General features: G+C 66.6%; 52 protein-coding genes (1 of these 52 running past the window's edge). 23 read left to right on the top strand and 29 right to left on the bottom strand.

What is annotated here, in order from left to right; all coding sequences use genetic code 11:
- Positions 1-257 carry the 3' portion of a hypothetical protein gene (locus E2E30_RS18040; RefSeq protein WP_165954560.1) on the top strand. 232 nt of this gene lie to the left of the window's left edge, so only the last 257 of its 489 coding nucleotides appear in the window; its start codon lies off the left edge, out of view; the stop codon is at positions 255-257.
- A gap of 245 nt (positions 258-502) precedes the next feature.
- Positions 503-823, top strand: a complete 321-nt coding sequence (locus tag E2E30_RS18035) for a tetratricopeptide repeat protein (protein ID WP_240698979.1) — start codon at positions 503-505, stop codon at positions 821-823.
- A gap of 71 nt (positions 824-894) precedes the next feature.
- Here the strand turns inward: E2E30_RS18035 and rpoN are convergent, their stop codons facing one another.
- The 6 genes from rpoN to E2E30_RS18005 form a co-directional block, all read right to left on the bottom strand.
- Complete coding sequence (gene rpoN, locus E2E30_RS18030) at positions 895-2400, bottom strand: RNA polymerase factor sigma-54 (RefSeq protein WP_133191734.1); 1506 nt, start codon at positions 2398-2400, stop codon at positions 895-897.
- A gap of 115 nt (positions 2401-2515) precedes the next feature.
- Positions 2516-3292, bottom strand: coding sequence for an LPS export ABC transporter ATP-binding protein (gene lptB / locus E2E30_RS18025; RefSeq protein WP_133191733.1), 777 nt, complete (start codon positions 3290-3292; stop codon positions 2516-2518).
- Between the two features lie 128 nt (positions 3293-3420).
- Positions 3421-3960, bottom strand: coding sequence for an LptA/OstA family protein (locus E2E30_RS18020; RefSeq protein WP_133191732.1), 540 nt, complete (start codon positions 3958-3960; stop codon positions 3421-3423).
- Between the two features lie 5 nt (positions 3961-3965).
- Complete coding sequence (lptC, locus tag E2E30_RS18015; protein WP_133191731.1) at positions 3966-4613, bottom strand: LPS export ABC transporter periplasmic protein LptC; 648 nt, start codon at positions 4611-4613, stop codon at positions 3966-3968.
- A gap of 26 nt (positions 4614-4639) precedes the next feature.
- Positions 4640-5260: a ribonuclease D gene (locus E2E30_RS18010; RefSeq protein ID WP_133191730.1), complete on the bottom strand. Its 621-nt coding sequence runs from the start codon at positions 5258-5260 to the stop codon at positions 4640-4642.
- 50 nt (positions 5261-5310) lie between these two features.
- Positions 5311-6099 carry a TerC family protein gene (locus tag E2E30_RS18005; protein WP_133191729.1) on the bottom strand — a complete coding sequence of 263 codons (789 nt, stop codon included), beginning with the start codon at positions 6097-6099 and terminating at the stop codon, positions 5311-5313.
- Between the two features lie 203 nt (positions 6100-6302).
- Between E2E30_RS18005 and E2E30_RS21150 the strand changes: the two genes are divergently transcribed.
- Positions 6303-7121 (top strand): cold-shock protein, encoded by an 819-nt coding sequence (locus tag E2E30_RS21150; protein ID WP_133191728.1) that lies wholly within the window; start codon positions 6303-6305, stop codon positions 7119-7121.
- Between the two features lie 218 nt (positions 7122-7339).
- Complete coding sequence (locus tag E2E30_RS17995) at positions 7340-7846, top strand: thioredoxin family protein (protein ID WP_133191727.1); 507 nt, start codon at positions 7340-7342, stop codon at positions 7844-7846.
- A gap of 121 nt (positions 7847-7967) precedes the next feature.
- On the opposite strand, the gene pip is transcribed toward E2E30_RS17995, so the two are convergent.
- From pip to E2E30_RS17980, 3 genes are read right to left on the bottom strand one after another with little or no spacing between them, the layout of a single operon-like run.
- Positions 7968-8921 carry a prolyl aminopeptidase gene (gene pip, locus E2E30_RS17990; RefSeq protein ID WP_133191726.1) on the bottom strand — a complete coding sequence of 318 codons (954 nt, stop codon included), beginning with the start codon at positions 8919-8921 and terminating at the stop codon, positions 7968-7970.
- A gap of 23 nt (positions 8922-8944) precedes the next feature.
- Entirely contained in the window at positions 8945-10246 is a 1302-nt protein-coding gene (locus E2E30_RS17985; RefSeq protein ID WP_240698978.1) for a metal-dependent hydrolase family protein, read from the bottom strand.
- A 57-nt stretch (positions 10247-10303) separates the two neighbouring features.
- Positions 10304-11893, bottom strand: a complete 1590-nt coding sequence (locus E2E30_RS17980; RefSeq protein ID WP_133191724.1) for a cisplatin damage response ATP-dependent DNA ligase — start codon at positions 11891-11893, stop codon at positions 10304-10306.
- Between the two features lie 113 nt (positions 11894-12006).
- Between E2E30_RS17980 and E2E30_RS17975 the strand changes: the two genes are divergently transcribed.
- Together E2E30_RS17975 and E2E30_RS17970 are read left to right on the top strand one after the other, a co-directional pair.
- Positions 12007-13203, top strand: a complete 1197-nt coding sequence (locus E2E30_RS17975) for an acetyl-CoA C-acyltransferase (RefSeq protein ID WP_133191723.1) — start codon at positions 12007-12009, stop codon at positions 13201-13203.
- A gap of 228 nt (positions 13204-13431) precedes the next feature.
- Positions 13432-13704: a hypothetical protein gene (locus E2E30_RS17970; protein WP_133191722.1), complete on the top strand. Its 273-nt coding sequence runs from the start codon at positions 13432-13434 to the stop codon at positions 13702-13704.
- Here E2E30_RS17970 and E2E30_RS17965 read toward each other — a convergent pair.
- The 3 genes from E2E30_RS17965 to E2E30_RS17955 all read right to left on the bottom strand — a co-directional run bounded on the left by E2E30_RS17965 (position 13701) and on the right by E2E30_RS17955 (position 17516).
- Positions 13701-15044: a dihydrolipoamide acetyltransferase family protein gene (locus E2E30_RS17965; protein WP_133191721.1), complete on the bottom strand. Its 1344-nt coding sequence runs from the start codon at positions 15042-15044 to the stop codon at positions 13701-13703. The genes E2E30_RS17970 and E2E30_RS17965 overlap by 4 nt on opposite strands.
- A complete protein-coding gene (locus E2E30_RS17960; protein ID WP_133192184.1) occupies positions 15044-16051 on the bottom strand; it encodes an alpha-ketoacid dehydrogenase subunit beta in 1008 nt (335 codons plus the stop codon). Before E2E30_RS17960 ends, E2E30_RS17965 begins: the two co-directional genes overlap by 1 nt.
- A gap of 163 nt (positions 16052-16214) precedes the next feature.
- Positions 16215-17516, bottom strand: coding sequence for a thiamine pyrophosphate-dependent enzyme (locus E2E30_RS17955; RefSeq protein ID WP_133191720.1), 1302 nt, complete (start codon positions 17514-17516; stop codon positions 16215-16217).
- A gap of 248 nt (positions 17517-17764) precedes the next feature.
- Between E2E30_RS17955 and E2E30_RS17950 the strand changes: the two genes are divergently transcribed.
- On the top strand, positions 17765-18469 hold the full coding sequence (locus E2E30_RS17950) for an ImuA family protein (protein ID WP_133192183.1): 705 nt from the start codon (positions 17765-17767) through the stop codon (positions 18467-18469).
- A complete protein-coding gene (locus tag E2E30_RS17945) occupies positions 18387-20633 on the top strand; it encodes a DNA polymerase Y family protein (RefSeq protein ID WP_240698976.1) in 2247 nt (748 codons plus the stop codon). Before E2E30_RS17950 ends, E2E30_RS17945 begins: the two co-directional genes overlap by 83 nt.
- 8 nt (positions 20634-20641) lie before the next feature.
- On the opposite strand, the gene E2E30_RS17940 is transcribed toward E2E30_RS17945, so the two are convergent.
- Both E2E30_RS17940 and E2E30_RS17935 read right to left on the bottom strand, forming a co-directional pair.
- The gene (locus E2E30_RS17940) at positions 20642-21052 is read right to left on the bottom strand and encodes a type II toxin-antitoxin system VapC family toxin (RefSeq protein ID WP_165954558.1); all 411 of its coding nucleotides are present in this window, start codon (positions 21050-21052) and stop codon (positions 20642-20644) included.
- Complete coding sequence (locus tag E2E30_RS17935; protein WP_133191718.1) at positions 21049-21321, bottom strand: type II toxin-antitoxin system Phd/YefM family antitoxin; 273 nt, start codon at positions 21319-21321, stop codon at positions 21049-21051. Before E2E30_RS17935 ends, E2E30_RS17940 begins: the two co-directional genes overlap by 4 nt.
- A 57-nt stretch (positions 21322-21378) precedes the next feature.
- Here E2E30_RS17935 and E2E30_RS17930 point away from each other — a divergent pair, with 57 nt between their 5' ends.
- A complete protein-coding gene (locus E2E30_RS17930) occupies positions 21379-24768 on the top strand; it encodes an error-prone DNA polymerase (protein WP_133191717.1) in 3390 nt (1129 codons plus the stop codon).
- Positions 24769-24822: 54 nt separating this feature from the next.
- Here E2E30_RS17930 and E2E30_RS17925 read toward each other — a convergent pair whose 3' ends face one another.
- Together E2E30_RS17925 and E2E30_RS17920 are read right to left on the bottom strand one after the other, a co-directional pair.
- Positions 24823-25314: a Dps family protein gene (locus E2E30_RS17925; protein ID WP_133191716.1), complete on the bottom strand. Its 492-nt coding sequence runs from the start codon at positions 25312-25314 to the stop codon at positions 24823-24825.
- Positions 25315-25416: 102 nt separating this feature from the next.
- A complete protein-coding gene (locus E2E30_RS17920; protein ID WP_133191715.1) occupies positions 25417-25980 on the bottom strand; it encodes a TMEM165/GDT1 family protein in 564 nt (187 codons plus the stop codon).
- 260 nt (positions 25981-26240) lie between these two features.
- On the opposite strand from E2E30_RS17920, the gene rpmG reads away from it, so the two are divergent.
- Entirely contained in the window at positions 26241-26408 is a 168-nt protein-coding gene (rpmG, locus tag E2E30_RS17915; protein WP_010162189.1) for a 50S ribosomal protein L33, read from the top strand.
- Positions 26409-26528: 120 nt separating this feature from the next.
- Here the strand turns inward: rpmG and E2E30_RS17910 are convergent, their stop codons facing one another.
- The gene (locus E2E30_RS17910; protein WP_133191714.1) at positions 26529-26723 is read right to left on the bottom strand and encodes a hypothetical protein; all 195 of its coding nucleotides are present in this window, start codon (positions 26721-26723) and stop codon (positions 26529-26531) included.
- 19 nt (positions 26724-26742) lie between these two features.
- Positions 26743-27105 carry a response regulator gene (locus tag E2E30_RS17905; protein WP_133191713.1) on the bottom strand — a complete coding sequence of 121 codons (363 nt, stop codon included), beginning with the start codon at positions 27103-27105 and terminating at the stop codon, positions 26743-26745.
- A gap of 36 nt (positions 27106-27141) precedes the next feature.
- Between E2E30_RS17905 and E2E30_RS17900 the strand changes: the two genes are divergently transcribed.
- The 3 genes from E2E30_RS17900 to E2E30_RS17890 are packed head-to-tail and all read left to right on the top strand — an operon-like array spanning position 27142 to position 28528.
- Positions 27142-27423 carry a DUF3572 domain-containing protein gene (locus E2E30_RS17900; protein WP_133191712.1) on the top strand — a complete coding sequence of 94 codons (282 nt, stop codon included), beginning with the start codon at positions 27142-27144 and terminating at the stop codon, positions 27421-27423.
- On the top strand, positions 27420-28064 hold the full coding sequence (locus E2E30_RS17895; protein ID WP_133191711.1) for an HAD family hydrolase: 645 nt from the start codon (positions 27420-27422) through the stop codon (positions 28062-28064). The genes E2E30_RS17900 and E2E30_RS17895 overlap by 4 nt, the downstream gene beginning before the upstream one ends.
- Positions 28061-28528: a RidA family protein gene (locus E2E30_RS17890; protein WP_010183131.1), complete on the top strand. Its 468-nt coding sequence runs from the start codon at positions 28061-28063 to the stop codon at positions 28526-28528. The genes E2E30_RS17895 and E2E30_RS17890 overlap by 4 nt, the downstream gene beginning before the upstream one ends.
- Positions 28529-28564: 36 nt before the next feature.
- Here the strand turns inward: E2E30_RS17890 and E2E30_RS17885 are convergent, their stop codons facing one another.
- Together E2E30_RS17885 and E2E30_RS17880 are read right to left on the bottom strand one after the other, a co-directional pair.
- Positions 28565-29332, bottom strand: coding sequence for a glycoside hydrolase family 75 protein (locus tag E2E30_RS17885; protein ID WP_240698975.1), 768 nt, complete (start codon positions 29330-29332; stop codon positions 28565-28567).
- Positions 29333-29345: 13 nt separating this feature from the next.
- A complete protein-coding gene (locus E2E30_RS17880; protein ID WP_240698974.1) occupies positions 29346-30380 on the bottom strand; it encodes a polysaccharide deacetylase family protein in 1035 nt (344 codons plus the stop codon).
- Positions 30381-30519: 139 nt separating this feature from the next.
- On the opposite strand from E2E30_RS17880, the gene E2E30_RS17875 reads away from it, so the two are divergent.
- Complete coding sequence (locus E2E30_RS17875; protein ID WP_133191709.1) at positions 30520-32013, top strand: DUF4403 family protein; 1494 nt, start codon at positions 30520-30522, stop codon at positions 32011-32013.
- 783 nt (positions 32014-32796) lie between these two features.
- Here the strand turns inward: E2E30_RS17875 and E2E30_RS17870 are convergent.
- The 6 genes from E2E30_RS17870 to E2E30_RS17845 all read right to left on the bottom strand — a co-directional run bounded on the left by E2E30_RS17870 (position 32797) and on the right by E2E30_RS17845 (position 40113).
- Entirely contained in the window at positions 32797-33426 is a 630-nt protein-coding gene (locus E2E30_RS17870) for a response regulator transcription factor (RefSeq protein WP_133191708.1), read from the bottom strand.
- Positions 33427-33826: 400 nt separating this feature from the next.
- Positions 33827-35590 carry a hypothetical protein gene (locus tag E2E30_RS17865; protein ID WP_133191707.1) on the bottom strand — a complete coding sequence of 588 codons (1764 nt, stop codon included), beginning with the start codon at positions 35588-35590 and terminating at the stop codon, positions 33827-33829.
- Positions 35587-37092, bottom strand: a complete 1506-nt coding sequence (locus E2E30_RS17860) for an NAD(P)/FAD-dependent oxidoreductase (protein ID WP_133191706.1) — start codon at positions 37090-37092, stop codon at positions 35587-35589. Before E2E30_RS17860 ends, E2E30_RS17865 begins: the two co-directional genes overlap by 4 nt.
- Positions 37093-37245: 153 nt before the next feature.
- Positions 37246-38202, bottom strand: coding sequence for an ABC transporter substrate-binding protein (locus E2E30_RS17855; RefSeq protein ID WP_133191705.1), 957 nt, complete (start codon positions 38200-38202; stop codon positions 37246-37248).
- Entirely contained in the window at positions 38202-39203 is a 1002-nt protein-coding gene (locus E2E30_RS17850) for a cupin domain-containing protein (protein ID WP_133191704.1), read from the bottom strand. Before E2E30_RS17850 ends, E2E30_RS17855 begins: the two co-directional genes overlap by 1 nt.
- Positions 39204-39222: 19 nt before the next feature.
- Positions 39223-40113: a VOC family protein gene (locus E2E30_RS17845; protein ID WP_133191703.1), complete on the bottom strand. Its 891-nt coding sequence runs from the start codon at positions 40111-40113 to the stop codon at positions 39223-39225.
- 118 nt (positions 40114-40231) lie between these two features.
- Between E2E30_RS17845 and E2E30_RS17840 the strand changes: the two genes are divergently transcribed.
- The 9 genes from E2E30_RS17840 (at position 40232) to E2E30_RS17800 (ending at position 53625) form a co-directional block, all read left to right on the top strand.
- On the top strand, positions 40232-41125 hold the full coding sequence (locus E2E30_RS17840) for a LysR family transcriptional regulator (protein ID WP_240698973.1): 894 nt from the start codon (positions 40232-40234) through the stop codon (positions 41123-41125).
- Positions 41126-41270: 145 nt separating this feature from the next.
- The gene (locus E2E30_RS17835; RefSeq protein ID WP_133191701.1) at positions 41271-42896 is read left to right on the top strand and encodes a bifunctional 3-(3-hydroxy-phenyl)propionate/3-hydroxycinnamic acid hydroxylase; all 1626 of its coding nucleotides are present in this window, start codon (positions 41271-41273) and stop codon (positions 42894-42896) included.
- Complete coding sequence (locus tag E2E30_RS17830) at positions 42896-43741, top strand: fumarylacetoacetate hydrolase family protein (protein WP_133191700.1); 846 nt, start codon at positions 42896-42898, stop codon at positions 43739-43741. Before E2E30_RS17835 ends, E2E30_RS17830 begins: the two co-directional genes overlap by 1 nt.
- Before the next feature lie 65 nt (positions 43742-43806).
- Complete coding sequence (locus tag E2E30_RS17825) at positions 43807-46086, top strand: TonB-dependent receptor (RefSeq protein WP_240698972.1); 2280 nt, start codon at positions 43807-43809, stop codon at positions 46084-46086.
- Positions 46087-46194: 108 nt separating this feature from the next.
- Entirely contained in the window at positions 46195-47514 is a 1320-nt protein-coding gene (locus E2E30_RS17820) for a family 1 glycosylhydrolase (RefSeq protein ID WP_133191698.1), read from the top strand.
- 10 nt (positions 47515-47524) lie between these two features.
- Entirely contained in the window at positions 47525-48409 is an 885-nt protein-coding gene (locus E2E30_RS17815) for an alpha/beta hydrolase (RefSeq protein ID WP_133191697.1), read from the top strand.
- Positions 48406-49719 (top strand): glycoside hydrolase family 1 protein, encoded by a 1314-nt coding sequence (locus E2E30_RS17810; RefSeq protein WP_133191696.1) that lies wholly within the window; start codon positions 48406-48408, stop codon positions 49717-49719. Before E2E30_RS17815 ends, E2E30_RS17810 begins: the two co-directional genes overlap by 4 nt.
- Positions 49720-49780: 61 nt before the next feature.
- Positions 49781-53152, top strand: a complete 3372-nt coding sequence (locus tag E2E30_RS17805; protein WP_133191695.1) for a glycosyl hydrolase — start codon at positions 49781-49783, stop codon at positions 53150-53152.
- Positions 53149-53625, top strand: coding sequence for a hypothetical protein (locus E2E30_RS17800; protein ID WP_133191694.1), 477 nt, complete (start codon positions 53149-53151; stop codon positions 53623-53625). Before E2E30_RS17805 ends, E2E30_RS17800 begins: the two co-directional genes overlap by 4 nt.
- A 598-nt stretch (positions 53626-54223) precedes the next feature.
- On the opposite strand, the gene E2E30_RS17795 is transcribed toward E2E30_RS17800, so the two are convergent.
- The 3 genes from E2E30_RS17795 to E2E30_RS17785 all read right to left on the bottom strand — a co-directional run bounded on the left by E2E30_RS17795 (position 54224) and on the right by E2E30_RS17785 (position 56436).
- Positions 54224-55072, bottom strand: a complete 849-nt coding sequence (locus E2E30_RS17795) for a DUF3037 domain-containing protein (RefSeq protein WP_133191693.1) — start codon at positions 55070-55072, stop codon at positions 54224-54226.
- Positions 55069-55803, bottom strand: coding sequence for a HipA family kinase (locus tag E2E30_RS17790; protein WP_335925404.1), 735 nt, complete (start codon positions 55801-55803; stop codon positions 55069-55071). The genes E2E30_RS17795 and E2E30_RS17790 overlap by 4 nt, the downstream gene beginning before the upstream one ends.
- 69 nt (positions 55804-55872) lie before the next feature.
- Entirely contained in the window at positions 55873-56436 is a 564-nt protein-coding gene (locus tag E2E30_RS17785; RefSeq protein ID WP_165954557.1) for a hypothetical protein, read from the bottom strand.
- Positions 56437-56551 lie beyond the last annotated feature (115 nt).

Below are 56551 nucleotides of genomic sequence, written 5' to 3'. Positions count from 1 at the left end.
GCCGGACCGGGGTGTATTTCAATCGCCTGCTGACGGTCGAATGCCGACCACAAGCGATCGAAGCAATCAAGTTCGATGGCGTGTCGTCGATCGAAACAAGCTTTGGTGCGCTCGGCGGCGTCGCGATGCGCGGTCTGATGGGCGATCCGCTGGTGCAGAAAGAGCTCCAGCAATTGGGCAGCTTCGCCGACCCCAAGGCGATGGCCGCGCTGATCGTCGAGGCCGGAAACCCTAAAGCGGCGACCCCGGCCAAATAAGCACAAAGCCAGCGGCTTCGCCTGAGGCAGATCGACACGAGCAGGATTTGGCACCGCCTCGCGCGGTGTCAGCGACGTGGCGATCGCCGCGAGGGTTGGCGTGCGCGCTCCAAATGGCTCCGATTACGGCGCGCACCGGGCCGGAAACCGCCTGCGACACTGCAGATTCACATAAGTGAATTTATTGCTTCACATATCTGCAATATATGTCATCATTCTGTAACAGACTAATGTGGAGACTGATGATGACCCTGAAATTCGCTATCGCCATCCTTGTCGCAGGCGCGGCCGTCGTTCCGGCCGCAGCGGCGCCGACGCGCGATCCCGCCGCTGCCGTGCGCACGCTCGAAACCGTATCGCAGCTCTCGCCGACCGACGGTGGTGTCGCGATCGAGCTCGCCGCCGCCTATCAGCGCGCCGGCCGCACCGCCGATGCCAATACCGCGCTGCGTCGCGCGCTCACGCTCGACAATGCGATGCTCGAAACGCCGACCGGCGATGCCGTCTGGTCGCACCAGGTCGCCAAGCGCGCGCTCGCGCGCGACGTTGCGCTGACCGCACGTTGAGCCTGTGGCCGGCCTGACTTCGGTCGGGCCGGCTCGCGCTTTCGATTAGGCGCGCCCTTTACGCGCCCCCTTTATGCGCCCTCGAGCGCCCGCGCCCGCCGGCGCTGCACCGACGATCCGATCCCGAGCGCCTCGCGATATTTCGCAACGGTGCGCCGCGCGATATCGAAGCCCTTGGCGTTGAGCAATTCGACCAACGTGTCGTCCGACAGGATCTTGTCGCCCTCCGCCCCGATCAGCGTCTTGATCGCCGATTTGACCGCTTGTGCAGACACCGCCTCGCCGCCTTCGGACGACTGGATCGCCGAGGTGAAGAAGTATTTGAGCTCATAGAGCCCGCGCGCGCACGACAGATATTTGTTGCTGGTGACGCGCGACACCGTCGATTCGTGCATCTCGATCGCGTCGGCGACCTGGCGCAGCGTCAGCGGCTTCAACTGCGCGACGCCGTGGAGGAAGAACCCCTCCTGCTGCTTCACGATCTCGGCGGCGACCTTGATGATCGTGCGCTGGCGCTGGTCGAGCGCTTTCACCAGCCAGTTGGCACTGGCGAGCATGTCGCCGAGCCACGCCTTGCTCGCCTTGTCGCCGCGTGCGCTCGACAGTTCGGTATAATAGCTGCGGTTGACGAGCACGCGCGGCAGCGTGGCCGCGTTGATCTCGATTCCCCAGCCGTCCTTGCGCTTGGCGACGAACAGATCGGGCACCACGGCCTGGGTCGGTTCGCCGCCGAAACGGCAGCCGGGCTTGGGATCATAGCCGCGGAGTTCGCGGATCATGTCGGCCAAGTCTTCGTCATCGACGTTGCACAGCCGGCGAAGCCGCGTGAGATCGCCGCGCGCGACGAGATCGAGATTGTCGATCAGCCGCGCCATGCACGGATCGTAGCGGTCGGCTTCCTTGGCCTGAAGCGCGAGGCACTCGGCGAGATCGCGCGCGCCGACGCCGGTCGGCTCGAAGGTCTGGATGATGGCCAGCACCTGTTCGACGCGCGCCAGCGGCACGCCGAGCCGAGTCGCGATGTCGAGCAGCGACGCGGTGAGATAGCCGCATTCGTCGATCTGATCGATCAGATGCGCGGCAATGAACAGGTCGGCGCCCTCGACCGCGGTGCCGGCCTGCGCGAGCAAATGGTCCGACAGGCTGAGGCCGGTATCGGCGAAGCTGTCGAAATCGGGGCCGTCCTCGCCCGTCCCGCCGCCGCTGCTTGCGCCGTTGAGACCGAGCGACCCGTCCATCCCCGCGCCCCCCGCCTGATCGGCTGGGCTGTCATGGTGGAAGCTCTCGGCGGTGAAATCGACGTCGAGCGAGGCCTCGCCCGAATCGCCGCCAGCCAGCAGGAGTTCGTCAGCGGTGGCGGGTTGGTCGCGGATCGGTGCGTCGGGTTCACGGTCCTGTGTCGGGCCGTCGTCTTCGGGCGCGCTCGCCTCGAGCAAGGGATTGCGCTCGATTTCCTCTGCGAGGAAACCCTCGACCTCGAGGTTCGACAGCGCGAGCAGGCGGATCGCCTGCTGGAGCTGCGGCGTCATCACCAACGATTGCGACTGGCGCAGGTCCAGGCGCGGCGCGAGACTCACCGATTCGTCGCCCTGGCGTAGGCTGGGGCCGCTGCGTTTGCCGCGCCCGCTCCGCCAGGCAACCCAGCGGCCCCGGCCTGCGCCGGGGCGACGAGGGAGGTGGCGTCCACCATGATCAGAGCGAGAAGCCCTCGCCGAGATACAGCCGCCGGACGTTGGCGTCGGCGACAAGCTCGGCGGGCGAGCCGGTGAACAGCACGCGGCCGTCATAGATGATGTACGCGCGGTCGACGATCTCGAGCGTCTCGCGCACGTTGTGATCGGTGATCAGCACGCCGATGCCGCGCTTCTTCAATTCGCAGATCAGGTCACGAATGTCGGCGATCGACAGCGGGTCGATCCCCGCGAAGGGCTCGTCGAGCAACATGATCGACGGATCGGCGGCAAGCGCCCGCGCGATCTCGGCGCGGCGGCGCTCGCCGCCCGACAGCGCCATCGATGGGGAATCGCGCAGCCGCGTCAGGCCGAACTCGTCGAGCAGCGTATCGAGCCGGAGCGCGCGCTGCGCCTTGTCGGGCACGGCGAGCTCGAGCACGCTGAGGATGTTCTGTTCGACCGTCATCCCGCGGAAGATCGAGGTTTCCTGCGGGAGATACCCGAGGCCGAGGATCGCGCGGCGGTACATCGGCAGGCCGGTAATGTCGTTGCCGTCGAGCATGATGCGGCCCGAATCGGGCTTCACCAGCCCCATCACCGAATAGAAGCACGTCGTCTTGCCAGCACCATTCGGCCCGAGCAGCCCGACGACTTCGCCCTTGGCGACCGACACCGACACATCGGTCAGCACGCTGCGCTTGTCGTACGATTTGGCGATCGACACGACCGACAGCCCATCATTGACCGGCTGCTCGGCGATCGGCGGCGCGCTGTCGAGGGTCATGGTGTCGCTCATCGGGGCGTGCTCGCAGTTTAGAGTTAGCGAAGGGTTAACCGCACGGCATCTGGCAGGCTTCGTGCATGCCTATACGCCATTCGCGCCGCGCGGGATAGCAGCGGGCGCCGAATTGCCCCGCTTTCGCGTCAGTTACGCTTGGGGACCGAGAAGGTCCCGCTGACGCGACCGCCGCTGCTCGTCGTGGTGCCGGCCTTGCCGCCACCGCCGCCGCCGATCGACGAGCCGTCGATCACCGCGCGACCGGTATCGAGGTTGATCGTGAGGCGCCCGCCATTGACGGTGTTGCCCGCCTGGATCAGCGTCACCGCGCCGAGCATCGTCACGACGCGCTTGTTGAGATCGTACACCGCGAAGTTGCTGCGCGCGGTCTGGTCGGGCCGAGTCACGACGACATTCCCCGCCGCGTCGAGTCGCGACACCTGCGGGCTGCCATCGACGACCTGGCCGGTATAGGCGACCGTCATCCGCGCCGCATTGAGCGTCATCTCGGCCTGCTTCACCGACACGCTGCCCGACAGCAGCGCGCGATTGGCCTTGTCCTGCAACTCGATATGGTCAGCGCTGAAGTTGATCGGCGCGGCCGAATTGTGCGCCGTCTGTGCGCTCACGACCGCCGCCCCCGACAGAACGAGCGAAACGGCGAAAAAGGCGAGAAGGCGCTGCATCGGGACTATCTCTTCTTTCGCGGGATGATCTGCAAGTGCGCATTACCATCGAGCCGCACGATATGATTGACCAGATCGGCATTGAGCTGGTTGCCGCTGAAGGTGCCCTGCGGCACCGAGCCCGTCACCGCGCCGCCGCTCTTCATCGTCCGGGTCTTGAGATCGACCGTCGAATCCTGCGTGACGAGGCGGTAGCCGCCGCTGCCGTTGACGCGCACCGGGCCGTCGATCGTCACTTGCTGCTTGTCCATGTCGTAATGGCCATGCTCGCCGACGATGTTGGCGGGACCGTCCTTGAGCCCGATTTCCGCGGTAAGCTTCTCGAGCTTGACGATCGGTTCGGCCGAACTCTTCTGCACCGCCGACCCCGCGGTCAGCGCGAAGGCCTGGCCCTTGTCGTCCTCGCCCTTGTAGCTCGCCGACTGGACGCGTAGCCGCTCCTTGGCGACCTCGACCTTTTTCTTGTCGAGCAGGAAGCTGACATCGCCGCCCGAATAGAGCGGGAGCACGACGACGAACGCGGCGAGCACGCCGATCAGGATCGGCAGCACGATGCGCAGCGTGCCGATCACGCTGTCGTGGCTGCTGCCCGGCGCCGCCCATACCTTGCGCGAATCGCGAATCGCGCGCGCGTCAGACCGCGCGTCAGACATGGGGCTGCTCCCCGCCGCGGCTGGCATCACATGTGCGCAAAGATGTCGACTTCCGGCCAGCCGGCAATGTCGAGCTCGGCGCGCCACGGCAGGAACTGGAAGCACGCCTGCGCGAGTTCCATCCGGCCTTCGCGGACGAGCCGGCGGTCGAGCTCCTCGCGCATCGCGTGGAGATAGCGCACGTCGGACGCGGCATAATCCTTTTGTGCCTCGCTCAGCACCGGGCCGCCCCAGTCGGACGATTGCTGCGCCTTGGAGATATCCTGGCCGAGCAATTCGCGCACCAGCTCCTTGAGGCCGTGGCGATCGGTATAGGTGCGCACCAGCCGCGAGGCGATCTTGGTGCAATAGACCGGCGCTGCGGTCACTTCGAGATAATGGCTGATCGCCGCGAGATCGAACCGCCCGAAGTGGAACAGCTTCACGCGCGCCGGGTCGGCGAGCAACGCGCGCAGATTGGGTGCAGCGTAATCGCTATGGGGCGAGAAGCGGACGAGATGCTCGTCGGGGCCACCGTCGGACAGCTGTACCAGGCACAGCCGGTCGCGCGGCGTGATCAGCCCCATCGTCTCGGTGTCGACCGCGATGTCGGCGCCGGGCGCGAACAGTTCGGCGGGGATGTCTTCTTCGTAAAGATGTACAGTCATCGCCCGGCCCTAGCGGCGAATGGGCCGCTGCTCAATGGGTGGGCTTGCGCTCACCCTCGATGCGACGGGGTGCGTCCCCGCGCGCGCCGCGCCGCGATGTTGAGCGCCTCGACCACACCCGAGAACGCCATCGCCGCATAGATATAGCCCTTGGGCACATGCACGCCGAAACCGTCGGCGATCAACACCGCGCCGATCATCAGCAGGAAGCCGAGCGCGAGCATGACCACGCTCGGATTGGCGGCGATGAAATTGGCGAGCGGCGTCGCGGCCAGCAGCATCACGCCGACCGCGACCACCACCGCGACGACCATCACCGGCAGATCATCGGTCATGCCGATCGCGGTGAGGATCGAATCGATCGAGAACACCATGTCGAGCAGCAGGATCTGGACGATTGCCATGCCGAACGACAGCGCCGCGCCGGCCTTGCCGGGCGTCTCCTCGCTCGCTTCGTCGTGGTCGATCGTATGGTGGATCTCGGTGGTCGCCTTCCACAGCAGGAAGACGCCGCCCGCGATCAGGATCAGGTCGCGGACCGAGAACGCGGTTTCGAACGATGGCGCGCCGTGCGCATCGAGCGTCCCCGTCAGCCCGAGATCGAAGACCGGCCGCACCAGCCCGGCGATCCAAGCGATGATCGACAGCAGACCGAGTCGCAGGCCCAACGCCAGGCCGATGCCGACTCGGCGGACCTTTTCGCGCTGCTCGGGCGGGAGTTTGTTCGACAGCAGCGAAATGAAAACCAGGTTATCGATACCGAGCACAATCTCCATGACGATCAGCGTCGCCAGAGCGGCCCAGGCGGCGGGATCGGCGAGCAAGGCGGGGATCGACATGCCCGAGTCTGTGCCGTGCTTGCCACATCTGCGCAAGAAGCGTGTGATTCTTGCCGTATTTTCGACGAATTCATTCGCAGGGTCTGGCAATTTGCGTTACACGAATCGGTGGCACGATTGGTTTGGTGCCGAAACCCTGCGTCTTTCGTCCGACGCAACGGTTGCGATATCGATGTCGGACGAACCGGGAAGACGAACAGGGCATGAGTTTCGATAAAGGACGCCGCGGCGATCGTGGCGGGCGCGGGCGCGACAAGCGCGACGGTTTCGGCGATAGCGGCGGCTTCGACGGCGGCTTCGGCGGCGGCGGTGGCGATCGTTTCGGCGGCGGCGGCGGTGATCGCTTCGGTGGCGGCGGCGATCGCTTCGGCGGTGGCGGCGGCGATCGCTTCGGCGGCGGCGGCGGCGGCGGCGGTTTCCGCAGCGGCGGTGGCGGCGGCTTCGGCGGTGGTGGCGCAGGCGGCGGTGGCCGTGGCATGCCCCCGCAGGTTGTCGGTGAAGGCACTGGCGTCGTAAAATTCTTCAACGGGCAGAAGGGCTTCGGCTTCGTCGTGCGCGATGATGGCGGCGAGGACGTGTTCGTGCACATCTCGGCTGTCGAGCAAGCCGGCCTGACCGGTCTCGCAGAGGGCCAGCCGCTCGGCTTCACCCTCGTCGACCGCGGCGGCCGCATCTCGGCGACCGACCTCAAGATCGACGGCGAGCCGATGGCCGTCACCGACCGCGGCCCGCCGCGCGAGCGTGATGCTGCTCCCGGTGGCCCGCGTGGCGCCGCTCCTGGTGGTGCGCCGCAGCGTCAGCTGACCGGCGAGAAGGCAACCGGCACGGTCAAGTTCTTCAACGCGATGAAGGGCTTCGGCTTCATTCAGCGCGATGATGGCCAGCCCGACGCGTTCGTTCACATCTCGGCAGTCGAGCGTGGCGGCATGACCTCGCTCAACGAGGGCGACCGGCTCGAGTTCGAGCTCGAAGTCGATCGTCGCGGCAAGATGGCGGCTGTGAACCTCACGTCGATCGCTTAATCGCTTTCGTCTGACGCAAACGAGATAGACCCGGCGGGCCTTTAGGCCTGCCGGGTTTTTCTTTGTGTGCGGCGCGGGGCGTGTGCCGTACTTTCGTCAGCTTCCCGGCGAAGGCCGGGGCCCAGTCGCGCTACCAGGCGTTCGCTGGGTGTGACCAATCAACGACCCGCCCATGCCTGGGCCCCGGCCTTCGCCGGAGAAGCACAGAAAGACGATAGATGCGCCTAGCCCTTGCTGCGATCGCCCTCACCTTCGCCGCGCCCACGCTCGCGGCTCCCGGCCCCAAGGTTGCCGCGGCGAGCTTCGCGCAGCTCAAGACCCCGCTGCCGCTGCCGTATGACGAGACCGCGAACGCCAAGGCGGACGTCGCCGCGGCGCGCGCCCGCGCCAAGGCGCAGCACAAGCTGCTGCTGATCGACCTTGGCGGAAACTGGTGCCTCGACTGCCGCCTGCTCGCGGGGACGATGGAATTGCCGGGCCTGCGCGAATTCCTCGCCAAGAAGTACGAGATCGTCACGGTCGATGTCGGCCGGTTCGACAAGAATCTCGATGTGGCGGCGAAGTACGGTCTCAAGGACCATTTCGGCGGCGGCGTGCCGAGCGTGCTGATCGTCGATCCCAAGACTGACACGCTGAAAAACCCAGGCCGCACCGCCGCGCTCGCCGATGCGCGCACGCTCAGCCCGCAAGCGCTGTCTGACTGGCTGGCGAGCTGGGTCCGCTAAAGCAATCTGACCGTCACCCCGGCCTCGTGCCGGGGTCCACCGGGATGCACAGTCTCACGGCACAGCACGCGCGGCGCGGTGGCCCCCGGGACAAGCCCGGGGTGACGAAATGGGATTGCGTTCAGCCCCCCGCAAACCGGTCGGTGGCGCGGATCAGCTGGTCGAGGATGCCGGGCTCGCTATAGGCGTGGCCTGCGCCTTCGATCAGGTGGAACTCCGCCTCGGGCCAGGCCTGGTGGAGCGCATAGGCGTAGCGCGCCGGGCACGGCATATCGTAGCGGCCATGGACGATCGTCCCCGGGATTCCGGTGAGCCGCCCGGCATCGCGCAGCAATTGGCCGTCCTCGAGCCAGGCATTGTGCGCGAAGAAATGATTCTCGATCCGCGCGAAGGCGAGCGCGAAATGCCCGTCCTGGAATGCCGCGCTCATCGCCGGGTCGGGCAGCAGCGTGATCGTCTCGCCCTCCCAGATCGTCCACGCCTTGGCGGCCTCGAGCTTGGCCGCCTCGTCGTCGCCCGTCAGCAGGCGGCGATACGCCTCGATCATGGTGCCGCGCTCGGCCTCGGGGATCGGCGCAACGAAGCCCGCCCATTTGTCGGGGAACATCTCGGAGACGCCGAACTGATAATACCAGGCGAGCTCGGCCGGCGTCGCGGTGTAAATGCCGCGCAGGATCAGCGCGCTGACCCGCGCCGGATGCGACTCGGCATAAGCGAGTGCAAGCGTCGACCCCCACGATCCCCCGAACACCAGCCAGCGCTCGACCCCGACCAGCGCGCGCAGCCGCTCGATATCGTCGACGAGATGCCAGGTCGTGTTCGCCTCGAGCGCCGCATGCGGGGTCGAACGCCCGCAACCGCGCTGGTCGAACAGCAGCACGTCGTAGCGTGCCGGATCGAACAGCCGGCGATGGCTCGGCGAAATGCCGCCGCCGGGCCCGCCGTGGAGGAACACCGCGGGCGTCGCGCCGGGGGTGCCGCAGCGCTCGTAGGCGATCGTGTGGCCGTCGCCGACGTCGAGCGTGCCGCTCGCATAAGGTTCGATCTCGGGATAGAGCGTGCGCAGGTCGGTCATCGAAACGGGTCCGGAGCCAGAGGTCATTTGAGCGGGATCGGCCGCCCTTCGACCATCACATAGCCGATCTTGAGCACCGCGGCAGGGTCGACCAGCGGATCGCCCGCGACCGCGATGAGATCGGCCGACTTGCCGATGTCGAGCGTGCCGGTCTCGGCCGCCAGCCCGAGCAGATCGGCGCCGCCCTTGGTCGCCGCGATCAGCGCGTCGCGCGGGGTCATCCCGCCCTTCGTCACCATCAGCCCGAGTTCCTCGCCGTTGCGCCCGTGTGGATAGACCGCGGCATCGGTGCCGAGCGCGATCGGAACGCCGGCCTTGTAGGCGCGGTTGAGCCCCCTGCCCCACACCGCGAGCGTCGCGCGCCCCTTCGCCTCGGCATTGGCGGTGAACACGCCCTTGCCGAGATATTGCTGAAGCCCCGAAAAGGCCATGAGCGTCGCCGAATAGTACGTGCCGTGCGCCTTCATCAGCGCGACGCCGGCATCATCGACGAAGGTGCCATGCTCGATCGAATCGACCCCGGCGCGCACCGCTGCGGCGATTCCCTTGGGGCCATGCGCGTGCGCTGCGGCCTTGAGGCCAAGCTGGTGCGCGGTGTCGCAGATCGCCTTCATTTCCTCGTCGGTGAAATGCTGTTCGAGGCCGATCTTGCCATCGTCGAGCACACCACCGGTCGCGTGGAACTTGATCACGTCGACGCCGTACGCCGCGACGCGCCGCACCGCCTTGGCGCATTCGAGCGGCCCGGTGCACACCCAGAATTGCTCGCCGCTCGCGTCGATCGCATGGCGCAGATCGGGGTTGAGCCCGACCGTGCCGTCGCCATGCCCGCCGATGATCGACAGCGCCGGCCCCGAGACGAGGATGCGCGGCCCGGGAAAGCTCCCGTCCTTGACCGCGTCGCGCATCGCGATGCTGGCGGCAGGCAGTCCGCCGAGATCGCGCACCGTGGTGAAGCCCGCGCGCGCGGTGATCAGCGCGTTCTTGAGGCCGATCGTCGCGGCATAGGGTTCGGAATACCCCGGCGTCAGGCCCTTGTACCACGGCTCGCCGGCATTGCTGGTGAGGTGGACATGGACGTCGATCAGCCCGGGCAGCACCGTCCGGTCGCGCAGATCGACCACCGTCGCGCCGGCGGGCGCGGTGGCGCCGTCGTCGATCCGCACGATCCGACCGTCGGTGACGATCACGGTCGAGGCGCCACGCTCGGGCTTGGCGGCGTCGACGATCAGATGGCCGGCCTGGATCGCGAAGGTTTCGGCAAGCAGCGGCGTGGCAGCGGTCGAGGCCAGCACTGTGGCCATGGCGATCAGGACTTTGCGCATCATTTCCCCCTGGGTTTTTGCGCGCAGCCTAATCGCTGCGGGGGCGGTGTCGAGGGGTCACGTGATCAGCCGCTCGAGCGCCGCGACGGTGTCGGCCTCGGCGGCGGGCTTGTCGGTGCGGATCCGCGCGATGCGCGGGAAGCGCATCGCCACGCCCGATTTGTGGCGCTTCGATTGATGGATCGAATCGAACGCGATTTCGAGCACGAGCGTCTTCTCGACCTCGCGCACCGGGCCGAACCGCCCGGTCGTATGGTTGCGCACGAACTGGTCGAGCCGCTTCAATTCCTCGTCGGTGATCCCCGAATAGGCCTTGCCGACGGGGAGCAAGGTGCCGTCCTCGGTCCAGCAGCCGAATGTGTAATCGCTGTAGAAGGACGAGCGGCGTCCCGAGCCGCGCTGTGCGTACATCATCACGCAATCGGCGGTGAGCGGATCGCGTTTCCATTTGTACCACAGCCCGGTCTTGCGCCCGCCGACATAGGGCGAATCGCGCCGCTTGAGCATCACGCCTTCGATCGCGGCATCGCGCGCGCCCGCGCGAATGCCCTCGAGCGCGGTGAAATCCTCCGCCGCGATGACGGTGCTGAGATCGAACCGCTCGGGGTCGAGCCGCGACACGAAGGCCTCGAGCCGGACACGGCGCTGGTCCCACGGCAAAGGGCGGAGATCCTCGTCGCCATCATAGAGAATATCGTAGAGCCGCACGAACGCCGGCGATTCGGCGAGCATCTTCGCCGAAACGACCTTGCGCCCAAGCCGCTGCTGCAACGCGTTGAAGCTTGCAGCCCCACCCTCTTCGGTCGCCGAGCCTTGCGCGTCGCCTTTCACCATCAACTCGCCATCGAGCACGCCAGGCGTGGTGAAGTCGCGTGCGACCTCGGGGAAGCTAGCCGTCACATCGTCGCCGGTGCGGCTGTAGAGCCGCGTCGTGCCGGCGACATGGACGATCTGGACGCGGATGCCGTCCCACTTCCACTCGGCGGCATAGTCCTTGAGGTCGACGCGCAGCTCCTCGAGCGGGTGCGCGAGCATGAACGGTCGGAACACCGGCACGTCGGCGGCGGTCGGCTGCGGCCCGCGCCGCTCGGCCCAGTCGAACAAGGCGGTATAGGGCGGCGCGATGCCGTGCCACACTTCCTCGACCGCCTCGACATCGAGATCGAAGCCGTTGGCGAGCGCGGTCTTGGCGAGCCGCGACGACACGCCGATGCGCAACGCCCCCGTCGCCATCTTGAGCAGCGCGAAGCGTTCGTCCGAATCGAGCCGGTCGAGCATCGCGGCGAGTGCGGCGGGCGCATCGGAGCGCGACAGCGACGACAGGCGATCAACCGCCTGCGCGATCGACAGGGGTTCGGGGTCGGGCGCGATCGGCGGGGTCGGCCACAGCAATGCGACGGTCTCGGCGGTATCGCCGACATAGTCGCGACTCATCCGGAACAGCACCGGATCGACGCGCTGCTCGATCAGCGTGCGGATCACCGCGGACTTGACGCCGGGCAAGTCGAGCTCGCCCGTCAACGCCGCCATCGCCCAGCCGCGATCGGGATCGGGCGTGACGCGCAGATAATCGGTGATCAGCTTGAGCTTCGCGTTGCGCGAGCGGGTGTAGATCAGCCGGTCGAGAAGGTCGGCAAAAGCGCGCATTGTCCCTCAACATGCGCGCGGCGCTGGGGTTCCGCAAGCGGCATCCCGCGCTTGCTCCGAGCGGCGCGGAATCCTAGGCTGGATGCCATACCCGATCCTCGAAAGGTTCTGTCATGCGTGAAGCTGCGATCGTCTCCACTGCCCGTACCCCGATCGGCAAGGCGTATCGCGGCGCGTTCAACGCGACCGAGGCGCCGGTGCTTGCGGCGCATGTAATGAACGCCGCGGTGGCGCGCGCGGGAATCGACCCGGCGCGGATCGACGAGATCTTCTGGGGCGTCGGCAATCAATGGGGCAGCCAGGGCGGCAATGCCGGACGGATGGCGACCTTCGCCGCCGGCTTGCCCGAAACGGTGCCGGCCTTCACGCTCGACCGCAAATGCGGATCGGGGCTCACCGCGATCGCGCTCGCCGCGCGCTCGATCATGTGCGACGAGATCGACGTCGCGCTGGCCGGCGGAATGGAATCGATCAGCCTGACGGTGACCAAGGACGCGCCGCGCTACGTCAACCAGTCGGTGATCGCGCGGGAGCCCGCCGCCTATATCCCGATGATCGAAACCGCCGAGATCGTCGCCGAGCGCTACAATATCAGCCGCGCGGCGCAGGACGCCTATGCCGCGATGAGCCAGCAGCGCGCCGCGCGCGGACTCGAGAGCGGCGCGTTCGCCGAGGAGATCGCGCCGATCACGGTCGAGAAGGCGCTGTTCGACAAGGCAGGGACGCGCACCGGCAGCGAGACGGTGACGCTCGCGCAGGACGAGGGCATTCGCGCAGGGACGACGGCGGAAGCGCTGGCGGGGCTCAAGACCGTATGGCCGGGCGGCGATTTCTCCGGGCCCGGTGCGAACGTCACCGCAGGCAATGCCAGCCAATTGTCCGATGGTGCCTCGGCGCAGATCGTGATGGACCATGCCACCGCCAAGGCCGAGGGGCGCGAGGTGCTCGGCGTGTATCGCGGCTTCCAGGCGGCGGGGTGTGGACCCGACGAAATGGGGATCGGCCCGGTGTTCGCGATCCCCAAGCTGCTTGCGCGCGCTGGCCTTTCGGTCGCCGATATCGGGCTGTGGGAATTGAACGAGGCGTTCGCCTCGCAATGCCTCTATTGCCGCGACGCGCTCGGCATCGATCCCGAGCGCTACAACGTCAACGGCGGCGCGATCGCGATCGGACACCCGTTCGGCATGACCGGCAGCCGGCTCGTCGGGCACGCGCTCATCGAGGGTCGCAAGCGCGGCGTGCGCTGGGTCGTGGTGTCGATGTGCACCGCGGGCGGAATGGGCGCAGCGGGGCTGTTCGAAATCGTTTAGCCACGCTAGGGGCACTCCGAACAAGGCTAGTTTTTGCCTCCTTAACAAGAGCAAAGCAGCAAAACGGGGTGTCAGGCTAAACAATGTTACAGTTTTTGTTTTGCCCCTATCTGTTTAATCTATGTTAGCGACCGCATCGAGTGCGGAACAGGGGCAGGTGTGACCCGTTCTACAGACATGTCGACCGGTGCTCGCTATGAGGTTCTCCTGGTTCCATCGGAAATGTCTTTGACCACTTCCGAATGGACTTGGCGTCGCCTTGACGGCGACGCAAGCGTTTCCGCGCACGGACTGCGCCATGCGACCTTGCCCGAATGCTTCGCCGAGGTGCGCGACCACGCCAAACAGTTTGGCCCGGCGACGGTCGCGGTCAATTTGCACGGCGACGCCGCGCCGCTTCCGCAAGGTGGCGAGGCGCTCTTGCCGAGCCGAGACGGTGGCTTCGCGAACCGGCTCGCTCCGAAGGCGCTGCTTCGGAGACGATCGGCGCTGCGCGGCTAGTCGGCGAAGAGCAAGACGGGCGTTTCGAGATAGCGCTTGAGCGCCTGGACGAAGCTGGCCGCATCCCAGCCATCGACGACGCGGTGATCGCAGCTGATCGACAGGTTCATCAGCTTGGCGCGGACGATCTCATCTCCGACGAAGACCGGCCGCTCGACGATCTTGTTCGGCCCGATGATCGCGACTTCGGGACGGTTGATCACTGGCGTCGTCGCGATTCCGCCGAGCGGGCCGAGCGAGGTAACGGTCAGCGTGCCGCCGCCCATTTCCTGCGGCGTGAGCTTGTTGGCGCGCGCGGCTTCGGCAAGGCGGAGGATTTCGCTGGCGAGCTGCCACACGTTGCGGTCCTGCGCGTCGCGGATGACGGGGACGGTGAGGCCCGCGTCGGTCTGTGTCGCCATGCCGAGATGCACGGCACCGTGACGCGTCACCACGCCGGCTTCGTCGTCATAGCGCGCGTTGATCATCGGGAAGGCGGGGATCGTCTTGCAGATCGCGGCGATCATCAACGGCAGCATCGTCAGCTTGGGGCGGTTGCCGCGCGCGCCATTGAGATCGGCGCGCATCGCCTCGAGCGCAGTGACGTCGATTTCGTCGACATAGGTGAAATGCGGGATCGCCCGCTTCGACGCCGCCATGTTCTCGGCGATACGGCGACGCATGCCGATGACCTTGATCGGTTCGTCCGGGCGCGCGTTGCTGGCGTGGGGGGCGTGATAGCCCTGGCCCTGGCCGTAGCGGAGGAAGGCGTCGAGATCGCTGTGGCGGACGCGGTCGGACTCGGTCTTTACCTGGGTAAGGTCGATGCCGAGATCGGCCGCGCGCGCGCGGACCGCGGGGGAGGCAAGCGCCTTCTCTTCCCCCCTCCCGCTTGCGGGCGGGGACGCAGCCACGGGCGGAGCGCTGGCGGGGGCGTCCTGTCCTCCCCCGGCCCCTCCCGCAAGCGGGCGGGGAGCAGGTTGCGCTTCCTCGACGCCGGGGTTCTCGGCTTCATATTGCTGCGCGACCTCGACCTGCTCGGCCGACGCAGGCGCCGCCTTCAGCTCGGCCGGCGCGTCATCGCGCAACGCGGGCGCTTCCTCAGCACCAACGTCCGCGGCGTCCGTCTCGATCACCACCAGCGCAGCGCCGATCGACACTTGGTCGCCGACCTCGCCCGCAAGTTCGACCACCACGCCCGACACCGGCGATTCCATCTCGACCGTCGCCTTGTCGGTCATCATGTCGGCGACCTGCTGGTCCTCTTCGATCCGGTCCCCGACCGCGACGTGCCATGCCACGATCTCGGCCTCGGAAATGCCCTCGCCAATGTCGGGCAACTTGAACGTAAAACGCGCCATTATGCGTCCTTCATGATCTTCTTGAGCGCCTCGCCGATGCGGACGGGGCCCGGGAAATATGCCCATTCGAGGCTGTGCGGATACGGCGTATCGAAGCCCGTCACGCGTTCGATCGGGGCTTCGAGATGGTAGAAGCAGCGCTCCTGCACCAGCGCCGACAATTCGGCGCCGAAGCCCGAGGTGCGCGTCGCCTCGTGCACGATCATGCAGCGCCCGGTCTTCTTGACCGACGCCTCGATCGTTTCGATGTCGAGCGGGACGAGCGTGCGCAGGTCGATCACTTCGGCGTCGACGCCCGCCTCTTCCATCACCGCGAGCGCGACATGCACCATCGTACCGTAGACGAGCACGGTCAGCGCCTCGCCGGGGCGCACGACCTTGGCCTTGCCGAGCTCGATCTTGTAATAACCGGTCGGCACCTCGCCCGCGGGATGCTGCGACCAGTTCTGCGTCGGCTTGTCCCAATGGCCGTCGAACGGGCCGTTGTAGATGCGCTTGGGCTCGAAGAAGATCGTCGGATCATTGTCCTCGATCGCGGCGATCAGCAGGCCCTTGGCGTCGTACGGGGTCGAGGGAATCACGGTCTTCACGCCCGAGATGTGCGTGAAGATGCCCTCGGGGCTCTGGCTGTGCGTCTGACCGCCGAAGATGCCGCCGCCGAACGGCGAGCGCACCGTGATCGGCGCGGTGAATTCGCCCGCCGAGCGATAGCGCAGCCGCGCCGCCTCGCTGACCAACTGGTCGAGCGCGGGGTAGATGTAATCGGCGAACTGGATTTCGGGGACGGGACGCAGGCCGTAGGCGCCCATCCCGACCGCGACGCCGATGATGCCGCATTCGCTGATCGGCGTGTCGAACACGCGGGTCTTGCCGTATTTCGACTGCAAGCCGGCGGTCGCGCGGAACACGCCGCCGAAATAGCCCACGTCCTCGCCCATCACGATCACGTCGGGGTCGCGGCCCATCATCACGTCCATGGCGGAGTTGATCGCCTGGATCATGTTCATGCGAGTCGAGGGTTCGGCGTCTGCCGCGGGCATGACGCTGGATTCGGTCGTTTCACTCACAACATAAACTCCGTCATCCCAGCGCAGGCTGGGATCTCGTGCGGCACGCGCGCGCTCGGGAACAGGGAGACCCCAGCTTGCGCTGGGGTGACGTGGGGGGCGCTCATGCTTTCCGCGCCCATGGCCGGCCGCTCGCGGTCTCCTCGGCGATCATTTGCGCCTGTTGTTCGCGCAAATGCCACGGCATTTCCTCGAACACGCCGTCGAACAGCGTATCGAGCGGCTGGTGCAGGCCGTGGCCGAGCACGCCGTTGGTCTCGGCCTGCTTTTGCGCGGCCTTGACCTGCTCGGCCAATTCCTTGTCCTGCGCCGCATGCCGCTCGTCGTCCCATTCGCCGAGCGCGATGAGATGGTCCTTCAATCGCTTGATCGGATCGCCGAGCGGCCACGCGGTCGGCTCGCCAGCCGAGCGATATTGCCCCGGATCGTCTGAGGTCGAATGCCCTTCGGCGCGATAGGTGAAATGCTCGATCAGCGTGGGCCCCTGATTGGTCCGCGCGCGCTCGGCCGCCCACAAGGTCGCGGCATAGACCGCGAGCGCATCGTTGCCGTCGACGCGCAGGCCGGCGATGCCATAGCCGACCGCGCGCGCCGCGAAGGTCGTCGATTCGGCGCCGGCGAAGCCAGAGAAGCTCGAGATCGCCCACTGATTGTTGACGACGTTGAAGATCACCGGCGCGCGGTAGACGCTGGCGAAGGTGCAAGCCGAGTGGAAATCACCCTCGGCGGTCGATCCGTCGCCGCACCAGGTCGCGGCGATCCGCGTGTCGCCCTTGGCGGCGCTCGCCATCGCCCAGCCGACGGCTTGCGGATATTGCGTCGTGAGGTTGCCCGAGATCGAGAAGAAGCCCGCTTCCTTGACCGAATACATGATCGGCAGCTGCTTGCCCTGCAGTCGGTCGGCGGTGTTCGAATAGATCTGGTTCATCATGTCGACCATCGACCAGCCGCGCGCGATCAGCAGGCCCTGCTGGCGGTACGACGGGAAGCACATGTCTTCATAATCGAGCGCATGCGCGGCAGCGACCGAGACCGCCTCCTCGCCGGTGCACTTCATGTAGAAGCTCGTCTTGCCTTGGCGCTGCGCGCGAAACATGCGCTCGTCGAACGCGCGGACCAACGCCATGCTGCGCAGCATCGCGCGCAGCGTATCGGGCGAGAGGCGCGGATTCCACGGGCCGACCGCCTGGCCTTCGTCGTCGAGCACGCGCACCAGATCGAACGCGAGATCGATGAACGTGTCGGCCGCATCCGCCGGATCGGGGCGGCGCGCCTTGCCCGCGGGCGGGATCGGCACCTGCGTGAAATCGACCGCATCGCCCGGCCGGAACTTGGGTTCGGGCACGTACAGCGACAACGGCGCAAGATTGGGCTTCAAATGATCGGGGACTCGCTCGGTCGCCATATACTCTCCACAACGCGTGCCTGGCTTGTGACCGACAGGCGGAATCGTTCTTCGAGCCTTGTTATAAAATTTCAACGCGCTTGGCGAGGGGGCGTTTTGCGCGGAATGCGACGACCCGTCGCGCGGGGATGACGGACCAGCTTGACTCTGCAGCGACAAAGAGAACAAAATAGGAACGATGCTTCAAGTGAGTCGTGCCCGTGTCCTGTCCTGCCATCATCGCCGAGCTTCGCGAAAGCCTCAAGAAGGTGGAAAGCGACGGGCTGCGTCGGCGCCCGGTGCTGCCTTTCGGGATCGGGCCGATCGACGAACGGCTCGCGCCGGGCGGACTGCGGCTCGATTCGCTCCACGAGATTTCCGCGGCGAGCCCTGCGCCGTCGGACGATGCGGCGGCGACGCTGTTCATGGCGGGGATCGCGGCGCGTGCCTGGGGGCCGGTGCTGTGGGTGGTGCGACGGCGCGACCTGTTCGCACCGGGGCTCTACCAGGCGGGTCTTGCGCCGGGGCGGCTGATCTATGCCGAGGCGGGCGACGATGCCGAGCTGCTCGCGCTGATGGAGGAGGGCCTGCGGCATCGCGGGCTCGGCGCGGTGGTCGGCGAGGTCAAGCGCGCGGCGATGCCCAATACGCGGCGGCTGCAGCTTGCCGCCGAGGGCGGGAAGACGATCGCCTTGTTGATGAAACGCCATGCGCGGGAGGGTGGCAATCCGCTCGCCGTGCCCTCGGCGGCGATGACGCGCTGGCGGATCGCCTCGGCGCCCTCCGCACCGCTGCCGGTCGGCGATGCAGGCGTCGGGCGAGCGCGCTGGCAGGTGGAGCTAGTCCGCCAACGCGGCGGCGAATCCGCCGATTGGATGATGGAGGCATGCGATGAAACGGGTCGCCTCGCTCTACCTGCCCGACTGGTCGATCGAACGGCTGGCGCAGGCCGAGCGCTCAGCCGCGCCGCTTGAGGGCGCCAGCGTAGATCCGCAGGGCCTCGCCGAGGCCGTCGCGCGCGAGCAGGCGGTGGCGTGCTCGGTGCCGCGCGGTGGCGGCTGGCGGCCTGGCGCGCGCTGGGCACGGAGCGGCGAGGCCGACGCGAACGCGCGCACGTGCCGCGCCGCGCGCTTGAGCGAAGCCGCGCCGCATCCCTTCAAGGCGATGCCGCCCGACGAGGGGCGAGCGGTGGTGTGGGATGCGCGCAAGGCCGGCGTCGAGCGCGCCGCGTCTCCCCTCACTGGAATGGAGGGGCTGGGGGTGGATCGGTCTAAGGAGAGGGCCGGCGCCGCCACGGGCAGACCCACCCCCGCCCCAGCGCCGGGTCGGCCATGCCCCCAGCATGATCTGAACAGCGCGGGGCGCTGTTCACCCGACGCTCTTCCAGGGAGCGGAGGAAAAGCACCAGCGCCTGCCCCGTGCCCCCCCCTCCGTCACCCCGGCCTTGTGCCGGGGTCCACGCCTCCACTCGGGCGGCAGGGTGCGGTAACGGGTGGACCCCGGCACAAGGCCGGGGTGACGAACGGCGGTGTGGCAGAATCGCCCCCGCCGCCCCGCATTACCTCGCTCCAATCCGGCAACCAGCTCGTCATCGCCGCCGCCTGCCCCGCCGCGCGCGCGCTCGGGCTCGCGCCGGGCATGGCGGTGACGCAGGCGCGCGCGCTGGTGCCCGAGCTCGACATTCGCCCCGCCGACCCCGCGGGCGACCGCGCCGCGTTGCTTCGGCTGGCGACGCTTGCCGCGCGGCGCTGGTGCCCGGTGGTGATGCCGTCGGGCGAGGACGGACTGTTCCTCGATATCAGCGGCGTCGCGCATCTGTTCGGCGGCGAAGCACAAATGGCGCGGCGGATCGTGCGCATCCTCGCCCGGCTCGGCTTCACTGCGCGCGTCGCGGTGGCGGATACGCCGGGCGCGGCGTGGGCGCTCGCGCGGTTTGCGGTCTCGCCTGCCCCTACCCCCCGTCACCCCCGCGAAAGCGGGGGCCCCGCTTCTTTTTCGAAGGTCGGACAGCAGCGGGATCCCCGCTTTCGCGGGGATGACGGAATATTGGTCTGCCCGCCCGCCGCCCATATCGACGCGCTCGCCCCCCTCCCCACCCGCGCGCTCCGGCTCGACAGCCGCGCGATCGAGCTGCTCAAGCGGCTCGGCATCGAGACGATCGGCCAGCTCGCCGCGCTCCCGCGCGCGCCGCTCGCGCGGCGTTTCGGCGGCGCGCTCGTCGCGCGGCTCGACCAGGCGACCGGGCGGCTCCCCGAACCGCTCGACCCCGTGCCCGTGCCCGAGCCGATCGGCGTGGTGCAGCGCTTCGCCGAACCGATCGCCACCGCCGAGGCGATCGAACATTGGCTCGGCCAGCTGATGCCACGGCTCGTCACCGCACTCGGCCAGGCCGGGCTCGGCGCGCGGGCGGTCGAGCTCGTCGCCGACCGGATCGACGGCGTGCCGCAGCGACTGCGGATCGGCCTCGCCCGCCCGACGCGCGACGGCGCGCACCTGCTGCGGCTGACGCTGCGGCGGATCGAGGAGATCGCGCCGGGCTACGGCATCGACGCGCTCGCGCTCCACGTCCGCCGTGCCGATCCGCTCGGTGCCGAGGCGTTCGCCGAGACGCTCGAGGCGCAGGCGCCCGACCTCGCGCCGCTGATCGACACGATCGCCAACCGGATCGGCAGCCACGCGCTGTGGCGCACGATTCCGGTCGAGAGCGACGTACCCGAACGCTCGATCGCCGCCGCCCCGCCGCTCGATCCGCCGGCGCGCGCGGCGGCAAAGCTCAAGCCCGACGATGTCCGCCAGCTCGATCGCTCGGTCGCGCTCCACCCGTGGGACTCGCGCTGGCCGCGCCCGGTGCGACTGCTGCACCGCCCCGAATTGCTCGACCATGTGCTGGCGGAACTCCCCGACCAGCCGCCCAAGCGCTTCACCTGGCGCGGCATGGCGCACCGCGTGGTGCGCGCCGACGGCCCCGAGCGGATCCTCGGCGAATGGTGGAAGCGCGGGACCGAGCGCCACAGCGTGCGCGACTATTTCCAGGTCGAGGACGAGGCCGGCCACCGCTTCTGGCTGTTCCGCCGCGGCGATGGCGAGCGCGGCGAGACGGGCGATCTCGCCTGGTTCATGCACGGATCGTTCGGATGAGCGGCGGCTCAGCGCCGCGCGTCGATCGCCTTGAGGCGCCCCTCGCGGCCATAGTCGAGCAGGCGGGTATCGGCGGTCAGCAGCGGGCAATTGTACGCTCGCGCGGTCGCCATGATGATCCGGTCGCACGGGTCGCCGTGGATCTCACGCGGCAGGCTCCCCGCGTCCAACGCGATCTGGCGGGTCATGTCGGCAATGACGAGCCCTACCTCCACCAAACGCTCGATCCAAATCTCGGGCGGCATGGCGAGCGTCACGTTGCGCCGCGCGACGAGCATCCCGATTTCCCACATACTGATCGCGGCGAAGAGCGCCTCCCCCGATCCGATCGCGTCGGCCACGGTGTTTCCCGCAACCTTTCCGAGGCGCGGGTCGCCATCGGCGAACCAGATCAGGACGTGCGTATCGAACAGGATCACCGATACAGCTCGGCAGGATTGTTGGCCTCCCACTCCGCTTCCCAGTCGGGATCGACCGGGGCGGTAGGGTCTACTCCGGGTGCCCATGTCACAGACCCCTTCATCATACCGAACCGTGCCACGGGGGCGGTCTTTTCGGCCACCGCCGACACGGTCGCAACCGGCTTGCCGCGCTTGGTGATGGTGATCGATTCGCCGCTTGCCTGGACCTCGTCGAGGATCGCCAGGCATTTGGCCTTGAATTCCGCCGCGCCGATCATCTTCGTCATGGGCTTTGCTCCTGCCGAACTGGTCACTTCTTATAGTCACTTCGCCAGATTCGGGCAATGATCTGGTCCGAATTGCAAGTGACGACGCATTACAGTTTCCTGCGCGGCGCATCGTCGCCCGAGGATCTCGTCAAGGCTGCGGTGTTGACGGGAATGCCGGCGATCGGGGTGACCGACCGCAACTCGGTCGGCGGCGTGGTGCGCGCACTGGTCGCGACCGAGGAACTGTCGGCGATCCGCCCGATCCGGCTCGTTGCGGGGTGCCGGCTCGATCTGGTCGACGGCACATCGGTGCTCGTCTGGCCCGAAGATCGCGCGGCGTGGAGCCGGCTCACGCGGCTGCTGACACTCGGCAAGGGCCGCGCCGATCCGCAAAAGGGCGAGAAGGGGCAATGCTTCCTGCATTGGGAGGATGTCGCCGCCCATGCCGAGGGGCTCGTCGCCGCGCTCGTTCCCGGGCTGACCGAAACCTATGCCGAGGATGCCGAAGCGCTGCGCTGGATGGCCGACGTGTTCGGCAATCGCGGCCATCTCTGCCTGACGCAGCACCGCCGCCCCGGCGATGCGCAGCGGCTCCACAGCCTCGATGCGCAGGCGCAGCATTACGGCCTGACCCCGCTCGCGACCGGCGACGTGCTCTATGACGTGCCGCAGCGCCGGATGCTGCAGGACGTCGTCACCGCGATCCGCCACCGCTGCACGATCGACGACCTCGGCCATGCGCGCGAACGCAGCGCCGACCGGCACCTCAAGGGCCCCGCCGAGATGGCGCGGCGCTTCAAGCATCATCCGCGCGCGCTCGCCGCGGCGGAGGCGATCGTCGAGCGCTGCACCTTTTCGCTGCGCGAATTGAAGGATGAGTATCGCTATCCCGACGAAGTCGTGATCAGCCAGCGCTCGCCACAGGATGCGCTCGCGACGATGGCGCGCGACGCGCTGTCCGACCGCTTCCGGGGCGCGCCGCCGCCCGCATACACCAAACTGCTCGAACACGAGCTCGGGCTGGTCGAGACGATGGGCTATGCGCCCTATTTCCTCACGGTCAATTCGATCGTCCGCTTCGCGCGCAGCCAGGGGATTTTGTGCCAGGGGCGCGGGTCGGCGGCAAATTCGGTGATCTGCTTCGTGCTCGGCATCACCTCGATCGACCCGATCGTGCATACGCTGTTGTTCGAACGCTTCATCTCGACCGAGCGGCGCGAGCCACCCGATATCGACGTCGATTTCGAGCATGAGCGGCGCGAGGACGTGATCCAGTGGATCTACGAGACCTATGGCCAGCACCATGCCGCGCTGACCGCGGTCGTCAGCCGTTATCGCTCGCGCGGCGCGGTGCGCGAGGTCGGCAAGGCGCTCGGGCTGCCCGAGGACATGACCGCAGCGCTCGCTTCGCAAGTGTGGGGCTGGTCGAACGACGGCGTCCCGCTCGAGCATGTCGAGGCGCTCAATCTCGATGCGACCGAGCCGCGGCTTGCGTTGACGCTCGAGCTCGCGACGCAGTTGATCGGCACGCCGCGGCACCTGTCGCAGCATCCCGGCGGCTTCGTGCTGTCGCACGACCGGCTCGACGAACTCGTGCCGGTCGAGCCCGCCGCGATGATCGACCGCCGCGTGGTCGAGTGGGAGAAGCTCGACATCGAGGAAATCGGGCTGATGAAAGTCGATATCCTCGGGCTCGGGATGTTGGGGTGCATGCGCCGCAGCTTCGATCTGCTGCGCGAGCATAAGGGCGTCGATATCCGGCTCGACAGCCCCGAGATGCAAGTCGACGACCCTGCTACCTATGCGATGATCCAGCAGGCCGACACGCTCGGCACCTTCCAGATCGAGAGCCGCGCGCAGATGTCGATGCTGCCGCGGATGAAGCCCAAGGAATTCTACGACATCGCGATCCAGGTCGCGATCGTCCGGCCGGGGCCGATCCAGGGCGACATGGTCCACCCCTATCTCAAGCGGCGCGAGCAGAAGGAGAAGATCGAATATCCCAATGCCGCGCTCGAGGGCGTGCTCAAGAAGACGCTCGGCGTGCCGCTGTTCCAGGAGCAGGCGATGCTCGTCGCGATCGTCGGGGCGGGGTTCACGCCCGGCGAGGCCGATCGTCTGCGCCGCGCGATGGCGACCTTCAAGATGACCGGCGGGGTCGGCGAATTCCGCGACAAGTTGATCAACGGCATGCTCGGCAACGGCATTTCGCTCGATTTCGCCGAGCGGCTGGTCAAGCAGATCGAAGGGTTCGGCAGCTATGGCTTTCCCGAGAGCCATGCCGCGAGTTTCGCCAAGATCGCGTATGCGTCGAGCTGGATGAAGTGCCACCACCCCGACGTGTTCTGCGCGGCGTTGCTCAACGCACAACCGATGGGGTTCTACGCGCCAGCGCAGATCGTGCGCGATGCGCGCGAGCATGGCGTGCGGATCGCGCCGGTGTGCGTCAACCGCAGCGAGTGGGATACGATCCTGCTTCCTCCCCTCCCGCTTGCGGGAGGGGACCGAGGGGTGGGCACGACCGGCGTATCACACGGTACCGCTTGCAATGGAGCGCGAGCCCAGCCCCTCCCGCGAGCGGGAGGGGAGACATTGCCCCTCCGCCTTGGCCTGCGCATCATCCTCGGCATCTCGGGCGCGGAGGCTGGCCGCATCCTCATCGCGCGCGGCGATCGGCCGTTTGCGTCGATCGAGGATGTCTGGCGTCGCGCCGGCGTGTCGCTGCTGACGCTCGAGAAGATCGCGCAGGCCGATGGCTTTCACGGCTTCGGGATCGATCGCCGCAAGGCACTGTGGGAGGTCAAGGCGCTCGGGCAGAAGCCGCTGCCGCTGTTCGCCGCGATCGAATCGCCGACCGAGCCGAGCGTGACGCTCAAGGCGCTCACCGCCGGGCGCGAGGTGGTCGAGGATTATCGCGCGACGCAGATGTCGCTGCGCGCGCATCCGCTGAGTTTTTTGCGCGGCGAGCTCGAGCGGCGGCGGGTGACGCGGTGCGGCGACCTGCGCGGGATGAAGGACGGCAGCCGCGTCGAGGTCGCCGGGCTGATCCTGGTGCGGCAGCGTCCGGGGAGCGCGAAGGGGGTGGTGTTCGTGACGCTCGAGGACGAGACCGGCATCGCCAATGCGATCCTGTGGCCCGACCGGTTCGAGGCGCAGCGCCGCGTCGTGATGGGCGCAGCGATGCTCGGCATCAGCGGGCGCGTGCAGAGCGAGAGCGGGACGATCCACGTCATTGCCGATCGCATCATCGATCTGACGGGGATGCTCCGCCAGATCGGCGATCTCGATTTGCCGCGCCTCACCATGCCGGGCGACGGCGCGACGCATGGCGGCACGATCGACCCGCGCGACCGCAAGCCCGACTGGAAACCGCCGGCGCAGCGCGCGCTGGAAAGCTGGCCGCCGCGGGCGGGTGGGAAGGAGGATGCGGACCTTATTCCGGTCCGCAGCCACGATTTCCACTAGCGCGCCTAACCCTCCTCCCCTCCCTTTCCGGGAGGGGAGTCGAGAGCCCCAACGTCAGGCGGTCTTGCCGGTCTCGAACAGGAACCACGCGCGACGCTCGGCGTCGTCGGTCCAATTGTCGATCATCGCGCTCGTCGCATTGTCCTTGGCTTCGTCGGCGATGTCCTTCGCCTCGCGCAGCGCCTCGACCAGCTTGAGATTGTCGTCGCGCAATTCCTTGAGCATCGCGGCCGGCGCGACGAACTCGGCGTCGTTGTCGGTGATCGTCTGATGGCGGGCAATGTCGCCGATCGAGCGGAGCGTGGTGTTGCCGGTCTTGCGGACGCGCTCGGCGATGTCGTCGGTGCCGGCGAAGATCTGCGCCGCCTGCTCGTCGAGCAACAGGTGATAGTCGCGGAAATGCGGGCCCGACATGTGCCAGTGGAAATTCTTGGTCTTGAAGAACAGCGCGAACGAATCGGCGAGGACGCCGTTGAGCGCCTCGGCGACGGTCTTGGTCGCATTGCTCTGCAGGTCGGTCGGGGTGTTCAGCGCCTTGGCAACCATGGGGTGCACTCCTGAAAAAAGTTGATTCGATGCAGCAACGATTGTCTGGCGCAATGGGTCCCACCCCGCGCAGGCAAAAATGCGATCAGACCGATCGCCGCACTAGATCAGCCGCAGCGCACCAAGTCCTTGCACCGCGCCGGAAATCAGCAGGGCGACCGACGCGGCGATTCGCAGCGCCGTGGTCGGGATGTTCTGCAGCCCGCGCGTGCCGAGCAGGATCGCGGGCACCAGCACGACCATCGCGCCGATCGTCGCCCCGACCGCGGCGAGCGCCGGCGTCGTGCTGCGCGCGGCGAGCGCGGCGGTGATGAATTGCGTGCGATCGCCGAAACCGAGCATCCCGACCGCGACGAGGCTCGAGCCGAACGTGCCAAGCCGCCAGTCGCGCGGCTTGGGCGGCTTGAGCGGCCAGCAGCCCGACGCGCCGGCCGAGAGCAACGCGAACGCCAGCAGCAGGTCGCGTGCATTGGGCGACAGCAACGGCGCGACGATCACCCCGCCGACAACGCCGAGCGCATTGCCGAGCGCGATCGCGAGCGCCGTCGCGGCGATCACCGCTGCCTTGCTCGCGTATCGATCGCCGAGCAGCGCCACGGTCCACGGCGTGCGATCGCTCGCCTGGGCAAACAGCGCCGCGACGAGCGCGGCCATCAGCGCGTCCATGCGCTCAGCCGTTCCGCCGCGCGAATCGCGCGACTCGCCCGCCGCGTGCTTGCCCGCTCCGATCGATTGCCCCACATGCCGTGTGCATACGCTGTTGCCCCTTCGCCGCACAGGCTAAGCCGCAAGGCATAAAGGCCGGCTTAACTGTGCGCGAATCGGCGTGCGCGCTTGACATCCATGGCCTGTTCCGCCATCGGGCAGGGCTTCAAGCGGCGGCTCGTTCGCCGCTTTTGCATTTTCAGATCACAGGAATTCAGGTCATGGCAAAGCCGACCACGGTCAAGATCAAGCTCGTCAGCACGGCAGACACCGGCTTCTTCTACACCACGAAGAAGAACCCGCGCACCAAGACCGAGAAGCTGAGCTTCAGCAAGTACGACCCCGTCGTGCGCAAGCATGTCGAGTTCAAGGAAGCCAAGATCAAGTGACCGTCTGGGCGGCATAAGCCGTCCTTCGTTCACGTCTGCGTCGCACATGACGCGGGATCGAGAGCGCAAGCCGCAAGGGCAACCTTGCGGCTTTTCTGCGTTGATCCGAGAGCACCAGTATCAGGCTTGGGTTATGCGCACGATCCATAAGGCAAGTCCGAGAAGCAGATACACGCCGGCCCCGATACGAGCCGCGGTCGAATATCCCCGTCGCCAAAGAAACCAATAGAATACGATCGGCAGGATAATCAGACCGAGCATCAGCAGAGCCCCAATGCTGCGCGTTGGCGGCGTTGTTACATGCAGATCGCTCATCCCTTCCCCCAGTCCTACGCTACAGCAGCGCTGCGACCGAATCGACGAAGCGCATCAGCGAAATCGGCTTCGACACGTACGCGTCGGCCCCCGCCGCGCGGATCCGCTCTTCGTCCTCGCGCCCGGCATAGGCGGTCACCGCCATGATCGGGATCGCGCGCAAGGTCGCATCGGCCTTCAATTGCTGGATCAACTCATAGCCGCTGACATGCGGCAACTGGATGTCCATCACGATCAGATCGGGCGCGAAGGCGCGGGCGCGCACCACCGCCTCGCGCCCGTCGCGCACGCCTTCGGTCGCATATTCATGCGCGCGCAAAAGGTCGCAGAAAAGTTTCAGGTTGAGTTCGTTGTCCTCGACAACGAGCACCCTTTTTGCCACGCCCGCCATTCCTTGGTCCATGGGACGTCCTACCCAATGCGCAGCGCAGTGACAAATACCGACCCGACCCAAATCGCGCTCAACGCGCTTGTCTGGACGCTCGGCGACGAAGATCGCGCGCAACGCTTGCTCGATACGACCGGCCTCACCCCCGACGATCTGCGCGCCCGCGCGAGCGAACCCGCGGTGCTGTCGGCAGTGCTCGGTTTCCTCGAGAATTACGAACCCGACCTGCTCGCCTGCGCCGAGGGGATCGGCGAGCGGCCCGAAGCCATCGTCGCCGCGCGCGCCGCGCTCGATCCGGAGTATTACGAATGAAGGGCCTATTGATCTGCGATTGCGACGAGGTGCTGCTGCACATGGTGCGGCACTTCGGCGTGTGGCTGCGCGAGACGCACGATATCGACTTCGCGCACGAAAGCGGCGATTTCGCGGCGATGACGCGCCGCGGCGGCGGCCCCAAGCCGACGCAAGAGGAGATGTGGAAGCTGCTCCACGGCTTCTTCCCCGCCGAGATGGGCCGCCAGACGCTCGTGCCGCACGCGCGCGAAGCGCTCGCGGCGTTGTCGCACGTCGCCGACGTGGTGATCCTCACCAACCTCACCGACGCCAACCGCGAGCCGCGCATCGCGCAATTGCTCGGCCACGACATGCCGTACCGCGTCGAGACCAATCAGGGCGGCAAGGGCGACCCCGTCGCGCGGCTGGTCGCCGAGTTCGGCAATCCCGTGACGGTGTTCGTCGACGATCTCGCCGTGCATCACACCTCGGTCGCCAAGCATGCGCCTGATGTGTTCCGGCTCCACATGGTGTCGGAGCCTGATCTCGCCCCCCAGGTTGCACCCGCGCCCGACGCGCATGTGCGCATCGACGACTGGCAGGCGGCGCACGCCTGGATCGCCGATCGTTTCACCGCCGGCGTGCCGGCCACCGCCTCATCTGAAAGGACTTCTGCATGACCGACCGTATCGACCGCAAGCTCGCCGACCTCGGCCTGACGCTTCCAGCCCCCGCCGCGCCGGTCGCGTCTTATGTGCCCGCAGTCGATGCGCACGGGCTGCTGCATATCTCGGGGCAGTTGCCCTTCATCGATGGCACGCTGGTCACCGGCCGGCTCGGCGACGGCGTCGATCTCGAGGCCGGCCAGAAGGCGGCGCAGGCGTGCGGCCTGATGCTCGTCGCACAGATCAAGGCGGCGCTCGGCGGGCTCCACCGCGTCGAGCGGATCGTCAAGCTCGGCGTGTTCGTCAATTCGACCGCCGATTTCACCGATCAGCCCAAGGTCGCTAATGGCGCGTCGGACCTGATGGTCGAGCTGTTCGGCGAAGCCGGCAAGCATGCGCGCAGCGCGGTCGGCGTCAGCGCGCTCCCGCTCGGCGCGGCGGTCGAAGTCGACGCGATTGTGCAGATCTCGACGCTGTAATCTTTATCCTCCCCCGCAAGGGGGAGGATTTCCCTCCTAGCCGTTCCTGCGGTGCGACGCCTGCGCGCGTAGCAGCGCGACTTCGACCGGGATCGTCCGCGCGATCGTCGCCGGTGTGAGGTCGTCGCGGGCGCTGCCGGGGAAGAGCACCGTCACGACATCCCCTTGGATGCTCTCCATCGGATCGACGACGCGCACGCACACGCCCGCCGTGTTGCGTTTCGCGCACAGTTCGCGGCCGAGCGCGCGGTGCAGCGCGATCGATCCCTCGCCCAGTTTCTCGAACGGCCCGGTGTCGGCGACGATGACGGGCACGGTCACGCCGTCATGGACGACATAGCCGAAATCGCCCGCCTTGACCCCGGTCAGCGCGGTGAACTGCCCCTCGACGTCCGACGGCCCCTCCCACGGAATGACGACATAGGGGATGCGATCGGCATCGACCGGCACTTCGCCGCCGTGCCCGTCGGGGAGCATCAGTGCGGTTGGGCATTGGTCCATCGCGCCATGCGCGGGGCTGCACGCAAAGGGCGAGCCGTCGAGATCGACCGCCAGTTTCGAGACATAGGCGATCGTCCCGTCGGGCAGCCGGCGCAGCGCGGTCACCGCGTTGGGATCGTTGCGGCAGCCGTGGACGCGGTGTCCGCGAAAGCGGTCCTTCGCGTCGCACAGCCCGAACTCCTGCCGGTACGCTTCGTCGAGCGACTGGCCGGCGGAGAGATCGACCGTGGCGGGCGCGCCGGCGGCTTGCGCTGCCGGCGGGGTCACGGTCGCGAGCAGACCGAGCAAAAGCGTACGCAGCATCATTGCTCGTCGCTCACGAATGCGCCGGCACAACGCTCGCCGGAGCGTGCGGATCCGGGATCGCCTCGAGCCGCGCATCGCCCGCGACGACGGCCTTGGGCACGCGCGGCATCGTCTCGAACGGCAAGCGCTTGTTGAGCGTCTGCGACCAGCGTTCGAGCCATTCGTTGCCGTCGGGCCCGACATAATGGTCGGCGGTGCGATACGCCGGATCGCGCATCGCCGCATCGAGCGTGATCGGTCGCAGCCGCGCATCGCGCAGGATCGCGGCGAGCGCGTCGATGCTCGCGGCGTTGAGGCGGCTGGCATGGAGCAGGAAGACGAAGCTCGGCTCGCGCCCGAACAGGGTGCGTGCGGCCTGCTTGTACCAGGCGACGATCTCGCGCGTGAAGGTCAGATATTGCTGCCGGACCCGTGCCGCCACCGCCACGTCGCCGCGCGCGATGGCAGCGTCGTACAGCGTGGCGAACTGCCAGTCGCTATTCTCCATCGTCACCGGCGCGACGCGGTAGCCATGCTCGCCGAGCCAGCCCTCGAAGCGCGTGCGCACCGCCTGCGTCGTCCCCGTCTCGAGAAAGGGATAGCGGAACCAATGCTCGCGCCGTCCGCGTGCGGCGAGCAAGGGCGCGGTCACCGTTTCGTCGCGCGCGACGTCGGCGATGTAGGTCTCGACCGGCGTCTTGGTGAGCGAAGGATGCGAATAGGTGTGGTTGCCGAGATCCATCCCGGCATCGAGCCACGCCTCGAGCAAGGCGATCCGCGCGGGCCGGTCGGCGGCATCGAGCTGGATCTCATTGACGAAGCCCGTCGCCTTCCAGTGGTTGCGCTGCATTCCCGCGAGCAAGCGGTCGGTGACGTCCTTGCCCTCGGCCGCGGTCCAGAAACGGCCATAGACGGGCAGATCGTCGACGGTGATCGCGACCCCCGTGGCGTGGAGCGGCGCTGACGTCGCGGCCATCAGCGCGGCGACCGCGAGGCATCCGCTGCGCGCACGAGGCCGGAAAGCGCGCAAGGCGGAAAATACGCCCGAGAAACGAGGTTCGACCATGCGGATCCTGCTACGGCGGGAAAGATAACGCCGTATCGAGGACGATCAGCGTGGCAACGAAGGCGAATGTGGCGTCGGCGGCAAGCGAAACAAGCCCCCGCGAAATGAACCGAAAGGACGCGAGCGCGTAATGCGGGGGATGAGCAGGAAACAGCAACAGCGTAGCATACGGTCGATCCGCTGGGGTGCCGCCGCAGCGCTGCTGCTCGCGGCGGGGTGCAGCCGCTCGGTCCACTCCCCTGCCCCGCCGCGCGTCGACACCGCGCCCGACTTTCCGTTGCAGACGTCATCGATCGTGGTGCCGATCTCGGGCTCGCTCGACGATCTGCAGCGCGCACTCGAGACGCAGATTCCGCAGCGTTTGTGGCAAATCGACAAGCAGCTCGATTCCTGTGTCGCGGCAAAGCGCGTCGATCTCGGCATCGCCAAGGTCAAGGTCGTCCCCAAGCTCGGCTGCCGGATCGTCGGCGACGTGCGGCGCGGCAAGCTCGTGCTCGGTGGGCGCGGCGATCAGCTGACGATCACCATGCCGATTCATGCGACGATCGCGGCACGGAAGGTCGGCGGGGTGGTTTCGAAGACCGCGACGGGCGACGCGATCGTCCACGCCGTCGCGCGGCTGTCGGTCGTCGGCAATTGGACGCCGAGCGCCAAGGTGTCGATCGCCTATGACTGGACGACGCCGCCGGGGATAGATTTTCTCGGCCAGCGGATCGAATTCGCGAGCAAAGCCGATGCCCGGCTCAAGCCAGTGGTCGCCAAGCTCGAACAGACGCTCCCGCAGGAGCTCAACAAGCTCAAGCTGCGCGCCAAGCTCGCGAGCGCGTGGCAGCAGGGCTTCACCGCGATTCAGCTCAACCGCGAGCGCCCACCGGCGTGGATGCGGATCACGCCCAAGCAGCTCGGCGTCGGCGGCTACAGCATCGATCGGCGGACGCTCACGCTGACGCTGGCGGCCGACGCGCTGACCGAGACCTTTGTCGGCGATCGCCCGGCTGATCCGGTCGCGACCCCGCTGCCCCCGCCCGCGCGGAAAATCGGGCAGCGTGGGCTCAATTTCTTCATCCCGGTGCTCGCCGATTATGCGCAGCTCGAGCCGGTGGTCGAGCGCGCGTTGCGCAAGCGCGCGCAGAAGGGGATCACGCTCGCCGGGATCGGCCCGGTCGATGTCGAATTCGGCAAGGTCACGGTCTATGCCACCACCGGCGGGCACCTCGCGGTCGGCATCGTCGCCAAGGCCAAGGCGCGCCAGAACGCTTTGCTCGCGACCAAGGGCGAGGTGTGGCTGACCGCAATTCCGTACAACGTCCCGGGATCGCAGCTGGTGCGCGTCCGCGACGTGACGATCGCCACCGATACCGACAGCGAGATCACCAATCTGCTGATCGCGGTGTTCAAGGACGGGTCGATCCGCGAGAGCATCGCGCAAGGGCTCTCGCACGATTTCGCGCCCGATTACGTCAAGGTGCTGACCGCTGCGCGCAAAGCGATCGGGTCACGCCGGGAAGGCGATTTCGTGCTGTCGGCCGACGTCACGCGCGTCGAGAACGGTACGCTGGCGGTGACCGGCAAGGGGCTGTTCATGCCGGTCCATGCGGTCGGCCAAGCCTCGATCGCCTATCGGCCACGCTGATCGGCCGCGCGATCGCCCCGGGGCGTCGAGCGCTGGGGCTCGACGCGCTGGAGGATTGTGCAGTTCGAGCATCAGCCCGCCGCGCGAGACGATCAGCACCGTCACGTCCACGCAGGACAGGCCATGCTTCAGCCGGGCCGGCACGCGCGTCGCCACGCGGTGGTCGCGCGTTTTCATTCCGCCGGGCGCTCCTGGATCCAGCCCTGATTGAGCGTGAACCCGCGGTTCCGAATGCCAGCCCCGGTGGTGGACAAGGGGTAGTTGCTCCACCGGGGCTGGTCTTCGCCGCAGTCCGGGATCAAGGGGATGTCCCGGGGCGGACCGGACACGGGTCGGTGGTGAACACCGCCGCTCCCGATTCCATTATAGCAAGGCACCGCGCGATTCGGCGGCGCAGCACCAATTTTTGGAGACCGGCGCTCAGACCCATCAGCCGAGCGCCGCCGACACGATCGACGTGGGGCGGCGGCGTGCCTCCGATGCGGTGGGTGGGCTGCGGCCTCAAGTGCCGATCCGCAGCCATCGCGTATCTGCGCGCGACGACGCTCGACCTGCTTCCGTGCGGCACCGAATGTTCCCCGCGAACGCCTCTTTTCTTTGGAGAGTTTCGCGCGTCGAGCGGCCGGCGTCGCGTTAGGAAAAATACCATAGTACCGCTTCGGCCGGTCAGTCGACCGCCACACCAGCCTGATGCTGCGCGGCAGCGGCGAAGGCTGTCGACGACTGGCAGGACTGGGCGGGCCGCCGCCCGACCGCACCGCTACGCGCTGCGCGCTGCGTCGATCAGCTGAATCCGGCGCGCGCGGCGTCGAGCCAACCGCCGGCATAGGCAATCCGGAGCGCCTCGGACAGGCTGTGGACATCGAGCTTGGCCATCAGGTTGGCGCGGTAGATTTCGACCGTGCGCGGACTGAGCCCGAGCTCGTAGGCGATGATCTTGTTGCGCTTGCCCGCGATCAGCCCGCGCAGCACATTGCTTTCCTGCGGCGACAGCCGCGCGAGGCGTTCGACCGCATTCCGCGCCTTCTCGGCCGCCTGCACGATCTCCCCAGCCCGATCGAACGCCGCCTCGATCACGCTGAACAGCGCTTCGGGATCATAGGGTTTTTCGAGGAAATCGAGCGCACCGGCCTTCATCGCCTCGACCGCCGCAAGCGTGCTGCCCTTCCCGGTGAGCATGACGGGCACCATTTGCGGATATTGATCGGTCAGCAGCTTCACGACCTCGATGCCGTTGCGTCCCGGCATGCTATAGTCGAGCAGCACGACGCCAGGGTCGAGTTCCGCCACCCGGCGCAGAAAAGCGTCGCCCGATATGAACCCCTGCACCACGATATCGAACCGCGCGGCGACCAAGGTCAGGAGCGACGCGCGCGTCGCATCCTCGTCATCGACAATATAACAGCTGCGCATCACGGGAGTTTCTCCTCACCGGTCAACCCTGCGCTTCATGTCCTCCCAGAGGATATCCAATATGGAAGGAAAATCCGCGATGAATATTCTGATATTTATATTTGTTAATTAGGTTAATAAATATAGTATTACGCGTTTGTATGATCTCTATACTATACCAGCTCTTATGTTCGCGATGGCTTACAAAAGCTATGCCATACATACAAAATCGACATCTCCGCCTCACTTGGCACCGCTTCGGTTCTGGTTGGTACGATCGTACGCAGCTTGCGCGGCACCGCGCACTACGCAGATTTCCGGATCTGCGTCGGATACCGCCCGCCTGCCCTATCGGATCTGTCGCGGCGACAGTGGATCGGCGCATGGCGACAGATCCTGCTAGGCGGTTACGGGGCCGCGTCTATGGGTGGTGCGGGTCGGGGACCACGCGCCACACCAGAACGGGCGAACCCGCAAGCGGAATTGGCTGGAGCCAGTCGATCCGTTCGCCACGTTCTAGCCGTGCCCACAGCCCGTTGGGCGCCACGTGTTTGTACATTTCGGTTTCATTCTCACCAGGGCATGCCGCGAGATAGGCCGCGCCACTGGCGAGCACGCGACGATGCGCGGCTTCGGGCGTGCCCATGAACGTCGCGAGCACGGTGTGCAGCGCCGCGATGTTGCGATGATAGCCCGCCCCGACCGCGCTGTGCCGGGTCCAGGCCAACACATTGGGGGTCACGTCGATCGGCGCGAAAATCCGAGCGGGGGGCAATTGGGCGAGATCGGCCATCTCATGCCCGTGGGTGCATGCTGGCCGCAAAGGTCGTGGCGCGGCCGGTATGGCCTGCAGCCCGAAGGAACCCCCCGCCCCCAGCAGCGCGACAAGGGCCAAGCCAGGGGTTGCCGCGACCAGCGAGCCCGCGGTTGCGAGCGTCCGAAGAATAACCGATCGCACCCCGCGCGCGCGCGTCAACATCGCATGGAGCGCCCACGCCGCCCCCGGCAGCGCCAACGCGTTCGCGGTCGCACCCGAGCGCATCACCAATAGCGACACCACGAGCGATCCTGCGGCGAGCGCCAGCAGCATCGTCCATTGCGCGCGCGCGCGGCCTTCGCTCGCGCGCCACGCGAACACGCCGCCGACCAGCCCGACAATCGGAAAGCCAATCGTCATCAGCGCCGCGCCGGGCGTCTGCTGCCAGACCGGCAGCCCTTCCGAAACGTTATCGTACCAGAATTTGCGGACCAGCGGATCGAGCGCGGCGAACGGGCCAGCCAGACATTTGGGCGCGAGGATACCGAGCACTGCCAGGGCCGCTCCACCCGCAACTGCCAACAGCGCCACGCGCGCCGCGCGCGACGCGCGCGGCACCATCATCGCAAGCGTTACGCCGAGCGTCGCGGTACCAAGCCCGGCGATCCAGGCGGGCGAGATCGCGTCGCAAGCGGGTGCGAAGATCGCCGCGCCGCGCGTTGCGACGTGGAGCGCGGTTACCAAACCCGTCACCGCCCATACCGCGCCCAACGCTTGCGGGCGTCGCGTCGGGTCGAACGCCCAGGCAAGCACGGCGACGCCAAGGATCGCGACGGTGATCGGCATCCCCTCGAGCGAGATCGTCAGCAAAACGGCGAGCGCGAGCCCGATCAGGGCGCCCGAGCGCGCAGTCGGCTTTGCCAACAACGCGGTGACCGCGAGCAAAGCAAAAACGACCTGCCACCCGTGATGGTCGATCCGCAGCGGACGGAGTTGATCGAGAAGCGGGACTGAAAGCGGTGCCAGAAGGACCGCCAGCTTGGCACGCTCGAGCCCGCCAACGCGCCGCGTCAGTTCCGCGCCGAGCGCCAGCACCGCGAGCAGCGTCACCAGCGGCACCGCGACCAAAGCGATCCGGTTGGCGGCCGCCGGGCCGAAGACCGGATCGAACACCAGCATGACCAGCGCCAGCGGCAGATCGACGAGCCGCGACCAGTGCATCGCGAAATGCCCGCCCCACAGGCGGTGCTGGCCGACATCCCACCAACTTTGCCCGTTCAGCCAGTCGCGAACTTCCAGCAACCGCATCGCATCGTCGGGATCGGGAAACCACAAATGCGCGATCTGCCGCGACGAGACGAAGATCAGAACGCATGCGGCAATGGCCCAGCCGATCAGGACCGAAGGCCAAAGCCGCTCGCGAGTCACGCCGCCAGCCGCTTGGGCACATGCCGCACGCTGGCGAGCGCGGCCTGCTCGCTGTCGTGACCGGCTTCGTGATATTCGGCGTCTTCGTTGACCGCCCAGATATCGTAGATCCGCTCGCCCGCGACGATGTTGCGCACCGTCAGCATCGCGGTCATCATGGCGTGATCCTGGTTGTTGTAGCGGTGCATGCCGTTGCGCCCGACGAGATGCAGCGTGTCGTAACGCGCCTCGAGCTCTGCGCGCATCGCATCGACATTGGCGCGATAGGCGTCGTCATAGACGGGATAGGCCTTTTCCTGCCGCACGACCTCGCCGCCGACCACCGAGGCCGGATCGCATAGGCCGAGCGTGGCGAGTTCGGCGGTCGCGAGCGCAACCAGATCGGCGTCGCTCGACGACCAGATGCCGTCGCCCTCGAAGCAGAAATATTCGAGTCCGACGCACGCGAGCGTCGGGTCGGGCACCATTTCGGGCGACCAGCTCCGGAAATTCTGGACCCGGCCGACCTTCACGCGGGGGTCGTGGACGTAAATCCAATTGTCGGGAAACAGATCGTCGGCCTTGATCATCAGCGCCACCGTCAGGAAGTCGCGATACCGCAAGTCGAGCGCGAGCGGCAGCGTCTCGGGCAGCGGATGGATCCGCCCGGCGAGTTCGCGCATCGGCGCCGACGAGATGACGTGGCCGGCGTTGAGCGTGCGGATCTCGCCGTCACGCTGCACCGCGACGCGCCAGCGGCCCGTCGTGGCGTCATGGCTGAGCTGGTGCAGCGAGGTCGCCATTTCGACGCGGTTGCCGCCTTCGACGACGCGGTCGCGCGCAGCGTCCCACATCATGCCCGGCCCCTGCCGCGGATAGCGGAAGGTTTCGAGCAAGGACTTCACCGCCATGCCGTCGTTGCGGCGCTTGTTGAGACCCAGCGAGCGCTTGATCCCGTCGAGTACCGCGCCGCCGAGGCTCAGCCCCTTGATGCGCTGCGCCGCCCAATCGGCCGACATCTCGCCGCACGGCATCCCCCACACCTTCTCGGTATAGGTCTTGAAGAAGATCGAATAGAGTTTGTGGCCGAACTGGTTGACCACCCACTGCTCGAACGACTTCACCTCCTTGTGCGGCCGCAGCTTCCAGCGCGCATAGCTCGCCATGCACAGCGTCGAGCGCCAGATGCCGAGATTGCGCAGCGCTTCGAACGCGCGCAGCGGATAGCTGTAGAATTTGCCTTCGTAATAGATGCGGCTCATCCGCGGCCGCTCGATGAAATCGTCGGGGAGCAGCTCGTTCCACAGGTCGACGACTTCCTTCGACTTCGAGAAGAAGCGGTGCCCGCCGATATCGAAGCGAAACCCGTCTTTCTCGACCGTCCGGCTGATCCCGCCGACATAGGTCGGATCCTTTTCGATCACCGTCACCGAATAGCCGAGCTTGGTGAGCTGATACGCGGCCGTCAGGCCGGCCGGGCCCGCACCGATGATGGCGACATCGACGGGCTGGTCGCGGTGCATGGAAATCCCTTCGAAGAGTGTCTTCGCCGGTCGGTTTGGCTGCGAAAGTCTAATGTGTGGTTAAAATCCGGTAAGATTCGGTCTTCTGCCTGGCACCCTGTCGTGGCGCGGCGGGTCGATCGAGCCGAATCGCAAACCGAGCGGACGGTCAGGTCAGGCGAACAGGTCGTCGACGCTCAGCGATGGCGGCGCGAGCCCGTCGGCAACTGCATAGCGCAGCATCGTCTCCAGCACGTCGCGATTGCCCTCGACTCCATAGGTCCAGGGATCCGTGCCGAGCGCGGCGTGCGCCTGGTGGGCGAAGGATGGCAGCCACGGCACCATGACCTTGGGGAAATCGCGCGAGTGCAAGTCCGCCGCTGCAATGCTGCGGGCCGCGTCGAAGGCCGCGAACACCGCGTCCGCCAGACCGGGGCGTGCGGCGATCAGACTGCGCCGGACGACCAAAACGTGCATGATCGGGAACAGCCGGCGGCTTTGCCAGAACAGCAGCTCTGCCGCTCGGGGATCGGGCCAGAGCCGATCGACCGGGGTGGCGGGATCGGCGAAGGCGCGGGGTGCGGTCGGGCTGATGACGGCGTCGATCGCGCCCGCGCGCAGCAACGCGTCGAGCGTCTCGGGCGAACGTTCGACGCGCAGCCCCGGCGGCAAGACGAGCGGCATCCGGTCCTCGAGCATCGGCGCGTGGAGGCCGCCGGTGATCCAGGTGATCGATTCGCGCGCGACGTCGTAATCGTCGGCAAGCAAGCCGCGCAGCCACAGCGCCGCGGTTTGCTGGAAATCGACGAGGCCGATCCGCTTGCCCGCCAGATCGGCGGGCGACGCGATCCCGCGGTCGGTCCGCACATACAGGTTCGAATGGCGGAAGCTGCGCGACAGGAACGCCGGCACCGCGCGATAGTCGCGCCGCCCCGCCGCGATCGCGGCGATGTGCGACCCCATCGAGAGCTCGGCGACGTCATAGGCCTGGTCGTGCAAGACCTGCCGGAACAGCCGCTGCGGCTCGACGATCAGGAGATCGTGCGCCACGCCCTCGATCGACACGCGACCATCGAGCAGCGCCTCGATCCGGTCGGAGAAGGTGCAGCCGATCGAGAGCGCCCGCTCCATCAGGCGAGCGTCACGTCGATCTGCTCGGCGCGCGTCAGGTTCGCGAGATCGCCCGCGCGGTCATGCTCGGTCGGGAAGCAGAAGGCGGCGCAGTCACTGCCCGCGACATCCCAGAGCTCGGCACCATTGCCGCCCGACGCCGTCGCGACCCAGCGGGCGGCCCCCGAAAGGATCTGCGTCGCATAAGCGGTCCCCGCCGGGATATTGGCCGAATCGCCGCTGCCAAGCTGATAGGTCTCGCCGTCGAGCGTCAGCGCGACCAAGCCGTCGAGGATATAGAGAAACAGGTGCGTAGCGGCGTGGCGCAGCGCAGGCATCGTCGCACCATGCCCGCCCTCGATGACGCGCATATCGATGAATCCCGCGCTTTCCTGGGTCGTGAGGACCGCGGTCGAGAGATGGCCGAGCAAAGTGCGGCGCGTGCCATAGCCTGCTTCGAGGAAATAGGATGCGGGCGTACCCGGCAACTGCTGATCGGCGGCGCCGACCGGGGTGGCCTCGGCATAGACCGGATTGTCGACGCGCATGATGCCGTGCTTGCCCATCGCCGGGCCCATCCGCGAGAAGTCGAACGGCTTGTCGGCGGGCGGCAGCCCGGTCATCCCCCACACTTCGCCCGCATCGGCGAAGAACTGCTCCCATCCGCCGGGCGCCACGACGCCGAAGAATTGCGTGCGCGGGGCGACGCTTTGATAGCTGTGCGTGCCGCCCGGTTTGACATAGGCGAAGTCGCCGGGAGTCAGCACGCGCGATTCGTCGCCGCTCCACACCTGCAGCTTGCCGCGGACGCAGAACCAGGTGTCATGCTCGCGCTCGTGCCAGTGCATCGGGATCGGACCGCGATCGAGCGGGGCGTCGCAGACCATCGCGCCGAAACCTCCCGCAGTCTGCTCGATCCCGGCGAGCGTGCGCACGACTTGGCCCGCCACGAGATGGGACACGCCCTCGCCGGCGCGCAGGACATAGGGGGTGGCACCGGGCAGGGTTCGATTGAGCGTCATGGCGTTTCTCCTAAAGCAATCAGGCGAACGGAATGGCGAGCTGTGCCGCCTTGCATTCCGCGGTCTTGGGCGGGGCAATGCCCCATTGGTCGGATCGGCCGGGGGGCCAGGTCCAGTCCTCCGGGCTGCCGACGCGATAGCTCTCGTCGACCTGCAACACCTCGGCAGTGTATTCGATGACGAAGCCGAACGGATCGACGAAGTAGGTGAAGACGTTGTCGCCCGGCCCGTGCCGCCCCGGCCCCCAGCCGATCGGAAAGCTGCGGTCGATCATCTTGCCCGCCGCGAGCATCACGCCCTCCCAGGTCGGCATTTGGAAGGCGACATGGTTGAGCGTGTTGACCGGCGCGGTCGAGATGACGATCGTGTGATGATCGGCATTGGTGCGCACGAACCCCATCATCTTCGACCGATCGGTCAGCCCGAAACCGAGCGCGTCGGTGAAGAAGGCGACGTCGCGGTCGACATCGTCGCTGTTGAAATTGACGTGCGACAGCCGCTCGGGACGCGCGGGATCATCGGGCAGCGCGGCGACCGGCGTGTCGCCCTGGACGATCCGGATCGCGCGGCCCATCGGGTCGCGCAGCGCCAGGACCGCGCCGCCGCCAGGCTCGTCGGCGGCGCGCGCCGCGTGCAGCAGCGTCGCGCCGTGCGCCAGCGCCGACTCGCAGAGCGCGGCAGGGTCGCTATCGTCGGCAAGCCGGAAGGTCATCGAACGGATGTCGGGTGCGTGGCCGGCATGGAGCGCGACCACGTGCGAATCGGTTCCGGTCGCACGCAGCCATGCGCGCTCGCCGCTGCTATCCGCCAAGTCGAGCCCCCATACCGCAGTGTAGAAATCGATCGCGGCGGCGAGATCAGGCACCGTCAGATCGACGCTGCGCAGCCCGGTGATCGGGAAACGGGCCATGATCCTCTCTCCAGCCGCGGATGCGCGGTCGGTGTCGCTATGCGCGCCGATCGACATATCCGCAAATATGCATTGCCTAGAGATGCATAGTCTATGACTATAGCCGTGGACGGAGGCCATGATGATCGATTCCCGCGTCTTGCGCATGTTTCTGGCGATCGGCCGCGGCGGTTCGATCAGCGGGGCGGCGCGCGAGCTCAACATCTCGCAACCCTCGGTTTCGGTGGCGATCGCGCAACTGGAAAAGCAGCTCGGCACGGCCTTGTTCGTGCGGGGGCGGCGCGGGATCGTGCTGACCGATACGGGCACGGTGCTGATGCGCCGCGCCGAGATGATGGAGGCATTGCTGCGCGATACCGAGGAGTCGGTCGCGCTCGCCAGCAAGGGCGTCCGTGGGCCGCTGCGCGTCGGCGGGACGCCCGGCGCGCTGGTCAGCCTGCTGCCCGCCGCGATCAATCGCATGGCGCAAGCCGACCAGATGGCGCTGCATATCATCGAGCGGTCGGACGCGCAGCTCGCCGATCTGCTGCGGCGCGGCGCGATCGAGGTGGCGGTGGTGACGACCGGGATCGAGCCACCGCCCGAGGATATCACCGAGGTCAGTATCGCGCGCGATCCTTTCACGCTGATCGTCGGGAAGGCGCATGACGCGCTGGGGCCGACGGTGTCGCTCGGCGAGATGAGCGCGATGGGGTGGGTGCTGCCGCTGCCGGGCGGCGCATTCCGGCGGCAGATCGATGCGCTGTTCCTCGCCGCCGAAGTGCCCTTGCCGCTCGACGTGATCTATTGCGATTCGCTGCTGACCTCGATGGCGATCGTGCGCGGCGGCGCGCGCGTCACGATGCTGCCGCGCGGCGTGGCCCGCGCCGAACTGTCGATGGGCGTGCTGCGCGCGGTGCCGGTGACCGACGCGAAGGTCACGCGCAGCATCGGGATCCGCACGCTCCGCAATCGCGCGCTATCCGACCTGGGCGCACAATTGGTAAAGGCGATCACCGCCGTCCTGGCATAGTCCCAACCTATGCTATTCGCAAAATCCAATATTTTACAAAGGGGCTAGGAAGCACGCATTGGGGCGCTCGGTGTCATCAGAACACCGCGAGAGGATCCCGATCGATGCGCTGCCACTGCCCGTATTCGTCCCCCGAGACCGTCCGATGACAGTGCCGCCGGCCTATGATCTGGTGATCGTCGGCTGCGGTCCGGTCGGCGCGCTCGCGGCGAACCTCGCGGCGCAGGCGGGACTTGCGACCCTGGTGATCGATCGTGACTCGGCGCCCCACATATTGCCGCGGGCGGTGCATCTCGACCACGAAATGATGCGCCTGTTCCAGGGCGTCGGCCTGGCCGACGCGATCGCCCCGACCATGCGCGAGACCGAGGGACATCTGCATATCGGTGCCGATCACGGCGTGATCCGCTATATGGGGACGGCGGGGCGCCCCAAGCCGTTTGGCTGGGCGAACGATTACTTCTTCTATCAGCCCGAGCTCGAAGCGCTGCTGCGCGACGGCTTCGTGCAAGCCCCGACGGTAACCGTGTCGCTCGACACGACACTCGACGGCTTTGTCCAGGACGATGCCGGGGTCAGTGTTAAGCTGGGCCGCAACGGCACGACCGACACGGTCCGCGCGCGCTGGGTAATCGCGTGCGACGGCGCGCGCAGCGATACGCGCAAGGCGCTGGGCATCGCGCTCGACGATCTCGATTTCGAGGAATCGTGGCTCGTCGTCGATGCGCACGTCGACCAGCCGGTGCGCTTTCCCGACCTCTGGGGCGTCCCCGAAGCGGCGAACCTTCAGCAATTGTCGGTGATGATGTGCGACCCGCAGCGCCCGGCGACGATCGTGCCCGGACGCGGCAATATCCGCCGCTGGGAGTTCATGCTGCTGCCGGGCGAGGACGACGCCGCGATGATGCAGCCCGACGCGGTCGCGGCGCTGCTCAAGCCGTATCTCGACGGCGTGCCCTACGACCTGATCCGCGCCACGACGTACCGCTTCCACGGGCTGATCGCCGAGCGGTGGCGCGACGGACGCGTGTTCCTGGCGGGCGACGCCGCGCATCAGACCCCGCCCTTTTTCGGGCAGGGCATGTGTCACGGGATGCGCGATGTCGCGAACCTGATCTGGAAGCTCGCGCTGGTCGAACAGGGCGATGCCGATGCGGCATTGCTCGACACCTATCAGGTCGAACGCGATCCGCACGTGCGCAGCGTCGTCAGCGCGGCGGTCGCGGCGGGTCGCTATATCTGCGAACTCGACCCCGAACGCGCCGCCGAGCGCGATGCCGCGATGCGCGCGCAGCACGCTGGCACATCCGGTCGTACCGCGGCGGATCTCATCCCGGCCTATACCTCCGGGGCAATCGCGGCTGGAACGCGCGGTGCCGGGGAGCGCTTCATCCAGCCGTGGATTGGCGGCGACGCGAAGATCCTCGACACCGTGACCGGCGGTGGCTGGCGGCTGTTCGCGATCGATGCGGCGGCAACAGCGGATGTTTCGGCGTCGCCAACCCTCGCCGCGCTGTCTACGCTCGATCTGACGATCGTCGATGCGGCGGCGCTCGACGACGGGGGTGTTGTCGGGCGCTGGCTTAAGCTTCGCGGCGCGCGCTTCGTGCTGGTCCGCCCTGATTTTTATGTGTTCGGCGTCGCGAACGAGGATCTCGCTGCGCTGCTGATGCAGGCGCGCACCGCCCTCCATTTGCACGCGCCGAAACCGGAATCCGCCGTGGCTGAGCTTTCCGCAGCGGTCTCGGCCCCTGCTCGAGGAGTACGTTAATGCCTTATGTCAGCTTCCGCCGCGTCGATGGCACGACCAGCTATGGCCGGATCGATCGTGCGACGATCCACGATGCGGGTGCGGTTGCGGGCGCGCCGGTCGATTTGAAGGCCGCGATCGCGGCGGGCCCTCTGTCGGCCCTTGCGGATGGCCCGGCCATTGCCGCGGCAGACGTATTGCTGCTGCCGGTTATCCCCAATCCGGGCAAGATCCTGTGCGTCGGGCATAATTACGAGAGCCACCGGGTCGAGACGGGTCGCGCCAAGGTCGACAATCCGTCGATCTTCACGCGGTTCGCCGATACGCTGATCGCCGACGGCCAGCCGATCGTGCGGCCGCTCGTGTCCGGGCATCTCGATTTCGAGGGCGAACTCGCGATCGTCATCGGTCGCGGCGGGCGCGCCATCGCCGAGCAGGATGCGATGGCGCATGTCGCGGGCTATGCCTGTTTCAACGACGCGTCGATCCGCGATTGGCAATGGCACACGTCGCAATTCATCCCGGGCAAGAACTTCCCCGGCACCGGCGCCTTTGGCCCGCAATTGGTGACGCCGCAGGAAGCGGGCGATCTGTCCGGCGTGCATGTCACGACGCGGCTCAACGGCGAAATCGTCCAGGATCAGCCGATCGGCGACATGGTGTTCCCGATCGCCAAGATCATTGCCTATGTCTCGGCATTCACCGCGCTTTCGCCAGGGGATGTGATCGCGACGGGCACGCCCGGCGGCGTCGGTGCCAAGCGCACGCCGCCCTTGTGGATGAAGGCGGGCGACCGCGTCGAGGTCGCGATCGGCCCGGTCGGAACGCTCACCAATCATGTGGTCGATGAGGATGTCGCCCACTGAGCCGTGCGTAAAAACCATCAACAACAACAACAACAACAACAACAACAAAATCAGGAGAGGTCATCATGAACCGCACGCTTGCCGTCGCACTCGCATCCGCCAGCTGGCTGGCTGTCCCCACCATCGCCACGGCGCAGGACAGCGCAGCTTCTACGTCGCCGCCCGCGGCGACCGTGGCCGACCAGACCGGCGCCGATATCGTCGTCACCGCGCAGCGTCGGCGCGAACGTGTGGTCGACGTGCCGATTTCGATCACGGTTGCCGATCAGAAGCAGCTCGAGCGCCAGCAGGTCAACACGCTCAACGATCTCAACCGCATCGCGCCCTCGCTCGAGATCCAGCAGGCGCCCGGCCAGAATACCGGCGGCGGCGGCGCGATCCGCGGGATCGGGACGCAGACCTTCTCGGCGGGCGCAGTGGCGTCGGTCGGCGTGGTGGTCGATCAGGTGAGCCAGGGCAACGCCAATATCGGCGATCTGTTCGACGTCGCGCGGATCGAAGTGCTCAAGGGGCCGCAGGGAACGCTGTTCGGCCTCACCACGTCGGCCGGCGTCATCAACGTCAGTACCAACGCGCCCGATCCGACCCGGCTCAGCGCGCGCGTGCGGACCGAGCTTTCGAACGACGGAACCGCCGGATCGAAGTTCGGCAATCAGGTCGTGCAGGGCGTCGTCAACGTGCCGCTCGCGTCGAACGCTGCGATCCGTGTGTCGGGGCTGCTCAACCAGCGGCAGGGCGTCAATCGCAACGCGCTGACCGGCGACCTCAACAACGTCGATCGCTTCGGCTTTCGCGGGCGGTTGCTGTGGACGCCGAGCGACGCACTCACGGTCAACGTGATCGGCGACTACACCAAGTCGCGCCTTGAGAATGGCGGCGACTTCTTCACCTTCGTCCGCGCCGGCGGGCCGGGGCCGTTCTTCGGCGGCGGCGGGTTCGATCCGGTCGGCATCACCGCGCGGCTTGCCAGCTGTGGCGTGACCGTGGGCGAAGGCAATCAGACCTATTGCGCCGCGCGGCCGCGGCTCAGTCGCACCTACAATTTCGGCGGTTCGCTCCAGCTCGATTACGATGCGGGTCCGCTCACCTTGACATCGATCACCGCCTATCGCGTGAACAAGGAGCGCGGCGACGTCACCTCGATCTTCCGCGGCGATCCGCTCGAATTGCAGGTCGAAAACGGCGCGACGCATCGCAATATCGACCTGTTCACGCAGGAATTCCGCGCCAGTTCGCCGTCGGGCAACCGGCTGGAATATACGGTCGGCGCCTTCTACTCGCACCAGAAGCAGACCCGGACGCCCGAATCGCTGAGTGTCACGCTCATCCCCGCGCCCAACGTCGCGATCCCGATCGCGCGATCGATCGGTGCCTATGACACGATCGTCGATGAATCGCTCGCCGCGTTCGGGCAGGCGACCTTCCAAGTGACGCCGGCCTTCCGGCTGATCGGCGGTGGGCGCATCACCAGCGCAAAGTTGTCGCTCGATCGCAACAATCTGGACCTGGCGACGAACCGGATCCAAGCGCAGCGGTTGAGCACGGAAAAGATCTCGTATCGCTTCGGCGCGCAATATGATCTGCTCAAGAACGCGATGGTCTATGCAACCGCCTCGCGCGGCTTCAAGGGCGGGCAGATCGCGACGCCGGCGGCACCGCTGTCGCCCTACATCGTGCGTCCCGAGATCCCGATGGCGTACGAAGCTGGGCTCAAGGCGACGCTGTTCCGTGGTCTGGTTGCCGATATCAACCTGTTCTACACCAAGGTGACGGACTTCCAGGCGCAGCAGTGCACCACGGTTGCTTCGACTGCCGCCTTGTCGTGCGTTCAGACCAACATCGACGGCGTCAAGACGCGCGGTGCCGAGATCAACTTCTTCGGGCGCGTGAACCGGAACCTGTCGCTCAACACCGGCTTCATCTACGCCAAGGCGACCTATCCGACCAAGTACCTCGGCACCGACGGGACGCAGATCGGCGGGACGCAGCTCGCTTATGCGCCAAAGTACAAGTTCACGCTGTCGGGCGAATATCAGCAGCCGGTGACGACGCGGCTCAACGCGTTCCTGGCGGCCGACACGGTGTGGAAGTCGCGGATCCGCTATGAAGCCAATTCGCGCCCAGAATCGACCTTCCGCCCGCATTGGACGGTCGGCGGGCGGATCGGCCTGCGCACCGAGGACGAGCGCTATCAGATCGCGGTGTTCGCGCGGAACCTGTTCGACGTGCATGAGCCGTCGCTGTACCAGAGCGACTTCCCGTACAACGGTGCGGCCAATGTCGGCGCGATCTATGGTCCGCAGTCCTTCCGCCAGGTCGGACTGAGCCTGGACGCGAAGTTCTGAGGATCGCCAGCGGCGGATCGGTTTGTGATCCGCCGCCGGTGTCGACGATCCTGTCCGGCCGTGTCGGCGGCGGGCGAAGGTCGACGTGCTGCCGCGAGGGAATATCTGGTGATGGATCGTAGATCTCTCCTCGCGGCGACGTCCGCCCTGCTGGCCGCCCCGGTGATCGCTCCGGTGATCGCCCCGGTGGTCGCGCAGCCGCGCCGCAGCGACGGCTTTCCCGCGGATTTCCTGTGGGGCGCGGCGACCGCCGGGCATCAGATCGAGGGCAATGACACCAACAGCGATTTCTGGCTGCTGGAAAACATCAAGCCGACGATCTTTGCCGAGCCGGTCGGGGATGCGTGCAACAGCCTCGAGCTGTGGACGCGGGATCTCGATCTGGCCAAGGCGATCGGCCTCAACAGCTATCGCTTCAGCATCGAATGGTCGCGGATCGAGCCGGTCGCGGGTCAGTTTTCGATCGCGCTGCTCGATCATTACAAGGCGATCATCGCGGGGTGCCACACGCGGGGGTTGCAGCCGGTCGTAACGTTCAGCCACTGGGCGGTGCCGATCTGGTTCGCCGCGCGCGGCGGCTGGACCAACCCCGAATCTCCGCAGCTGTTCGCGCGCTATTGCGATCGCGCGGCGCGGCATTTGGGCGACGGGATTGCGCGCGCGGTGACGCTCAACGAACCGAACGGTCTGCTGATCGCCGCAGCCATGGTACCGCCGCAAGCGATCATGGCGCAGCAGCCGATGCTGGCGGAAGCGGCGCGCGTGACCGGATCGCAGCGCTTCGTCGGCGGTCCGGCGTTCGGCTCGGCACGCGAGACCTTGCCCAATTTGATCAAAGCGCACCGGGCTGGGTTCGCCGCGATCAAGTCCGCGCGGACGACGCTGCCCGTCGGCTTCTCGTTGGCGATCGTCGATGAACAGGCCGTTGGCGAAACCGCCCTGCGCGATGCCAAGCGGCAGGAATTCTACGGGCCGTGGCTCGAGACCGCACGGCAGGACGATTTCGTCGGCATCCAGAACTATTCGCGCAATCAGTGGGATGCCACGGGCCTCGTCGCGCTGCCCGCGACGGCGAAACGCGATCAGATCGGGAACGAGACCTACCCCGCCTCGCTCGCCAATTGCGCGCGCTATGTCCACGCCGCGACCGGCAAGCCGATCTTCGTCACCGAACATGGCATTGCGACCGAGGACGATCGCGACCGGGTCGCGCTGATCCCGGCGGCGCTCGCCGAATTGAAGCGCGCGATCGACGAGGGCGTGCCGGTGATCGGCTATCTCCATTGGTCGCTCATCGACAATTTCGAATGGGTTTCGGGATATCGCCCGAAATACGGCCTCGCCACCGTCGATCGCACCACCTTCCGCCGCGTGCCCAAGCCGAGCGCCGCCGTGCTCGGCGCGATCGCGCGACGCAACGCCTTGTGAGCACGCAGCCATGACTCGACAATCGGATTCCCTCCGCGCCGCGATCACCGCGCTCGGCCGAACGCTCGGCCCGACGACATTGGTGCAGGTTCAGGATCTGTTTCGCGCCGAGCAGGATGCGTATCGCACCGCCCAGCCGGCAAGCGCGTGCGATCTCGCTTATGGCGACGATCCCCGCCAGCGGCTCGATCTCTACGCGCCCCCCGCGTCGGCGTCGGGCGTCCCGGTCGTGCTGTGGGTCCATGGCGGCGGCTTCGTGCGCGGCGAGAAGAGCAGCCCGGATCATCCGTTCAACGCGCATGTCGGGCGCTGGGCGGCGCGCTCGGGAATGCTCGGCGCGGTGATGAACTATCGCCTTGCGCCCGAAGCCGTCTGGCCCGCGGGCGGGGAGGATGTCGGCGCGGCGATCGACTGGTTGCGGGCGAATGCCGCCGACCATGGCGGTGATCCCGACCGAATCGTCGTCATCGGCACGTCGGCGGGCGCGGTGCATGTTGCGACGCATCTGCGCTTGCGCGCCGCCGATCCCGGCGTGTGCGGCGCTGTGCTATTGTCCGGGCTTTACGGCTACACGCCACTCGAGGAGCGCGACATGCTCTATTACGGCCCGGCCGATACTTATCCCGCGCGCCACCCGCGCGATGCGATGGTCGAGACCGGCGTGCCGCTGCTGATCGCGTGCGCCGAGTTCGACCCGGCCCGCTTCCAGACCGAGACGATCGCCGTGTTGGCGGCGCGGCTCGCGCGGCACGGGCATCTGCCGCGCAGCCATATCGCAGCGGGCCACAATCACTTCAGTCTCGCCTGCCATATCGGCGGCGCGGACACGCGGATGACCGACGAGATCCGCGCCTTCATCGCCGACGTCGCGGCACCACAGCAGGAGTCCCTATGACCATCGATCGCCGTACGCTGCTCGCCGCCGGTGGTGCGCTCCTCGCCGCTCCGGCGTTGGCCCGCCGCGCGGACCCGGGCGTCACCGCACGCGCTTTTCCCAAAGGCTTTCTCTGGGGTGCAGCGACTGCGGGGCATCAGGTGGAGGGCAACAACACCAACAGCGACCAGTGGGTGCTGGAGAATGTCGAGCCGGCGCTCGGCCCACCATCGGGCGATGCCGACAACAGCTTCGAGCTGTGGCGCACCGATCTCGACTTAGTGAAGAGCCTTGGCCTCAACAGCTATCGCTTCAGCCTGGAATGGCCACGGATCGAGCCAGGGCCCGGCCTGTTCTCGATCGCGATGCTCGATCATTACAAGGCGATGATCGACGGTTGTCGCGCGCGGGGGCTGACCCCGGTGGTGACCTTCAACCATTACACCACGCCGCGCTGGTTCGCGGCGCAGGGCGGCTGGACGAACGCGCAGGCTCCGGCGTTGTTTGCGCGCTTCTGCGAGCGGGCGGCGCGCCATCTGGCGGGGGGAATCGGCTATGCGATGACGTTCAACGAACCCAATATCGCCAGCATGCTGCCGATCGTCCTGCCACCGGCCTTTTTCGGCCTGCTCAAGGCGAATCTGGCGGCCGCGGCGCGCGCGACCGGCTCGGCCAAGTTCGTCGTGGCCAATACCGTGCTGCCCGAGGATGTGCCGGCGGTGACACGCAACATGCTCGCCGGCCACAAGGCCGCGCGCGACGCGATCAAGGGCGTCCGGCCTGATCTGCCGGTCGGCATCAGCCTTGCGCTTGCCGACGACCAAGCGGTCGGCCCCAACAGTTTGCGCGATGCCAAGCGCGCAGAACTCTACGGCGTCTGGCTCGAATCGGCCAAGGGCGACGATTTCCTCGGCGTCCAGAATTACGAGCGATCGGTGTGGAATTCGACCGGCAAGCTGCCGCCACCGCCTGGCGCGACACTCAACTTCCGCGGGGCGGAGGTGTATGCGCCCTCGCTCGCGGGCGCGGTGCGCTATGCGCATGAAGCAACGGGCAAGCCGATCCTGGTCAGCGAACACGGCGTCGGCACCGATGACGACCGCATTCGCAGCGCGCTGATCGCCGGCGCGCTCCCCGAATTGAAGCGCGCGATCGACGATGGCGTGCCGGTGCTCGGCTATATCCACTGGTCGCTGCTCGACAATTACGAATGGGGTGCCGGGTTCGACCATGGCTTCGGGCTGGCGAAGGTCGATCGCACCACCTTCAAGCGGACGCCAAAGCCCAGCGCCACCGTGCTTGGCGCCTTCGCGCGGCGCAACGCGCTGTGAGGCGGCGTGCGGCGGTCGAGGCGCGGCGCCTGCCGACGCGAAAACTCTGAGGAACGCCCTGATGCAGCATCGCTTTCGCTTCTTCGCGCTGACGGCGGCGCTGCTGGCCTCGTCGGCCGCGCTCGCCCAGACCGCTCCCCCGATCGCGGACCAAGCGTCGGGTGACAGCCTCGCCGCCGGGTTCGTCGATCCTCCGGCGGAGGCGCGGCCGCGGGTGTGGTGGCACTGGCTCGACGGCAATATCAGCGAACCCGGGATCGTCGCCGATCTCGAATGGATGAAGCGCATCGGCCTCGGAGGCGTGCAGACCTTCGACGCTTCGCTGATGGCCCCGCAGGTGGTCGAGCGACGCCTCGCCTATATGAGCCCGGAGTGGCGCCACGCCTTCCGACTTGCGGCGACGACCGCGGACCGGCTCGGGCTCGAATTCGCGGTCGCGGGATCACCGGGCTGGAGCGAGACCGGCGGACCGTGGGTGGCACCCGCAGACGGCATGAAGAAACTGGTGTGGAGCGAAACCGACATCGTTGGCGGCCATCGCTTCGCCGGGCAGCTGGCATCGCCGCCGCGCACGACCGGGCCGTTCCAGGCGCTGCCGTTCGACGATCCGCTGGCCGCTTTTGGCGGCAAGGCATCGACGCCGCCGACGGATTATGCCGATGTCATGGTGCTGGCCTATCCGGTCGATCCGCCCATAGCCGCGATTCCGGCTGCGACCGTCGCCGGTCGCCCGGTCGATGCCGCGGCATTGCTCGACGCGGATGCCAAGACGTCGGTCGCCGTGCCGCGCGGCAGCGCCGAGCAGCCCGGCGTCGTGACGCTGACCTACGCCCGTCCGACCACGATCCGCAGCGCGACGCTGTTCATCCCAGGTGCCTTGCCGCCGTTTGGCGACGCGCTGTTCCAGCCCGTGCTCGAGGTTGCCGATGGCGCGGGCTGGCGCGCCATCGCGACGCTGCCGCTTGGCGCGGTACCCACGACGGTCAGCTTTGCGCCAGTTACCGCGCGTGCGTTCCGGCTCGTGCTCGGTCCCAACACCGCGCCCCCGCGGATCGGGCTCGGCGCGCCCGTGCCCGGTGCCGTGGTCGATGGCATTTTCCCGAGCGGACCGCCCGCGACATCGGTCGCGGTCGCGCAATTGCGCCTGTCGGGTGAGGCGAGGATCGATCGGTTCGAAGCCAAGGCCGGCTTCGCGACCGTCACGGATTATTACGCGCTCAGCACCGCTGTGCCCGAAAGCGCGGGAATCGATCCTGCGCGCGTGGTCGATCTCACCGCGCGGATGCAGCCCGACGGCACGCTCGACTGGACTGTGCCCAAGGGGCGTTGGCGGATCGTCCGGCTGGGGGCGACGCTGCTCGGCACTACCAACCATCCCGCCACCACCGAGGCGACGGGGCTCGAGGTGGACAAATACGATGCCGCCGCGGTCACGCGGTACCTCGAGCATTATATCGGCATGTACCGCGCGGCGGCGGGCCCCGATCTGGTCGGCGCGAAAGGCATCCGTGCGATCGTCACCGACAGTTTCGAGGCGGGCGACGCCAATTGGACGCCGTTGATGCTCGCGCAGTTCAATCGGTTGCGCGGTTATGATCCGCGCCCGTGGCTTCCCGCGCTGACCGGTGCGGTGGTCGGCTCGCGCGCGCGCAGCGACGCCTTCCTGTACGATTATCGCCGGACGCTCGCCGATCTGCTCGCGAGCGAACATTATGGGACGGTCGCGCGCGTCGCGCATGCCGCTGGCCTCAAAGTGTATGGCGAGGCGCTCGAGGATGGCCGCCCGGCGCTCGGCGACGACCTTGCGATGCGGCGCCATGCCGACGTGCCGATGGCGGCGATGTGGACCTATGATCGCGCCGGCAAGCCGCGCCCGACCTTGCTCGGCGATCTGCGCGGCGCGGCGTCGGTCGCGCATCTCTACGGCCAGACCATCGTCGCGGCCGAATCCTTCACCTCGGGGCTGGCGCCCTGGGCATTCGCGCCGGCCGATCTCAAGCGCGTCGTCGATCTCGAGTTTGCGAGCGGCATCAATCGGCCGGTGATCCACACCTCGGTGCACCAGCCGGTCGACGACAAACTGCCCGGCCTGTCGCTTGCGATCTTCGGGCAATATTTCAACCGGCACGAAAGCTGGGCCGAGATGGCGCGACCGTGGATCGATTACATCGCGCGGTCGAGCTATATGCTCCAGCAGGGCCGCAACGTCGCCGACGTCGCCTATTTCTATGGCGAGGAAGCACCGCTGACCGCGCTGTTCGCGCGTGCGCCGCTCGGCGACACGCCGACCCATTATGGCTATGATTTCGTCAACGCCGATGCGCTGACGCAGGATCTGTCGGTCGCGAAGGGAAGCGTGGTTTCGTCCGGCGGTGCCCGCTACCGCGCGCTGTATCTCGGCGGTTCGGCACAGCGCATGACGCTGCCGGTGCTGCGCCGGCTGGCGACGCTGGTCGAGCAGGGGGCGACCCTCATTGGCGATGCGCCGACGGGATCGCCGGCGTTGGGCGACGACCGTCCCGCCTTCTCCGCGCTGGTTCGGCGCCTGTGGTCGGGCACGCCGGTCACGACGATCGGGACGGGGCGCGTCATCGCCGGGCACGACGTCGAGGCCGCGCTTGCCGGAACCGGTCTGCTGCCCGATTTCGCCTATACCAAGCCCGCGCCCGACAGCGAGCTCCTCTTCGCGCATCGCGCGCTTGCCGACGGCGACGTCTATTTCGTGACCAATCGCCGCAACCGTGCGGAGCGCATCGCGGCGCGTTTCCGCGTCACTGGCAAGGTGCCCGAACTGTGGCACGCCGATACCGGGCGGCGCAGCGCCGTTTCGTATCGCATCGAAGGCGGCCAGACGATCGTACCGCTCGATCTGGCGGGCGAGGAGGCGGTGTTCGTGGTGTTTCGCCGCGAAGCGACCGACGCCAGCGTGACACGCGCCGCGCCGCCGTCGCGGACTGTGGCACGGGTGGACGGCCCGTGGACCGTCACCTTCCAACCCGGACGCGGGGCGCCTGCGACCACGTCGCTGATGCGGCTGGCCCCGCTCAACGAAAATGCCTCCCCCGCGATCCGCTATTTCTCGGGAGTCGCCAGCTATGCGGCGGCCTTGGATGTGCCAAGGACGCTCGATCGCGCGACGCCGCTGCTGCTCGATCTCGGGCAAGTCGGCGATCTCGCCGAAGTGCGCGTGAACGGCGTTGCGGTCGGCACGGTGTGGCACGCGCCCTATCGGATCGACATCGCCGCCGCGGCGCGCCCCGGGCGCAACCGGATCGAGGTGCGCGTCGCCAATCTCTGGGTCAATCGCCTGATCGGCGACGCGCAGCCGGGCGCGCGGAAGCTGACCTGGACGGCGATGCCGAGCTACCGCGCCGATGCGCCGTTGCGCGCGTCGGGGCTGATCGGGCCCGTCACCGTGCTGGCCGCACCGTGACCCCGGCGCAGCGGCGCTATGTGCGCACCGAGATGGCGATCGCGGCGGTCATCAACGCGGCGCTGAGCGCGGTGTTCGTATGGCTGGCGTTCGGCGGCCAGGCGGTCGTGCCGGTGCTTGGCTGGCGCGGGCTGGCGGTCGACACGGTCCCGCAGAGCCTGATGGTCGCGCTGATGAGCTGCCTGGTTCCGACGGTACTGACCCGGCGGCGGCTCGCGGCCGGGCGGGTAACCGCGCTGTCGCGGGGGCACAGATGGCCGCGCCACGCGCTCGTGCGCGCGCTGCTTGTCGCCGTACCGATCGCGGCGCTGGCAGGGTTGGTGGGCGCGGCCGTGCTGCCGTTGACCGGATCGTCCTGGTCGTTCGGCGCGGTCGCCGCGCTCAAACCGCTTTATGGTGCGCTGCTCGGCGGCATCATCGCGCGGCTGGCGGTGCTGCTCGCCCTTGGCGATTCGCCTGGCCAAAGGTCATGACGGCAAGCGGGAAAGTCCTATCGCATTTCAAGCTCGATGATAGCGAACTCACCGTATCACCGACGAGTGTTTCGTGTCGAAGTAACCCGAATAGAGACTAACGGGTACAGTAGCGGAATATTGTTCATTTCTTCTATTGATGGCTATTTGTACCGTAACACGCGCTCGACCTGGTTCCGATCGCGGTAGCGTCGGAAGTCACGGGCGGGCGGCTCGCGACGGTTCGCTTCTGGCGGGATGATCGGCAGGATCCCGCGCCAGAGCAGGTCTTGGCGGACGCGCCGGCGCTACGCCCAACACGCGCTGCCCGTCGAGCTCGCTCTAAAGGCCGCCGCGCCAGATTTACGAAACGCCCTGTTTGCAATCGCTAACGACGTCGGCGCGCGTCGGGACGGGGGCGGCAACGCACCCATGTCGCCGCATCTGATAGGGCTAGATGACCTGCGGCCGATTTTTTTAGTTTCCAGGCTTTGGAAGGCGCTGGCGGAGACGGAGTCTGTCGAACGTGCACTTTACTTTATGATTTAAAGGGATTTAATCGAAAGCACTCCACCGTTCCCCACATATTTTCCCACATTTGATGAAGGTGACTGCCGCTTCAGTGAGGCAAGGTCACCTGCCACGGCAACGATGCCCTCGCGAATGCAATTATCTTTTCGTTGACTACCCCCCCGACTTCGCCATCGACAATGTCGAACGGAAGGCGGGCCAACTCATCCCGTGCCAGATCGAAAGCCTCCCGCATTGGCTTTTCAGCATCAATTCCGGGCCCATCTACCGCAATCAAGACATTACGCTCCCCGACCTTTTTGCGATCCAACAGATAGCTAAGGCGCTTACGCCAGTGGGCGCCATAATCGACAATGCCCATTGGGCTCTTTTGACTAAAAGCCAGCGGCTTGATCGCCCTGAGCTCTTGCCCAAGATGAGCCAACGGAAAACTTACGGGAATAAGATCATCGTCTATTTTGAAGTTTTTAAAATTCCTGACGCCATATTGATGCAAGCTACGCCGTATATCGCGAGTGAGAACGTTTTCTATATTATCAGCCGCAAATTCACGCTTAACGAATCGATTGAATAGGTTTTCCGTTAGAGTTTCGATATTTAAATCGGAATTAACCAGCCGCACAGCGCTAAATATAACGCTAGATTCACGACGCTTTGTTATATCTTCAAACGCGCTTCTCGATGAAACACCATAATTTTTTGTCAAAAATTGCGTCATACGCGGCAGTTCGACTGCCAAATGCTCAATAACATGGGCGTAAGCATGATAAGCTTTTTCATCGAAGAAATGCCTTATGCGAGAAAATCTCTTTGGCCCAATCTCAAACGCAATTTCTCCGCTTGCTTCATCGATAGCAATTACCCCAATATTGGCAAATTCTTCGGTTTCCGCGAACGGCCGAAATCTGATAATGGAGTATTTGAAGATGCTCTTCATTCCATCTCATCCCAAAAACCACGCTGTCCGGCTCTCGATACCGTTTGCGAAATGCGCTCCACGAAATCGCCTGAAGCCTCGATCCAAGCGCCAGGCAGCTGCCCCGTAATGTCGTTTAGCATAGCAAGCGCCGTGTCCATTGCGGCAAAAAGCTCCTCGCAAAATACAAAATCCCGGCTCATTTTTATCCACGCCGGACGGCAGGCGTGAACCGCAAGTTCGCGGTGATGGTAGGTGTTCGAGAAGGCGAGATTATGGTCAATCACGATTAACGAATTGCTATCAAGCCTAACGAGCAAATTTGGGTTGCCGCCATGCTCAGTAAGGGTCCGATCCCCGTTCATGATCCAGTGATCAAAGGCGTAGATTTTCGCCAAAAGTCGTTGGGGAATCGTCTTTAAAAACGGCGTTGCTATCGTTTCCACGGGCTCTTGCCAAAGGGATGCGAAGGCCGTGCCCTCCCCAATGGCACTTTCAAGGGTCGGATCACCAAAGCCACGAACAAGGCTAGCTGGCATCTCTGCCAGCACAAAGTCTGGTATCGGCAATCCGATTTGCCTGCCAAGGCATCCAGCAATCGTTTCGGCTATCAATCCGTGTACCAACGCTCCCCGACCCTTCACGGCGTACAATTGATCGTCAGCGAGTTGGCATAGGAAGGGCTGCGTCATCCCGCTATCAATCGGTCGCACGATTTCTACAACCTCGAGATGATCTAGTTTGAAAAGCATCGGCCTGCTTTGGTATCTTGAAATTTGGTGAGGCGCGAGTCCGCCCGAACAGGAGAAGCCGATTAAAAATTAGTCCGACGCCCCGCCCCGTTTCAAAGCAGATAGCATTTCCGTCATCTCGCGGCTGCACTCGGCATCTAGCTCGAAATAGCGCTCCAAGTGCTTTTCGTAGGTTCTGCTCCACATGCCCTTGGGGCGGAGGATTCCAGCCTCCCATCCTTCAGACGAGCCTATTTTACGCTGGAGGCGAAACAGCTTCTCAAAAGGGCGGTCGCGGTGCGCGACACGTTGCGAGCGATAGCCCAGCCGCCACGCCGCACGACCAGCAAATCTGTCCCCGCCGGGTGGCATGTAAAGCTTGGTCGCGCGCTTGCCCGAATAGGGGCAGATCATCCACCAACGCCGCCCGCCGTAGTTCGGGACGGTTGCGACAAGCGTGATGCGCTGGACGACCTTTTCTGGCTCCCGGCCATATGGCGAGCGCGTGTAGCGTAGCTCGAAACAAGCCTCCTCCGGATCGACCATTGAATAGCCATAGCTAACAGTGGCGCGCTCGTGGCCGTTCGTGGTCCAAGTAAGCGAGCCGTGATATTTCGCGCCGCCGTTACACACCCAACCGCGTTGCATCATCAACGGGAGGTCGATGGTTAGCCCATCCTCCACAGCTGGACGCGCCCCGCTCCGGCCCGATCCATAACCACCCATCGCTAAATCTCCGTCGCAGATTATACTAAATCATTAGCAAAAC

This window comes from Sphingomonas sp. AAP5 (assembly GCF_004354345.1).
Classification (GTDB): domain Bacteria; phylum Pseudomonadota; class Alphaproteobacteria; order Sphingomonadales; family Sphingomonadaceae; genus Sphingomonas; species Sphingomonas glacialis.
The sequence above is the reverse complement of the archived record's forward strand: the minus strand, read 5'-3'. Positions and strand labels throughout refer to the sequence as shown.

Excerpts from the sequence above, each read along its gene's own strand:
- E2E30_RS18035 (WP_240698979.1), top strand. The coding sequence starts at position 503 with ATGACCCTGAAATTCGCTATCGCCATCCTTGTCGCAGGCGCGGCCGTC.
- lptB (WP_133191733.1), bottom strand. The coding sequence starts at position 3,292 with ATGAGCGACACCATGACCCTCGACAGCGCGCCGCCGATCGCCGAGCAG.
- E2E30_RS18020 (WP_133191732.1), bottom strand. The coding sequence starts at position 3,960 with ATGCAGCGCCTTCTCGCCTTTTTCGCCGTTTCGCTCGTTCTGTCGGGG.
- lptC (WP_133191731.1), bottom strand. The coding sequence starts at position 4,613 with ATGTCTGACGCGCGGTCTGACGCGCGCGCGATTCGCGATTCGCGCAAG.
- E2E30_RS18010 (WP_133191730.1), bottom strand. The coding sequence starts at position 5,260 with ATGACTGTACATCTTTACGAAGAAGACATCCCCGCCGAACTGTTCGCG.
- E2E30_RS18005 (WP_133191729.1), bottom strand. The coding sequence starts at position 6,099 with ATGTCGATCCCCGCCTTGCTCGCCGATCCCGCCGCCTGGGCCGCTCTG.
- E2E30_RS21150 (WP_133191728.1), top strand. The coding sequence starts at position 6,303 with ATGAGTTTCGATAAAGGACGCCGCGGCGATCGTGGCGGGCGCGGGCGC.
- E2E30_RS17995 (WP_133191727.1), top strand. The coding sequence starts at position 7,340 with ATGCGCCTAGCCCTTGCTGCGATCGCCCTCACCTTCGCCGCGCCCACG.
- pip (WP_133191726.1), bottom strand. The coding sequence starts at position 8,921 with ATGACCGACCTGCGCACGCTCTATCCCGAGATCGAACCTTATGCGAGC.
- E2E30_RS17985 (WP_240698978.1), bottom strand. The coding sequence starts at position 10,246 with ATGCGCAAAGTCCTGATCGCCATGGCCACAGTGCTGGCCTCGACCGCT.
- E2E30_RS17980 (WP_133191724.1), bottom strand. The coding sequence starts at position 11,893 with ATGCGCGCTTTTGCCGACCTTCTCGACCGGCTGATCTACACCCGCTCG.
- E2E30_RS17975 (WP_133191723.1), top strand. The coding sequence starts at position 12,007 with ATGCGTGAAGCTGCGATCGTCTCCACTGCCCGTACCCCGATCGGCAAG.
- E2E30_RS17965 (WP_133191721.1), bottom strand. The coding sequence starts at position 15,044 with ATGGCGCGTTTTACGTTCAAGTTGCCCGACATTGGCGAGGGCATTTCC.
- E2E30_RS17960 (WP_133192184.1), bottom strand. The coding sequence starts at position 16,051 with ATGAACATGATCCAGGCGATCAACTCCGCCATGGACGTGATGATGGGC.
- E2E30_RS17955 (WP_133191720.1), bottom strand. The coding sequence starts at position 17,516 with ATGGCGACCGAGCGAGTCCCCGATCATTTGAAGCCCAATCTTGCGCCG.
- E2E30_RS17945 (WP_240698976.1), top strand. The coding sequence starts at position 18,387 with ATGAAACGGGTCGCCTCGCTCTACCTGCCCGACTGGTCGATCGAACGG.
- E2E30_RS17935 (WP_133191718.1), bottom strand. The coding sequence starts at position 21,321 with ATGACGAAGATGATCGGCGCGGCGGAATTCAAGGCCAAATGCCTGGCG.
- E2E30_RS17930 (WP_133191717.1), top strand. The coding sequence starts at position 21,379 with ATGATCTGGTCCGAATTGCAAGTGACGACGCATTACAGTTTCCTGCGC.
- E2E30_RS17925 (WP_133191716.1), bottom strand. The coding sequence starts at position 25,314 with ATGGTTGCCAAGGCGCTGAACACCCCGACCGACCTGCAGAGCAATGCG.
- E2E30_RS17920 (WP_133191715.1), bottom strand. The coding sequence starts at position 25,980 with ATGGACGCGCTGATGGCCGCGCTCGTCGCGGCGCTGTTTGCCCAGGCG.
- rpmG (WP_010162189.1), top strand. The coding sequence starts at position 26,241 with ATGGCAAAGCCGACCACGGTCAAGATCAAGCTCGTCAGCACGGCAGAC.
- E2E30_RS17910 (WP_133191714.1), bottom strand. The coding sequence starts at position 26,723 with ATGAGCGATCTGCATGTAACAACGCCGCCAACGCGCAGCATTGGGGCT.
- E2E30_RS17900 (WP_133191712.1), top strand. The coding sequence starts at position 27,142 with ATGCGCAGCGCAGTGACAAATACCGACCCGACCCAAATCGCGCTCAAC.
- E2E30_RS17895 (WP_133191711.1), top strand. The coding sequence starts at position 27,420 with ATGAAGGGCCTATTGATCTGCGATTGCGACGAGGTGCTGCTGCACATG.
- E2E30_RS17890 (WP_010183131.1), top strand. The coding sequence starts at position 28,061 with ATGACCGACCGTATCGACCGCAAGCTCGCCGACCTCGGCCTGACGCTT.
- E2E30_RS17885 (WP_240698975.1), bottom strand. The coding sequence starts at position 29,332 with ATGCTGCGTACGCTTTTGCTCGGTCTGCTCGCGACCGTGACCCCGCCG.
- E2E30_RS17880 (WP_240698974.1), bottom strand. The coding sequence starts at position 30,380 with ATGGTCGAACCTCGTTTCTCGGGCGTATTTTCCGCCTTGCGCGCTTTC.
- E2E30_RS17875 (WP_133191709.1), top strand. The coding sequence starts at position 30,520 with ATGAGCAGGAAACAGCAACAGCGTAGCATACGGTCGATCCGCTGGGGT.
- E2E30_RS17870 (WP_133191708.1), bottom strand. The coding sequence starts at position 33,426 with ATGCGCAGCTGTTATATTGTCGATGACGAGGATGCGACGCGCGCGTCG.
- E2E30_RS17860 (WP_133191706.1), bottom strand. The coding sequence starts at position 37,092 with ATGCACCGCGACCAGCCCGTCGATGTCGCCATCATCGGTGCGGGCCCG.
- E2E30_RS17855 (WP_133191705.1), bottom strand. The coding sequence starts at position 38,202 with ATGGAGCGGGCGCTCTCGATCGGCTGCACCTTCTCCGACCGGATCGAG.
- E2E30_RS17850 (WP_133191704.1), bottom strand. The coding sequence starts at position 39,203 with ATGACGCTCAATCGAACCCTGCCCGGTGCCACCCCCTATGTCCTGCGC.
- E2E30_RS17845 (WP_133191703.1), bottom strand. The coding sequence starts at position 40,113 with ATGGCCCGTTTCCCGATCACCGGGCTGCGCAGCGTCGATCTGACGGTG.
- E2E30_RS17840 (WP_240698973.1), top strand. The coding sequence starts at position 40,232 with ATGATGATCGATTCCCGCGTCTTGCGCATGTTTCTGGCGATCGGCCGC.
- E2E30_RS17835 (WP_133191701.1), top strand. The coding sequence starts at position 41,271 with ATGACAGTGCCGCCGGCCTATGATCTGGTGATCGTCGGCTGCGGTCCG.
- E2E30_RS17830 (WP_133191700.1), top strand. The coding sequence starts at position 42,896 with ATGCCTTATGTCAGCTTCCGCCGCGTCGATGGCACGACCAGCTATGGC.
- E2E30_RS17825 (WP_240698972.1), top strand. The coding sequence starts at position 43,807 with ATGAACCGCACGCTTGCCGTCGCACTCGCATCCGCCAGCTGGCTGGCT.
- E2E30_RS17815 (WP_133191697.1), top strand. The coding sequence starts at position 47,525 with ATGACTCGACAATCGGATTCCCTCCGCGCCGCGATCACCGCGCTCGGC.
- E2E30_RS17810 (WP_133191696.1), top strand. The coding sequence starts at position 48,406 with ATGACCATCGATCGCCGTACGCTGCTCGCCGCCGGTGGTGCGCTCCTC.
- E2E30_RS17805 (WP_133191695.1), top strand. The coding sequence starts at position 49,781 with ATGCAGCATCGCTTTCGCTTCTTCGCGCTGACGGCGGCGCTGCTGGCC.
- E2E30_RS17795 (WP_133191693.1), bottom strand. The coding sequence starts at position 55,072 with ATGAAGAGCATCTTCAAATACTCCATTATCAGATTTCGGCCGTTCGCG.
- E2E30_RS17790 (WP_335925404.1), bottom strand. The coding sequence starts at position 55,803 with ATGCTTTTCAAACTAGATCATCTCGAGGTTGTAGAAATCGTGCGACCG.